This window comes from Pseudomonas sp. CYM-20-01 (genome assembly GCF_023169845.1).
GTDB classification, from domain to species: Bacteria; Pseudomonadota; Gammaproteobacteria; order Pseudomonadales; family Pseudomonadaceae; genus Aquipseudomonas; species Aquipseudomonas azotoformans.
In genome coordinates this window covers 3,785,066-3,842,736 of the sequence record NZ_AP025169.1, presented here as the reverse complement: position 1 = coordinate 3,842,736, position 57,671 = coordinate 3,785,066, and the positions used below count along the sequence as shown (strand labels likewise).

Genomic DNA, 57,671 nt, shown 5'->3' with positions numbered 1-57,671 from the left:
TCGCCTAGGCTCGGTGTGCCCGTAATTCGACAGTGATTTGGGGGGCCGCCACCACGCGCCATCCATGGCGCGGGGCGGCTAAACCGGCATCCCTGCCGGTTTACCCCCCAAATCCCTGCCGAATTCCGGCCAGCGTGTTTGACGGGGCGCCTAAGATCAAAATCAAAAGCCAGAGCACAGCGGCCTGAGAGCCGGCTTGAGTGGTGTAAAGCAAAGGCGAATGCAAACGCGGACCCTGTAGGAGCCGGCTTGCCGGCGATGCAGGCGCTTCGGTCCTTCAGATACACCTATCGCTGTGCCAACCAATAATCATGCAGCGCCCGCGCAGCCGGTTCGATTTCACTGACGCGCTGCTGGTGCGCCTGTACATCCAGGTCTGCCGGCAGTTCGAAATTGTCCTGCTCGGCGCACCAGGAAATCTTCTCCAACTGCGCAGCCTGTGCGGCTGGCAGTTCCGGCCAGTTACCGATGGCGGCGCCACGGATGTAGCCAAAGCACCATTCTTCGGCGAGGGTCACGGTGTGGCCCTGGTGTTCGGTTTCGTCGAAGCGCGCCTTGAAGCCTGTGGCGTCGGTGGCCAGTTGCCCGGCCAGGGTGTTGATATGGCGTACGCACAGTTCGAGGAAGCGTTGCGCTTCGTCCATGTTGTCCCATTCCGGGTTCTGGCCGCCCCAGATTGCCGGGAACCACTCCGCCACGTCCACCTGCACCGGGCTGGACACCAGCGCGGTGAAGTAGCCGTCGAGTTCGGCCAGGTTCAGCACCGAATGGTCATCGCCGTATTTGAGCAGGGTTTCTTCGATGAACTCGAATTCGGCGGCGGTGAGGGGTTGGGCGTACATGGGCATATCCTTTAAACGTCGAGCGCCGCGAATGGGGCGGCTTAAAGCGCGAAGGATGGCGCTTGGGCCCAGCCCTTTCAAGGTCTTTAGGTAGAACAGGCGATAAGTACCCTGTGGCGAGCGGGCTTGTCCCGCGTTGGGCGGCGAAGCAGCCCTGAAACCCGCAGCCGAAGAGTACCTGACGCACCGCATTCTTCCTTCCAGGGTCGCTTCGCAACCCAACGCGGGACAAGCCCGCTCGCCACAATTGCCGTGTTCACCCTTAATGGGAGGGCGTCAGTCAGATATGGCCGGCTTTTTTCCAGCAGTTTCCATGCGTTGGCACAGCTTGCTCACGCACACCGCGCCGACCACCGCGAGGATGATCGGCACCAGGAAGTCATGGTCGACGCGGGTAAATTCCGCCACCAGCACGATTGCGGTCAGTGGCATGTTCATGCTGGCGGCGAGGAACGCCGCCGCGCCGATGATTGCAAACGCACCGAGGGGCACGCCGGGCCACACCAGGCTCCAGGTGCCGCCGAGGATGATCGCCAGTAACGCGCCATTCGCCAGGCCGGGGGTGAGCAGGCCGCCTTCGGCCCCGGCGCGCAGGCTGCTGCTGGTGATCAGCACTTTGACCACCAGCAACAGTGCGGCCAGGCCGATGGTCAGTTCATTGTCGAAACCCAATTGCGCGGGGCCTTTGCCATTGCCGAGGATTTGCGGCAGCAGCATCGCCAGGCCGCCGATAACGCTGAAGTTGATCAGCGCCAGTACCGGCAGGCGCCAGCCTCTGGCGGCGTTTGCCCTTGCTGCGCCGGTCAGCCGGGTGAAGGCATAGGCCGCCACGCCGAATACCGGCCCACACACCACGGCCCAGGCGATCAGCACCGGGCTCAGCACAAAATGCGGCACCACGTACTGCGCCTCTGCCCCCAGCCCGATCCACGCCACCGCTGCACCAATCGCCGAGGTCGCCAGCGCAATCAGCGCCGCCGGCCAACTGAATGCGCCCACCAGCACTTCCAGTACAAACACCGCGCCGCCCAACGGCACGTTGTACACAGCCGCCAGCCCGGCACCCGCGCCGCAGGCCACGATCAGTCGGTGCATGGGCGGTTCGAGTCGGGCGCGTTGGGACAGCCAGGTGGCGGCCAGTGCACCAACCTCACGGGGCGCCACTTCACGCCCCAGCGGCGAGCCGAGAGCCACGGTGATGATCTGCAAAAGCGCGTGGGCGAGGGTGGTCTTGGGCGGCATGATCGGCATCTGTTCCGACACCGCCTGCTTGATGCTCACCAGCGGGCGCCCGTAGCGATAGAGCGTCCACCAGCCCAACCCGGCGACCAGGCCGCACACTACCAACACCTGCAAACGGCGCTCCGGCGCGGCGGCGGTCACGCCCCACAAAAAGGTTTCATGGCTGACCAGGCTGTCGAGGCTGTAACCGTACGCCAGGTGCTGAATACCGTGCAGCAGCAGGGCCAGGAGCATGCCGCCCAGGCCTGCGCCAATACCGGTCAACACCACCACCAGGGCAAGAATCAGCGACGAACGCAACGTGGACGGCATAGACGGCTCCAGGCAAGGGCCCTGATTGTATAGCCGATAAGCCGGGCCTCCGGGATGAAATGTATCGGGGCTGCATGAACCTTGCGCCCACAACATTCCATTACGTTTGCCCGTCCCGTTTTTGGCCGATGTGCCGTCACACACACTTGTTATAGTTCGGGCCTTATCACTCGCCAGTCAGGGATCACTGCCATGTCCGAATACCAAGCTTTCGTCGTCGAACTCACCGGCAACGTTGCCCATGTGCAGATCAACCGCCCGGAAAAGATCAACGCGATGAACGCCGCGTTCTGGACCGAAATCATCGACATCTTCCAGTGGGTCGAAGACACCGACGCCGTGCGCGCCGTGGTGCTCAGCGGTGCCGGCAAGCATTTTTCCTCCGGTATCGACCTGATGATGCTGGCCTCGGTGGCCAATGACTTTGGCAAGGATGTCGGCCGCAACGCACGCCTGCTGCGCCGCAAGATCCTTGAGTTGCAAGCCTCGTTCAACGCCGTCGACAACTGCCGCAAGCCGGTGCTGGCGGCGATCCAGGGTTACTGCATCGGCGGCGCCATCGACCTGATCAGCGCCTGCGACATGCGCTACGCCGCTGAAGGCGCGCAATTCTCGATCAAGGAAATCGATATCGGCATGGCCGCCGACGTCGGCACCCTGCAGCGCCTGCCGCGCATCATCGGCGACGGCATGCTGCGCGAGCTGGCCTACACCGGTCGCCAGTTCGGCGCCGAGGAGGCGCGCAGCATCGGCCTGGTCAATCGCGTCTATCCCGATCAGGACAGCCTGCTGGCCGGCGTCATGGAGATTGCCCATGAAATCGCCGCCAAATCGCCGATTGCGCTCACCGGCACCAAGGCCATGATCAGCTACATGCGTGACCACACGGTCAATGACGGCTTGGAATACGTTGCCACCTGGAACTCGGCTATGTTGCAATCCAACGACCTGCGCGTGGCCATCGCGGCCCATATGAGCAAGCAGAAACCCGAATTCGTGGATTGACTGACATGACCCCAGGCTGGATTACCACAACGCTGCTGGACAACGACACCCCTGGCGGCTGGGCCGTCGCCCGCAGCCGCGACGGCTTTTTGCATGACACCAACGGCCCGTTGTTTCCCCGGGAATGGCTCAAGCGCCAGGACCTGTCGGTGTTTGCCGAACACGGTATCGGCCACCTCGATGGCGAGCCGGTGTACCTGCTGGAACTCGATGCGGCGGGCGAAGTGCCGGGCTGCAGTTGGCAGGGCCTGCGCGGCTTCATGCTGCAAGGCGATCACACCCTGTACAAAGTGCTGGGCTATGCCGCGCAGATCGGCACCTGGGCACGCGAGCACCGGTTCTGCGGCAGTTGCGGCCAAGCCATGGTCCAGGTGCCACGGGAACGCGCGATGCACTGCCAGGCCTGCGACCTGCGCAGCTACCCACGGATTTCGCCGAGCATGATCGTGCTGGTGACCCGTGGCGACGAGATCCTGCTGGCGCGTTCGCCACGTTTTGTCAGCGGGGTCTACAGCACCCTGGCAGGGTTTGCCGAGCCGGGTGAGTCGGCCGAAGACTGCCTGATCCGCGAGGTCCGCGAAGAGGTGCAGGTGGAGGTCAAGAACATCCAGTACATGGGCAGCCAGTGCTGGCCGTTCCCGCACTCGATGATGCTGGGCTTCCATGCCGAGTACGCCGGTGGCGACATCGTGCCCCAGGTCGATGAGATCGAGGACGCGCAGTGGTTCAACATCCACGACCTGCCGCCGTTGCCGGCGTCACGTTCGATTGCGCGTTACCTGATCGACCTCTACCTGGCCCGCCGTCTAGGCCACGCTGAACCAGTGCTGCCAGGCTAGGCGCACGGTCAGGCCGAGGACCACGGTGATGAACACCGGGCGAATGAATTTGGCGCCACCGCTGATTGCGCTGCGGGCGCCAAAGAACGCGCCGCACATCACCGAAACGCCCATGGCCAGGCCAACGATCCAGTCCACCGAACCATTGATGATGAACACCGTCAGCGCCGCCGCGTTGCTGACGAAGTTCATGCTGCGCGCCACGCCGCTGGCTTTGACCAGGTCGATGGGGTGCAGCAGCATCGTGCTCACGGTCCAGAACGCTCCGGTGCCCGGACCGGCAACGCCATCGTAGAAGCCCAGGCCGAAGCCCTGGGTGGCCTGCCATTTCTTCTTGATCGGCGCGTCGGCATCCAGCGGCGCCTTGGGTGTGCCGCCGAACAGCAGGTACACGCCACAGGCGAACACAATCACCGGCAGCATCTTGTTCAGGGTCTCGGCCGGCAGGTAGTGAGCGACGACGGCGCCGGTCAGTGCGCCGATCAGCGTGCCGACGATGGCGTGCACCCATTGGCGCGGGTGGAACAGTTTGCGGCGATAGAAGGTAAAACTCGCGGTGGCCGAGCCGAAGGTGGAACTGAGCTTGTTGGTACCCAGTACCAAATGCGGTGGCATGCCGGCGGTGAGCAGGGCGGGGGTGGTCAGCAGACCGCCGCCACCGGCGATGGCGTCGATGAAACCGGCAATGAAGGCAACCACCGCCAGGATGGCGAGGGTGGTGAGGTCTACGCTGAGTTCGAAGGGCATGGGCAGGGCTTATTCTTGGCGGGCGCTATGCGAAAGGCCGCCATCTTACTCGCGGGGACTCAGCAAATCCAAATGTGGGAGGGGGCTTGCCCCCGATTGCGGTGTTCCAGCTAACTCATCTGTAGCTGATTCACCGCTATCGGGGGCAAGCCCCCTCCCACATTGTTACTGCGTCGACTTACGATCGATGTGTGTCGATCCACTCCAGCGCCGTACGCCAGATACAAATCCCGAGGAAATACGCCGACATCACCGACCACAACCCAAAGGTCCATGGGTTGGTATTCGGGTAATCCACCACCATCAAAAAGCTGCACAGCAACCAGATCGTGGTCACCGCGATATTGATCGGCATGAACCGCTTAACCCGGAACGGATGCAAAAACTTCATCGGCGTCACGGTCAGCAGGGCCAGGCCAATCACGGTGAGCAAGGTGACCCAGGCCTCCGGCTGGATGATATAGACGCACAGCGCCACCACGTTCCAGGCGGCGGGAAAGCCGACGAAGTAGTTGTCCTTGCTCTTCATGTTCACATTGCAGAAGCAGAACAGCGACGACACCAGGATCACCGACACTGTAAACAGGTGGGTGAAGTCCGGCAGGTCGATATAGCGGTAGATAAACAGCGCGGGAATGAACACATAGGTGAGGTAATCAATCACCAGGTCCAGCACCGAGCCGTCAAAGCTTGGCAATACCGTGCTGACATTCACCCGGCGTGCCAGTGAACCGTCGACCCCGTCCACCACCAATGCCAGGCCCAGCCACAGCAGGCAGGCCTTCGGCGAGTTTTCCAGCAGCGCCAGGGTGGCCAGGAAGGCCAATACCACGCCGGTGGCGGTAAAGCCGTGGGCGCCCCAGGCTTTGAGTCTGGCTACATGCAGGGTCGATATCACGGGCGGTTCTCCAAAAGGTGAAACGGGGCAGCCGACAACGTGACGCCGTCGAGTCTGGCCGGGGAATGCAGGTATCGACCGGGAAGGAGGCAAGAAGGTTCACCACCCCGGCGTATCACTTAGCGTAGCAAGCGTAGGACGTTTCGGCATCAGCCCTGGCGGAACACCAGTGCCTTCAGGCCACTTTGCGGGTCGATGTCGGGAAACTCCGGCGGGTTTGCCAGGCGTTCAACGAAGCGCAGGCCCGGTGCTTCGCGGGTGACGCCGTCGATCAGGAAGTCTTCGCCGAAGGCCGGGTCGTTCATGCACGCCAGCACCGTGCCCTGTGGCGTGAGCAAATCCGGCAGGCGGCGCAGCACGCGTTGGTAGTCCTTGGTCAGCAGGAAGCTGCCTTTCTGGAACGAGGGCGGGTCGATGATCACCAGGTCGTAGGGGCCGCTGTTGGTCACTTTGGCCCAGGACTTGAACAGGTCATGGCCCAGGAAACTCACCTTGCTCAGGTCATGACCGTTGAGACGATGGTTGTCGCGGCCACGGCTCAAGGCGCCGCGGGCCATGTCCAGGTTCACCACATGCTCGGCGCCGCCTTCGATGGCCGCCACGGAAAACCCGCAGGTGTAGGCAAACAGGTTGAGCACACGCATGCCCCTGGCCTGTTCGCGCACCCAATTACGGCCGTAGCGCATGTCGAGAAACAGCCCGCTATTCTGTTTCTTGCCCAAGTCGATCAGGTAGCGCAAGCCGCCTTCGACGATGATTTGCTCTTCGACGGGCTCGCCCGCCAGCCATTCGGTGGTGCTTTGCGGCAGGTAGCGGTGTTGCAGGGCAACGGTATAACGGCCGAACTGGCTGTGCAGCAGCTGTTTCAAGGCGTCCAGTTGCGCAGCGTCGGGCTCCTTGAACAACGACACCAGCAGCACGCCTTGCAGCCAGTCCACCGTCAGTTGCTCCAGGCCCGGCCAGCAGCGACCACGGCCATGGAACAGGCGGCGGGTTTCGCTCGGTGGCGTTTGCAGGGCGGCGAGCAAATGAGCGTGCAGGGTGGCGAGTGCGTCTGGGTTCATCGTTAAACGTCAGTCATTGAGCGGGCGGCATTTTAAACACAGTTGCAGGGTCGTGGGTGGCTTGAGCACAACGTGCTGCGAAAAAGCCATGGCGCAGTGATTCATGCTCAAAATGCTGAAAACAGCGCCTGATAACAGGCAAAACATCCTCCGGCGCCGACATAAACTGGAAAAAAAGCCCGGAGGTGCCCATGAACGGTTTCACGAAAGCGCTGATTGACCAGCAAGAGCTGGATGAATGGCGCGACGCCCTGGCCTCACTGGTGGCCAACGCCGGCGCCGCACGGGCACGGCAAATTCTCGACCTGCTGGCCCAGGATGCCAGCGCCCCGCACATCGACTGGAAACCGCGCCACGACACGCCCTACATCAATAGCATCAGCGTCGAGCAGCAGCCGGCGTTCCCTGGCGACCTCGCCACCGAAGAACGCCTGGCTTCACTGGTGCGCTGGAACGCCCTGGCCATGGTGGTGCGCGCCAACCAGGCCTATGGCGAACTCGGCGGGCACATCGCCAGTTACGCCAGCGCGGCAGACTTGTTCGAGGTGGGTTTCAACCATTTCTTCCGTGCCCGCAGCGACGGCTTTGGCGGTGACCTAGTGTTCTACCAGCCGCATTCCGCGCCCGGCATTTATGCACGGGCGTTCCTTGAAGGCCGCTTGAGCGAAGCCGACCTGGCCCACTATCGCCAGGAGATCGGCGGGCCCAAGGGTGGCGCACGTGGCCTGTCCAGCTATCCCCACCCCTGGCTGATGCCGGACTTCTGGCAGTTCCCCACCGGTTCCATGGGGATCGGCCCCATCAGTTCGATTTTCCAGGCGCGCTTCATGCGTTACTTGCAACATCGCGGCTTGCAGGACACCACCGACCGCCATGTCTGGGGCGTGTTTGGCGACGGCGAGATGGACGAGCCGGAAAGCATGTCCGCCCTGACCCTGGCCGCCCGCGAAGGCCTGGACAACCTCACGTGGGTGGTCAATTGTAACCTGCAACGCCTCGACGGCCCGGTGCGCGGCAACGGGCGCATCATCGATGAACTGGAGGCCTTGTTTGCCGGCGCCGGCTGGAACGTGATCAAACTGGTCTGGGGCTCGGACTGGGATGCGTTGCTGGCCAAGGATGCCGATGGTTCGTTGGTCAACATTTTGTCCAATACGGTTGACGGCCAATTCCAGACCTTCGCCGCCAAGGACGGCGCCTACAACCGCGAGCACTTCTTCGGCCAGAGTGACTCCCTGGCCCGGCTGGTCGAGGGCCTGAGCGATGAACAGATCGACCGTCTCAAGCGTGGCGGCCATGACATGGTCAAGATTCACGCGGCCTACCACGCGGCGCGGCGGGTCAAGGGCAAGCCCACGGTGATCCTGGCCCAGACCAAAAAGGGCTTCGGCATGGGTGAGGCCGGGCAGGGCAAGATGACCACGCACCAGCAGAAGAAGCTGGATCGCGATGCGTTGATCGCCTTCCGCAACCGCTTCCAATTGCCGCTGAGCGATGAACAGACCGAATCCCTGAGCTTTTTCAAACCGGCAGACGACAGCGTTGAGCTGCGCTACCTGCACCAGCGGCGCACCGCATTGGGCGGTTACGTGCCCAGTCGACGCCAGGTCGCCGGGCCCGTTACCGTGCCGGCCGTAGCGGGCTACGCCGGTTTCGCCACGGCCGCCGACGGCAAGGAAATGTCCACCACCATGGCCTTTGTGCGCATGCTCACCAACCTGCTCAAGGACAAAGCCCTGGGCCCACGCATTGTGCCCATTGTCGCGGACGAAGCGCGCACCTTCGGCATGGCTAACCTGTTCAAGCAGATCGGCATTTATTCCAGCGTGGGCCAGCGCTACGAGCCGGAAGACATCGGCTCGATCCTCAGCTACCGCGAAGCCACCGATGGGCAGATTCTGGAGGAGGGCATCAGCGAAGCCAGCGCCATCAGCTCCTGGGTTGCGGCGGCCACCAGTTATTCAGTCCACGGCCTGCGCATGTTGCCGTTCTACATCTATTACTCGATGTTTGGCTTCCAGCGCGTCGGCGACCTGATCTGGGCCGCTGCCGACCAGCGTGCCCGTGGCTTCCTGCTCGGCGCCACGGCCGGGCGCACCACCCTCGGTGGCGAAGGCTTGCAGCACCAGGACGGCAGCAGCCACCTCACCGCTGCCACCGTGCCCAACTGCCGTGCCTACGACCCGGCGTTTGCCGGTGAATTCGCGGTGATCCTCGACCACGGCATGCGCCAGATGCTGGAGCACGATGTGGACGAGTTCTACTACGTGACCCTGATGAACGAAAACTACCCGCAGCCGAGCCTGCCGGAAGGCGTGGAGGCGGCGATCATCAAGGGCATGTATTGCTTGCAAGGTACGGCCGACGCCAAGGTACGCCTGTTGGGTTCCGGCACGCTGGTGCGCGAGGCGCAAGCGGCGGCGCAGTTGCTGGCGGAGGATTGGCAGGTGGCGAGCGAGGTGTTCAGCGTGACCAGTTTCAGCGAACTGGCGCGGGAAGCGCGGGAGGTGGAACGCTGGAATCGCTTGCATCCGCAGCAGACGGCACGTGTCAGCCACTTGGCTGAATGCTTGCCCAAGGGGGCGCCGGTGGTGGCCGTGTCCGACTACGTGCGGGCCGTGCCGCAGATGATCAGTTCGTATCTGGATTCCAGCTACACCGTGCTTGGTACTGATGGGTTCGGGCGCAGTGATACGCGGGCGGCGTTGCGCGATTTCTTTGAGGTGGATCGGTATCACATCGTGCTGGCGGCACTGACGGCGTTGGATGCGCGGATGTGTCAGCTGGCGATTGAGAAGTACGGCTTACAGACGGAGCGTGCGGCGTCCTGGAACTCCTGACAGGCGCAAATCAAAATGTGCGGGCTGGTTTTTAGAGGGTCGCTATCAGGGCCGGCCCAAACGCTTCCTTGAGGAAACCTGGGGCGATATAGCGCTCGTAGTGCGCTTCGGACAGCAGGAAAAACTCGCGGTCGATGGCATCCCGCAGGTCGGCCAGCGGGCGCTCACGAAACTCCGGCAGCAACACCAACCCATACGCCTCCAGCCTGGAAATCACCCGCGCGCCACGGGCAATCAGCTGGTACGCCCAGCAATATGGCGATTGGTGCGGCATAAAGCGGATCTTGCGATTTTCCAGTTGCTGGCGCAGCAGGTGCGCGTCGAACACTTCCAGCTTGCTGGCCATCACCTGCACCAGCAGTTGCTCCAGGCGCAACCACACCGCCTGTTTTTCTTCGGCGTTGTAGCCGTTCCACTGGATCACTTCGTGGTGATAGCGCTTGCAGCCCCGGCAGACCAGGTCTCCGTAGACGGTGGAGCACAGGCCGACGCAAGGGGTCTTGATGGTTTGATTGGGCATAAGAGGCAATTTGCAAAGATTTATCGCGCACCGCAACCCATGTGGGAGGGGGCTTGCCCCCGATTGCGGTGCATCAGTCACTGAAGCTTGAGCTGAACGAATGTCATCGGGGGCAAGCCCCCTCCCACATGTGGAGTCAATCCCAGCTCAGCGCGCCGCCAGTCTGGTACTCGATCACACGGGTCTCGAAGAAGTTTTTCTCTTTCTTCAAGTCCATGATTTCGCTCATCCACGGGAACGGGTTGGTCGTGCCTGGGTACTCTTCCTTCAAGCCAATCTGCGACAGACGACGGTTAGCGATGAACTTGAGGTAGTCCTCCATCATCGCCGCGTTCATGCCCAGCACACCGCGCGGCATGGTATCGCGCGCGTATTCGATCTCCAGCTGCGTCCCCTGCAGGATCATCTGGGTCGCTTCTTCCTTCATCTCGGCATCCCACAGGTGTGGGTTTTCGATTTTGATCTGGTTGATCACGTCGATACCGAAGTTCAGGTGCATCGACTCGTCACGCAGGATGTACTGGAACTGCTCGGCCACACCGGTCATTTTGTTGCGACGGCCCATGGACAGGATCTGGGTGAAGCCGCAGTAGAAGAAGATGCCTTCCAGTACGCAGTAATAGGCGACCAGGTTGCGCAGCAGTTCTTTGTCGGTTTCGACGGTGCCGGTTTCGAACTTCGGATCGGAGATCGAGCGGGTGTACTTCAAACCCCAGGCGGCTTTTTTAGCGACCGATGGGATCTCGTGGTACATGTTGAAGATCTCGCCTTCATCCATGGCCAACGATTCGATGCAGTACTGGTAGGCGTGGGTGTGGATCGCTTCTTCGAAGGCCTGGCGCAGGATGTACTGGCGGCACTCCGGGTTGGTGATCAGGCGGTACACGGCCAGCACCAGGTTGTTGGCAACCAGGGAGTCGGCGGTGGAGAAGAAGCCCAGGTTGCGCATGACGATGCGACGCTCGTCGTCGGTCAGGCCTTCGGGGTTTTTCCACAGGGCGATGTCGGCGGTCATGTTGACCTCTTGCGGCATCCAGTGGTTGGCGCAGCCGTCGAGGTACTTCTGCCAGGCCCAATCGTACTTGAAGGGTACGAGTTGGTTGAGGTCGGCGCGGCAGTTGATCATGCGTTTTTCGTCAACGGCGACACGGGCGGAGGCGCCTTCGAGTTCGGCGAGGCCTTCGGCGACGTCGAGTTTGTCGAGGGCGGCCTTGGCGCGGACGATGGCGGCGGAGTCGTTGGCGGTCACGTTACGGGCTTCCAGCGCAGCAGCGGCGCCGGCACCGTCGAGGCGGTCCATGTTGGCTTCGCTGGCGTGGCCGGCGTTGGCGCCCTTGATCACCGCTGCACCGGTGTCTTCGTTGTCGACTTCATCCCAACTCAGCATGGAAATGCTCCTTCCTGGTATTCGAAAAATAAGTGTTTTTGCAGGCTTCAAGGCATTGAAATACTGCGCATAGTGTGGTCGATAAATACCGATACTGCACACTATGTAGTGGTCTGTTCTGTTTGTGGGCACACTATATGGTGTGTAACAAGACTGGTCAACGTGCAGGAATCACGCAGGCCTGCTTTAAAGGCTGATCTTGATCTGCGCGCACAACCCACCTTCCGGCCGGTTGCTCAACGTCAACGAACCCCCGATGGCCACCACCAGTTGCTGGGCAATCGCCAGCCCCAGGCCGGTGCCGCCGGTGCCGCGGTTGCGTGAGCTTTCCACGCGGTAGAACGGCTGCATCACCTGCACCAGTTCGTCCTCGGCAATGCCCGGGCCGTTGTCGAGCACCTTGATCGACAGTGCACCATCGGCCGTCGAACCGACCTCCAGTTGCGCGGCGCCGGCGAACTTGAGGGCGTTGTCCACCAGGTTCACCAGCACCCGGCGCAGGGCGTGGGGGCGCGTGTCGAGTACCACGGCGCTTTTGCCGCTGAGGCTCACCTGTTTGTGCATGTCCTGGTAGTCGAACACCAGGCTGTCAAGGAAGGCGTCGAGGTTGATGCGGTGGCTGGCTTCGGTGGCGCCGTGGACGCTGCGTGCGTAGGCCACGCCCTCGCGCACAAGGTGCTCCATCTCGCCAAGGTCGCTCCAGAGTTTGTCGCGTTCGGCACAATCCTCCATGAATTCGGCGCGCAGTTTCATGCGCGTGATCGGGGTTTGCAGGTCATGGGAAATCGCCGCGAGGATCTGCATGCGCTCCTTGAGGTATTCGGCGATGCGCTGTTGCATGGCGTTGAACGCAACCGCAGCGTGGGCCACTTCGATGGGGCCTGTTTCGTCCAGCGGCGTGGGATGGGCGTTGGGGTCGAGGGTCTCCACGGCGCGCGCCAGGCGGGTCAGCGGGCGGATGGCCAGGCGCACGGCAAACCAGGTGCAGCCCAGCAGCAGCGCCAGTTGCAGCACCAGCACCACCGGCAGCCAGTACGCGACGGGCAGCATGGAGGGGCGCACGTCGAGGGTGATCGGGTTGCCGTCGGTCAGGGTCAGGTGTGCCTGGAAGTGTTTCTGCATCCCGGGGATGTCGCGGAAGGTCAGCGCGTAGTGTTCACCCAATGCATCGGCAATCGAGGTGGCGGCCATGGGCACGTCGTCGCTGCGCATCGGCTCGCCGGTTTCGCCGGCGTTGAGCAGGTAGCGATAGTTTTGCCGGTCGAGACGCGGCAGCCAGCTGGCGCGCTCGTTGGCGGGCAGCCGGTCAAGGATCGCCACCGAGGTGGCCACGTCGTTTTCCAGGTTGCCCAGCATGACGGTGCGCGCGCTGATATAGCGCTCATAGAACTGCGCACTGAAGGACAAGCCATGGGCGCACACCAGGCTGATCAGGAAGATCAGCGACAACTGCGACGCCAGGGTACGCGGCCAGCCAAACCTTAAGGTCATTGATCGGCCCCGAGGATTTCCACCGGCAGGGAGAACACGTAGCCCTCGCTGCGCACGGTCTTGATGTAGGCCGGTTCGCGGGCGTCGTCCAGCAGGCGTTGGCGCAGGCGGCTCACCAGCAGGTCGATGGAACGGTCGAACAGATCGGCGTCGCGGCCCTGGGTCAGGTTGAGCAACTGGTCGCGGTTGAGCACGCGTTGGGGGTGATCGAGGAACACCCGCAGCAGGCGGTATTCGGCGCCGCTCAGGGCGACCAGGGTGTCGTCTGCGTCGAGCAGGTGGCGGGCGGTGGTGTCCAGGCGCCAGCGGCCGAAGCGGATCAGCCGCCCGGTCTCGCTGACTACCAGGTTCGGCGGCAGCATTCGTGTGCGGCGCAGCACCGCGTTGATCCGCGCCAGCAGCTCACGAGCGGCGAACGGCTTGACCAGGTAATCGTCCGCGCCCATTTCCAGGCCGATGATGCGGTCGGTTTCATCGTTGCGTGCGGTCAGCATCAATACCGGCGTGGCTTTGTGCTTGCCCACCCGCAGCTCGCGGCACAGCTGCAAACCGTCGTCGCCGGGCATCATGATGTCCAGCACGATCAGGTCCACCGGGGTGGTATCGAGGAAGCTGCGCATCTGGCGGCCGTCGGCGACCACGGTGGTGCGCATGCCGTTCTTTTTCAGGTAGTTGCCCACCAGTTCGCGGATTTCCCGGTCGTCATCGACGATCAGGATGTGATCGACATGATCCATGCTGCCTCCCTCGTTAAATGCTCGTTGGGGCGCAGTCTAGCCATTGGCGACGGACTTGCCTTGTGCCCTTTGTATTGCAGTGTATCTGGCGATAAGGAGATACATGACGAGGCAAAAATACCGGCGTGAACGCCTACAGGGTGCGCGAAGCCCCCGGCAACAGGGCTTCAAACACTTGCTGCACCTGGGGATCATCGCTGTGGGCCACGTTGAAACGCATGGCGTCACGGTGCGTCGCGTCATAGCCAAACAGTGTGCTTGGCGCCAGCACCATGCCCTGTTTCAAACCTTCCTGGGCCAGTCGTTCGCCGTTCACGCCGGGCGGAAGGAGCGCCCAGATAAACATCCCGCCTTCGTAGCCCATCGGCAGTTCGCAGCCGCAACGCCGCAGCCATTGTTCGACCCGTCCACCGGCCTCCATCAAGCGCTGCACCATGCGTTTGCGGTGCCTGGCGTAACTGCCTTCGCTGAGCATGCGGTACAGGAGCTGCTCGAACAGCTCCGAGGTCACGCCGCCACTCATCAGCTTCATATTGGTCAGGTTGGCCGCCAGTTGCGGTGCCGCCACCACGAAGCTGACGCGGGCGTTGGCGCTCAGGCTCTTGGAGAAGCCCGACAGGTAAGTGACCTGGTCCAGGCCGGCGAGGGCTGCCAGGCGGGGCGGTGGGTTGGGGTGCAGGTCGCCGTAGAGGTCGTCCTCGACGATATGGCAAGCGTATTGCTGGGTCAGTTGCAGCAGGCGAAACGCCTGGCCGGGGCTGAAGGTATGACCGGTCGGGTTTTGCAGCACGCTGGTGGTCAGGTACAGGCTGGGGCGATGTTCGGCCAGCAGTTGTTCGAGGGCTGTGAAGTCAAAACCGTCGGGACGACGTTGGATCGTCACCACCTTGACCCCGTGCAGCGCCAGGTTGGCGTGGAAGTTGAAATAGCACGGCGTGTCCAGCAGCACGGTGTCGCCGGGGCGCGCCAGCAGGCGCATCAACATGTCCAGGCCTTGCACCGTATTGGGGGTAGTGATGATCTGTTCTACCGAGACCGACAAACCTTCGCCGTGCAGTTTCTGTTGCAGCGCCTGGCGCAACGGCAGCAGCCCGGCCGGCGTACCCATCCCGGCGATACGTAACGAAGGCGCACGCACCACGCTGCGCATGGCTTGGCGGATCGCTTCGCTGTCCAGCCAGGCCTCGGGCAAGTGACCACCGCCGGGGCGCAGGTCGCCGTAGACCGTGGCAAGGGGGCGGCGCAAGACGCTCAGCAGGTCCTGGGGCAGCAACTCGACCCAGGCGGCCAGGGCCGGGCGGACGCGGTCCGCGGCGACGAAATAGCCGCGGCCTTGGCTGGAGGTGAGCAGGTTGCGCCCGCGCAGGCGGTCGAGGGCTTCGTTGAGGGTGAACTTGCTCACGCCCAGGGTCTGGGTCAGTTCACGCACCGAGGGCAACTTGCTGCCGGGTGCCCATTCGCCGTTTTCGATGGCCTGGCTGAACGCCTCGACGATCTGTTGCACTTTGGGGGTGCCCTCTACAAAGGCGATGGCCGATACGAACATAAAGCTTCCTTATCTTTGCCGGTGATTTTACCGGTGAAGTTCGGGCGGATTAGGCCTCACTTTACCTGCCTTGCGCAACGCCGACTGCCTAGACTGCGCGCTCTATTCCTCAGGTCTATGGCCATGACAAGCGTGTTGACCCTTTCGTCGTTTCTGTACTTCCTGCTGTTTTGCGCCACCATCACCTTCAGCCCCGGGCCCATGACCCTCCTGCTGTTGAGCCTGGGCCTGCGCGACGGCCTGCGCCGCTCGATCCCGGCGCAGATCGGCGCCAGTGTGTCGTACCTGATTTCGATCCTGATCTTTGCCGTGGGCTTCTCGGAGTTGATCAAGGGCAACCTGGCGATCACCCAGGGCATCCAGCTGGTCGGCGTCGCCTACATCCTTTATTTGGCCTACAAGCAATGGACCAGCAGCAACCTCGTGCTGGACCGTGCCGGTGCGGTGGAGGGCGCGCGCAGCCTGTTCGGCAAGGGTTTGCTGACCGGGTTTTCCAACCCCAAGGCCATCATTATGTTCAGCGCGGTGTTCCCGCAGTTCGCCGGTGTGGGGGGGCACAGTTCGGCGGTGGACATTGGCATTCTCGGGCTGACGTTCCTGTTGCTGCAATTCGCCAGCGGCTGCCTGTATTGCTACTTCGGGCAGCGCATCAAGCATGTATTGGAAAACCCCAGGCGGCGTGTGCTGTTGCAACGCATCACGGCTGTTTTGCTGTTGTGCGTGGCGTTGATGCTGGCGCGGGGCTTTGCCCACTGAGCTTATGAGTGGTAGTGGCGAATTGCCGGTGCGCTGATAGACTCTTGGCATTCACTCAGGATTTCCCCCCCCCCATGTCAGCTGCAGAAGGAAACGGACTTCCGCTCGCTTCACGGCTGTACAAATCCCGCACCCTCGGGCTGACGCTCGGTTTTGTCTGCGTGGTGTTCGGGATGTATCCCCTGGACCCCGCCTGGTGGGTGTGGGCCTGGATGGTGATCAACGCGTTCATCTGGCCGCACCTGGCGTTTCAATTGACCTTGCGCACCACCAACGCACTGCGCAGTGAACGGCGCAACCTGCTGTTCGATTCCTTTTGCGGTGGCTTCTGGGTCGGCGCCATGCACTTCAACCCGCTGCCCAGCGTGACCACGCTGTCGATGATGACCATGAACAACGTGGCCATCGGCGGTCCGCGCTTCATGCTGGCGGGGTGGCTGGCGCAGGCGCTGGGTATCGGCGCGGCGCTGCTGATCTTCGCGCCGGCATTCATTGCCGTGACCAGCCAGGCGCAGCTCTACGCCTGCCTGCCGATCCTGATGCTGTACCCGTTGGCCCTGGGCTGGATCTGCTACCGCCAGGCGGTGACCCTGGCCCGCCACAAGCGTGAACTGTTGGTCCTGAGTCGCACCGACAGCTTGTCCGGCCTGCTCAACCACGGCGCCTGGAAGGACCACCTTGAGATCGAGTTCCAGCGCTGTCGCCGGGATTCGGTAGGTGCCGCCATCGCGCTGATCGACATCGACCATTTCAAGACCATCAATGACACCTACGGCCATGTCACCGGCGATATCGTCCTGCGCCAGCTGAGCAAAGTGCTGCGCCAGAACCTGCGCGCCACCGACCTTGCCGGGCGTTACGGTGGCGACGAGTTCTGCGTGATCCTGCCGGGCATGCCGCTCAACCGCGCCACCGAAGTGATGGACGCCTTGCGCGATCGCTTCAACGCCTTGGCCTACGCCCAGGACCCGACCCTGCGCGCCAGCCTGAGCATCGGCCTGGCGCCGTATCAACCGACCCATGCGGATTCGACCAGTTGGCTCAATGACGCCGACCAGGCCTTGTACGACGCCAAAAGCAGCGGGCGCAACCGTGTCAGTGCCGTGCAGGAGGGTTGGTTGCGATCGGTCTAGTGGGGTAGGGTGTGGCGGCACCTTCCAACAAAAAACAAGGATCGGTTCATGCTCTTCACCTTCCGCCGTACCCTCCTGGCCGCCACCCTGGCCATGTCCTTCGCCGTGCCGGCCTACAGCGCCGAGCCCCATAAACAGATCCAGGCCCAATCCGAACACTACAAGGCCGACGCCCTGAAACTGCTGGAGCGCCTGGTCAATATCGACTCGGGTTCAGGTTATGAACCGGGCCTGACCCAAGTGCGCGACATCGCCGTGGATGAGTTGAAACAGCTGGGCTTCTCCATCGAGCTGGTGCCGGACAAGGCCGCCAACAACAGCCACGTGGTCGCCACCCTCAAGGGCACCGGCAAAGCCAGAATCCTGCTGATGGCCCACATGGACACCGTGTTCAAGGAAGGCTCGGCCGCCGAGCGCCCGTTCCACATCAAGGACGGCCGCGCCTATGGCCCCGGCGTGATGGATGACAAGGGCGGCATCGTCGCCGGCATCTACGCGCTCAAAGTCCTCAAGGACCAGGGCTTCAAGGACTACGCGCAAATCACCTTCCTGCTCGACGCCAGCGAAGAAACCGGCTCGGACGCCGCCTCCGAGCTGATCCGCCAAACCGCCAAGGCCCACGACGTCACCCTGAACCTCGAACCCGGGCGCCCAGCCGACGGCCTGGTGGTGTGGCGCAAAGGCAGCGCCACCGCTGTGGTCGAAGTCAAAGGCAAAGCCGCCCACGCCGGCGTCGCCCCGGAACTCGGGCGCAACGCCGCCATGGAAGCGGCGCACCAGATCCTGCAACTGGGCAAGTTGGGGGATGCTGAGAAGAAAACCACCATCAACTTCACCGTGATCAAGTCGGGCGACCGTACCAACGTCATTCCCGACCAGGCCACCGCCAAGGCCGACGTGCGCGCGGCATTGCCGGAAGAGTTTGATCGCATCGAGAAAGACCTGGCACGGGTATCGGCCAACAAGTTGATCCCGGAAACGGAAGTGAAGACCAGCTTGCAGCGTGGGCTGCCACCGATGCCGCAGACGCCGGAGTCGGACAAGTTGGTGGCGATTGCCCAGGGGATTTATGGGGAATTGGGCAGGACGTTGACGATCGAAGGCAGTGGCGGCGCGGCGGATGCCAGCTTGTCAGCCGGGGTAGGGACGCCGACGTTGGACGGGTTTGGGATTGTCGGCGGGAATATTCACACACCGGAGGAGTATGCGGAGGTGGAGAGTGTGGTGCCGCGGTTGTATCTGTTGAGTCGGATGATTATGGAACTGAGCGAGCGCTGACTGACGCTCTTTTGTGGCGAGCAGGCTTGCCCTGCGTTGGGCTGCACAGCAGCCCCAAAACAGACAATGCCGGTTTATCAGAAAACACTCATCGCCTGGATTGGGGCCGCTTCGCGGCCCAACGCGAGCAAGCTCGCTCGCCACATAAGCGGGTATCGCGTCCTTTGGCACCGGTTAGATTTTTTCATTTTTAATTTTGGAGGTTCTATTTTTAAGTGTTGACACGACATGCCTCAACCAAGTTAGGCCGTCAGGCCATTCGCTGCGATAATAATAGTAGCAACCTATATCGCTGAATAAATAAGCTTCCAGCTCTTGCTCTGTCTTTCCGCTGCGCATTAACTTATCTAGTTCTGTTTGTACTTTTAATATCGTGTCTTCAGATGAGTCGGAGACGAAAAACTCTATAACATCGTCCGCTTTTTCGTGGTCGTCAACCCAGTCTTGATTGAAGTAACCAGCAAAAAACTGTTGTGGTTCGGGATAGTATTGGTTCATGGGTTTGAAAATCCAGTATGAATTCGGTAGCCAGTATGCATGTTAGGGGCTTTACGGATTATCAGGTAAATTTCCTTTCCCGAAACGGCTGATGTGCTGTTCTTTTTGAAACTTGTACCTACGGGATGTTTGGTTTTTTGAATGATGATGATTTGATTGTTTTTCCCTTTTAAAAAGTTATCGATTTTAGCTTTGTTTTCATCCAGTACGGTCGATATTTCCCGCTCTGCTGTTGCTCTGTCATGGAAGGCTGAGGCAGCCGGGATGTGTGGCTCTTGTTGTGGTGAGCAGGCTTGCCCTGCGTTGGGCTGCGCAGCAGCCCCAAAACAGACAATGCCGATTTACCTGATAAACACCCATCGCCTGAATGGGGGGCCGCTTCGCGGCCCAACGCAGGGCAAGCCTGCTCGCCACAGAGGGGTTGTGTTGCCTTGGAGGGCGGTGTTTGGTTTACCAGGTTGACTGGTCTTCGAGGCTGGCTTTTTGAAGGTCTTCTTTCCAGACCTTGTTGGCGAGTCGATAGATGTCGACGAAGAAGCCTCGGGGGTCGGCTATTTCTGTTTCGGTCCAAGCCATGGTTATGTACTTGTCGTAATCGTTCTCAAATTCTTTCGAAAAGTCAAAGTCGGGGTTGTCTAGTGCGTCTTTGAGAGAAGAAATCAATATAAAACGATGCCTGTAGGAAAGGTGCATAAGGTCTTTCAGGACGAAAGAAATTATGATTTTTTCCCTGTCTTGATGATTGTTAGGGTCATGCTTCCATAGCTCTTTTCCAACCGTTTCCTCAAGGTCGTATATCGATAAGGCTCCTAATAAATGAGAGACATTAGGAGTGTATGGTGTGTCCATGAATGGGGATTTCAGCATGATCTGCTCACTTCGGGAAAGCGGTGAATGGTCGAGTCGGATTGTGTCGATCAAATCTGATTTCTGCTCTGTCCATGTTTTCAATGTATCTGGGGTTGTTCAAGTCCCCGGTATTAGGTTTATAGCCTCGCCCGGCCCCAGGCAGTTCGACCACGACCACTGGGTTGCCTGCATTATCCAAACCTGTGGGAGATGGCGAATCGCCCTGCATCCTGCCCAAGGCCTTGTTTATAGCGTGGAGTTGCATTTTCCAAGAGTTAAATTGGGAGCTGGAGCTGATATACCCGCTCTCCCCAGTCGTTGGATTTGTTCCATCAATAGATCGTTGTTTTAACGCGCTATCTGGTATCTCTGGGCCATGCTTTTCAACCGTATGCATATCGTATTCCTGCTCCCAGCTCAGCACCCTTCGTTTTGCATTTGCCTCTGTCAGTGCATCTATTCTCGACTGTCCATTAGTTCGCGGTAGTTGAGGTAGAGCAGGTGCGCCTTCATCGACGTTAGGCCTCCGAAGGGTAGGAGGAACGTTAGGTTTACACTCGTCGCCAGGGCAGCTACTTAAGCCCAGCGGATCTACCCATCCGGTAGGGTTAGGCACGTACTGGTACGCATTGATCCCACCCGCCAGCTTCACCGGATCCGGCGTCAGGTAACGGCCAACATCCGGATTGTAGTAGCGATGGCGGTTGTAGTGTAGCCCGCTTTCCTGATCGAAATACTGACCCTGGAAGCGCAGCGGGTTGTCGATTTTTCCGATGTCGATGCGGCTGATTTCGCCGTAGGCACGGTAATGCGTAGACCAGACGATTTCGCCATCCGGGGCAGTGAGTTCCTGTGGGGTGCCGAGGTGGTCGAGTTGGTAGTGGTAGGCCTTGGTTTCCTTTGGACCGAAACCTTCCAATAAAGCCAGCGGGCGAAAGCTGTCCGGTTCGTAGAGGTAGCTGCGGTGCCGATCCGCGTGGTGTTCGGCGATGAGTTTGTCGCCTTGCCAGAAGAATTCGGTCGTAATCCCATCTACGGTTTTACTGATACGCCGCCCAAACGGGTCGTAGCGGTAGCTGGCAGTCTGGCCGTTGGGCGTCTTAACGCCGATCAGACGATGCTGGCAGTCGTAGCGGTATTCGGTGACGAGTGCGTGGCCCTTACCGCGGCGTTCGCGAATCAGGTTGCCGAAGGCGTCATAGTCGTAATGGTGGTCGCCCTGGATCATCAGGCGGTTGCCGGCGACGATGTCGGGGCCGGGGCGGTTTTGCATGAGCAGGTTGCCGGCCGGGTCGTGGCCGAAGCGTTCCTGTTCGTCTTGGGAGTGGTCGGCGCGGGTGAGGCGGTTGAGTGGGTCGTAGTGGTAGCGGTGTTCGCCTTTGCGGGTGTCGAGCAGGCGGGTTAGGTTACCGGATTTGTCGTAGTCGTAATGACGGCGGTAGAGCGGGCCTTCGGCATCAACGATGCTCTGGTTGAACAGGCGTCCCTGGTGGTCGTGTTGGTAGTGGCTGAGCAATTGGCCTTGTTGGCGTTGCTGTTCGCGGCCGGCCTTGAACAGGTGTGAGGTAAGTACAACGCCGTTCAGTTCGACGGTGGTGAGGTGGCCGCCTTTGTCGTGATTGAGGGTGAGGCGGTTGTTGTCCGGCAGGCGCAGGTTTTGCAATCGGCCGTAGGCGTCGTAGGCGTAGCGCAGCGTGCCCCAGCCTTGGTGTTCGGCGGTGAGGCGGTTTTGGCTGTCGTACTCGTAGGCCAGGGACCAGTGGCCGTCTTCGACACTTAGGAGATTGCCCTGGCGGTCGTAGGCGTAATCGACGGTATTGCCATCGGGCAGGGTTTTTCTGATGAGGCGTCCGGCATGGTCGCGCTCGTAGCGGGTAACCAGCTGACTGCCGTCATCGCCGTGTTCGGTCTTTTCCGAAAGGTTGCCATTAAGGTCGTAAACGTAAGCGGTGCGCTGGCCGTCAAACCCGGTTTCCTGCTGGATCAGGCCGTTGTTGTGGTACTGGAGCCGGTAGGTCTCGCCAACTTCGTTTTCGATTTCGGTCAGCAGTAACCGCGCGTTGTCGTAGCGGTAGTTGACCTGGCTGCCATCGGCATTGATACGGCGGCTGATCAGGTGCAGGCCGTCGGCGTATTCGTAGCGGGTGATGTTCCCGAGTTCATCGCGCTCGGCGGTGATTTTTCCGTAAGCGTTGTAGGTATATTTACGCGTGTCGCCGCTCGGAAAGACGACCTGGACTGACCGCCCAACGTCGTCCCACTGATACTGGGTCAGCGCGCCATGCTCATCCTCACGCGCAATCTGTCGCCCAAGGTCGTCATAGCGATAACGCTTGATCCCGCCATTGGGCAATTGCTCCTCAAGCAACTGCCCACGCTCGTTCCACACCAGCCGCTGACAGCTTTGATCCGGGTACCAAACCCCAACCAATTGTCCGTATTTGTTGTAGCTGTAGTCAGTAGCGTTGCCATCAGGATCGGTCTTGCGAATGACATCGCCCTGATCATTGCGCTCATACTTCCAAACCGCCTGACCCCGCCTTACAACCCGTACGAACCCGTTGTCATGCTCGTAGGTCGTCGGCTCATCGTCCCCCGGAAACACCGCCACCAAGCGCCCGGCTTCGTCGTACTGATACGCGGTGATCGCCCCGAGCGGATCCTGCTCAACGGTCAGCCGGCCTTGGTCATCGTAGGATTTAAAGTGCTCGGCGCCATCCGGATCGACACGATGCACCAGCCGCGCCCGCTGGTCATGTACGTAGACTTCCTGGCTACCATCGGCGTTAAACACCGTGACCTGGCCGTTGTCATCCCAGGCATAGCGCGTGTCCATCTGCGAGAAACTCGCCCAATGCCGCACACACCGCGCCGTCTTGCCAGACCGTTCCCATTCCCAGAAAAAGCTCGCCCCACCGGCCAAGCCGCGCTCAAGAATGATGTGCTGTTCGTCGTACCGATAAACCTCGCTTTCGCCGATGGCATTGGTCGCGCAAATCAGTCGTCCAGCTTCGTCGTAGGTGTAGGAAACAACGGTCTGTTCCGTCACCCACTCAAACGGCTCGAGACCTTTAGCCCGATGAACCTGATAGTCCACCGCCACGATGCGGCCCGACGCATAGCGCAACCAAAGCGAACGCCCGACACCGTTATCCACCCGCTCAACACGCCCCAGAAAATCCCGAGTGATACGCAGCCGGTTGTCATACGCATCGCTGATCGCCGTCAGCACACCGTCGCGGAAGTGGTAGAAACGTGACGCCTGCGCCAGCACCAGTTCATCGGGCGCAGCACCCAAATAGATCGCCGCTTCGGCCAGGCTATTGGTGATCGCAGGTCGAGAGGCAGTAGGCAAGGGCAGGGTGGTCGACCGATTCTCATGATCGGTCCAAACCACCGAATCACCCTCAACCACCAGCCGATGCGCCAGCGAGTGACTCCAGCCAAACCCCAGCCCGCAATCCATTTTCACCGCACTGGTGCGGTACAACCGGGTCCACTCAAACGGCAAGATCCCGTCCAGCGTCCCATCGGTAAGGGTCAGCAATTCCTCGCCGGTGACCATCGACACCGGGCAGCCGTTGGTAACGGTTTTGTCCGAAGATGCCGCCGCATCCCCATTCGGGTTGCGAGCAGAAACCGGCACGTCATCCACGGTCTCCTGCCGCACCAGCACGGTTCGCTGGGACTTGCTGCGCACCGCAGGCACCGCGTTGGCAACCACCTGATCCCCAGCCTTCAACGGCACATCCGGAACCACCCTGATCGGCGTCGCACGACTCCCCAGCAGCAACGGCCTGGCCGCCTCGACATGCGCGTCCAACCGAGGCCCGACCAACTGTTCTGCGAGCATCTCCAGCCACTGGCGAGCCCGGCCAGACTTGATGTGACTCGTCACCTGAGCACCCAGGCGCAGGGTCACCCCCATGGCGCCCGCGACCCTCACCAACAGCAGACCTATCAACACGTCGCCGGTGATTTCCCCCATCACCTCGCTCATCGCTTGCGGCGGCAACATCCGTATCCAACTGCAGATCGCCGACAGGTAGATAAACATCAACGGCTCATCGCTGAGCACGAGCAGGCCCTGGGCGATGGCGTCTTTGCCCAGTTTCAGCAGTTCATCCAGTTCGGCCTGGGAGACGTACTGCAGCAACTTCTGGCTGTTGCTCTGGAGGTCCGCCAGCAGCTCGGACAGTTGTGTGAAATTGTCCCAAAGGCTGTAAAGCGCCTTACCCATTCCATTAAGAAACGCCTTCTCCAGCAGCCTGCGTTGATCAAGCGGGCTGGCGTCTGTGTAGTCTTTCCACTGGGCTTCGAAGGTGTTTTTCCACTCCTCGCGCAGGCGTGCGTCCAATGCATCAATCACCGATTGATAGGATGCATACAGTGCCTTGACGTGGTCCTTGGAAACGTTGGGATAGAAGCTGACCCGGTATGGCTGGTCGCGCTCACACTCGTCGATTTCGAGAATGCCGCTCGGGCCGATGGTTTTGTGGATCGGCTCGCCCAGTGGCCCGCCGTTGGGGTCGACACGCTGCAACATCACCGGCGTGTTGCCGATGGGTACGAACTGCGTGCTTTGGAACAGGTGCACCAGGGTCAACTTGCCGTTGGCCTGGCAAGTCGCAACGGTGGTGCTTGGGTATAGAGAACGATTGATCGGCGCGACCAGCGCCACTTCATCCCCGACCTTGAAGACTTGCTCGACATCCAGCGCCGACAAGCTCCAAAAGCTTGAAGCCCATGCGTCAAAGGTGTTCAGGCATTCCCGGAAATCGCGAAAGACGCTTTCGACATCGACCGTCTTCACATCCATTGGGGTCAGGGCCAGCCTGCCAATGGCCGGGTTCAAGAAACAGCTCCAACAACCAGAAAGTCCATTTGCAATCCCTCGCACTGTGTAGTCAGGCGAGGGACTTTGCGGACCTTTTCAGGGGAGGGGAGTAGAGCTTATCCGGCGGTTACGTGGGACGTTTCGACAACGCTCGTCTTCTCTCGCCCCAACACCAGGCTGCACAGTGCCGGCAAGAACAACAGCGTCAACAGCGTGCCCACCAACACCCCACCGATCAGCACGTAGGCCAGGGACGACCAGAACACCGACAACGTCAGCGGAATAAACGCCAGCGCCGCCGCCAGCGCGGTCAGGATCACCGGCCGTGCACGCCGCACGGTGGCCTCGACGATCGCCTCGCGAATGGCCATGCCGTGGTCCTGGTTCTGACGGATCTGGTCGGTGAAGATCAGCGTGTTGCGCATCAGGATCCCGCCAATCCCGATCAAGCCCAGGATTGCATTGAACCCGAATGGCTGGTTGAACAGCAGCAAGGTCGGCACCGCTCCGATCAAACCCAGTGGGGCGGTGGCGAAGACCATGAACATCACACCGAACGAGCGCACCTGGAACATGATCACCGTGAGCGTCAGCAGGATCATGATCGGGAACAGCGCGGCCAGGGCGACGTTGGCCTTGGCGCTTTCTTCCACCGGGCCGCCGATGTCGATCTGGTAGCCGGCCGGCAGCTTGGCGATCAGCGGTTGCAGGTCTTTGTACACGGCCATTTCCACGTCCGGCGGTTGCACGCCGTCGATGATGTCGGCGCGTACTTCGACGGTGGTCGCGCGGTTGCGGCGCTTTAGGATCGGTTCTTCCATCTCCGCCTGGAAATGCCCGACCTGGGCCAGCGGCACGGAGGTGCCGGCGCTGTTGGTGAGGGTCATGTTGTTGAGGTTGCCGAGGTCTTCGCGTTGGCTGCCCTGGGCGCGGGCGACCACGGACACAGTGCGGTTGCCTTCGCGCACCTCGGTGATGGGGTTGCCACTGAGCAACGCGTTGAGCTGGGATTTGACCTCGTTGGGGGTGAAGCCCAGCAGACGCAGGCGGTCTTGGTCCAGCACCAGACGATACCCGCTGGTGCGCTCGCCCCAATCGAGGAAGGCATCCTTGGTCAGCTTGTTGGCGGCGACGACCTTGCGCACGTCTTCGGAGATGCCACGCAGCACATCCACATTCGGGCCGGAGACACGGAACACTACCGGGAACGGCACGGGCGGGCCGAACAGCAGTTGCGTGACGCGCACCCGTGCCGCCGGGAACTCACCGGCCGCAATCCGCTCGCGCATGCGCAGTTTCAATGCATCGCGGGCATGGGAATCCGGGGTCTGCACGATCAGTTTGGCAAACGCCGGGTCCGGCAGTTCAGGGTTCAGCGACAGGAAAAAGCGTGGCGCACCGCCGCCCACATAGGTGTCCACCATCGTGGTTTGCGGCTCTTGCAGCAGAGCTTTCTCCAACTGTGCGGCCACCGCTTCGGTGCTCTTGAACGCACTGCCCGGCGGCATGTACACCTCAAGAATCAGCTCGGAACGGTCGGAGTTGGGAAAGAACTGCTTCTTCACCACGCCCATGCCCAGCACGCACAGCACAAACGCGGCCACCACCAGCCCGGTCACCAGCCAGCGCCCACGCACGCAGGCTTCCACCAGCGTGCGCAGTTTCTGGTAGTAGCGCCCGGCGTAGATCGCGTCATGGCCGCCGGGCACCGGCTTGATCTGCGGCAGCAGCTTAACGCCCAGGTACGGTGTGAATACCACCGCCACCAGCCAGGACGAAATCAGTGCAAAGCCGACGATCCAGAAGATATTGCCGGCATATTCCCCTGCACCGGAGCGCGCAAAACCCACCGGCAGAAAGCCGATGATCGTCACCAGCGTGCCGGTGAGCATCGGCGCCGCCGTGGAGCTCCAGGCAAAGGTGGCGGCGTGGATGCGGTCGAAACCTTCTTCCAGTTTCACCACCATCATCTCGATGGCGATGATCGCGTCATCCACCAGCAGCCCCAGGGAAATGATCAACGCGCCCAGGGTAATGCGGTCGAATTCACGCCCGGTGAGCAGCATGATCACAAACACCACCGACAAGGTCAGCGGCACTGCCGCGGCCACCACCAGCCCCACGCGAAAGCCCAGCGCCAGCAGGCTGATGATCATCACCACCGCCAGGGCGACGAAGAATTTCAGCATGAACTCGTTGACCGCCAGGCTGATGTTTTTCGCCTGGTCGGAGACCTTGGCGAAGTTTACCCCCAGTGGCAGGTCGGCCTGGATTTTGCCTTCCTGGGCCTTGAGGCTCTTGTCCAGCTCCAGGCCGTTCCAGTGTTTCTCCATGATCACGCCGAGCATCAGCGCCGGGTCGCCCTGGTGGCGGATGCGGTAGCTGGGCGGGTCTTCATAACCTCGGCTGACGGTGGCCACGTCGGCGATGCGCAGCACGCGGCCGTTGACTTCCAGCGGCACGTTTTCGATCAGTGACAGGCTGTCGAACGCGCCGTCGATACGGATGTAGGCACGGGCGCCGGCGGTCTCGACGAAGCCCGACGGCGCCACAGCGTTTTGCGCGGCCAACGCCGAAAAAATCTGCTCCGGCTTGATGCCCAGCGTCGCCAGGCGCTCATAGGAAAACTCGACGAACACCCGTTGCGCCTGTTCGCCGAGGATATTGACCTTCTTCACCCCCGGCAGGTTGAGGAAACCCTGGCGCAATTCTTCGGCCATCTGCACCTGTTGCCGATGGGGCAGGTGCTCGGCCTCCAGGGCGTACAACGCGAAGTACACATCGGAATATTCATCGTTGAAAAACGGCCCGATCACGCCCTTGGGCAGTTTGGCGGCTTCATCGCTGAGTTTTTTGCGGGTCTGGTAGAACAGGTCCTGGATTTCACTGGGCCGCGTGGATTCCTTGTAGGTCATGCGCATCGACACGAAACCCGGCTGGGCGATGGTCTCGACGCGGTCGTAGTAGTCCAGTTCCTGCAGGCGCTTTTCCAGGCGGTCGGCCACTTGCTCCTGCATTTCCTGGGCGGTGGCGCCGGGCCAGGCGGCAGTAATGGTCATCACCTTGACGGTGAAAGACGGGTCTTCGGCGCGCCCGAGCTTGCCAAACGAAAACACCCCGGCGGCGAGGATCGCAATGATCAGGAACAACGTGACCGCACGGTGCTTGACCGCCAGTTCAGAGAGGTTGATACCGCGCATGCTCAGTTGTCCTGTTTGCGGTTGAGGGCCAATGCCTGGGCGGGCAGCAGGCGTACGGCGTCACCCTCGTGCAGCAGGTGTGCACCCAGGGCGACGACGATTTGGCCGGGCGCTACGCCGCTGTCGAGCAGCGCGTCTTCCTGGCCGAGGCTGGCGACTTTCACCGGGGCGAAGCTGATCGTGTCATCTGCACCGATCACCCACACGCCAGTGCCTTGCCCGGCGTCCTGCAAGGCGCCGATGGGCACGCGGGTTTGCGCGGCCTGGCCGTTGCCTTGCAGGCGCACGGTGATGGTCGAGCCGAGGGCGAAACGCTCGATGGTGCCATGCAACACGTAGCGAGCGCGGTAGGTACGGGTAGTCGGGTCGGCGCTGGCGGACAGTTCGCGCAGAGTGGCGGTCACCGCCTGGTCGGGGGCGCCGAAGGGGAAGGCCAGGGCTTTCTGCGAAGCTTGGTCGCGCTGGTTTTCCGGCAGGTTGACGATGGCTTCACGGGCTCCGTCGTGGGCCAGGCGCGCAACGATCTGTCCTTCGGCGACCACCTGGCCGCGGTCCACCCGCACGTCGGTGATGATGCCGTCGCCATCGGCCTTGAGCACCGAGTAAGTGCGGCGGTTTTCGATCTGGCTGGCGTCGGATTGCGCCGCGGCCAGCTCGGCTTCGGCCACCCGCAGGTTGGTCGCCGACTGGTCGAAGATCTGCCGCGACACGGCGCCGGTGCTGGCCAGGCGCTGGTAGCGGTTTTCGTCGTCACGGCGTTGGCGCAGTTGGGCCTGGGCGGCGGTGACGCGGTTTTTCGCCGAGCGCAGGGCCAGTTCGAAGTCGCCGATGTCCAGTACCAGCAGGGTGTCGCCTCGGGACACGTGCTGGCCGGGGTCGACCTTGCGTTCGATGACCTTGCCGCCGACGCGGAAGCCCAGGTCGCTTTCGGTACGTGCCGCGACCACGCCGGTATAGGCGCTTTGCTGGGTGCCGGCCGCTTCGACTTTGGCGGCCAGGACCGGGCGAGGTTGAGGCACTTCGGCGGCGGTGTCGGCCTTGCTGTTGCAGCCATTGAGGACGATCAACAGGGCCAGGGGCGTGAGAAGACGCAGGGGGAGAGGGTGCATGGCGGGCTCCGGGGTAACCATTGGGCAAAAAATTATGGACATAATTTTTTACGCATATTATGGTCGAAATATAAATTAATCCAGCCCCCCGGATGTTCCCCATGACAAACGCCCCGGCCCCATCGCGAAGCTTGCTGTTTTTACTGGTGGCCCTGACGGCACTGGGTGAGGTCTCGACCCAATTGATCATTCCCGGCCTGGGTGCCATCGAGCAGGCGCTGGTCGCGCCGGCAGGTTCGGCACTGATGGCGTTGTCGGCATTTGTCGCCGCTTTCGGCCTTGGGCAACTGTTGTTCGGCCCGCTGTCGGACCGTATTGGTCGGCGCCCGGTGCTGATTGGCGGCCTGGCGCTTTACGTGCTGGCGACGTTGTCGATGCTGCTGGTCCACGACATTCACCAGTTCATTGCCGCCCGCGTGCTGCAAGGCCTGGGCGCCTGCGCCGCGCTGGTACTGGCGCGCACGGTGGTGCGGGATGTGTGGAAGGCCGAAGCCGGGCCGGCCCTGGCGTTGACCATGATCGGCATGCTCTACGCCATCGTGGTGGCGCCGATGGTCGGTGGCCTGCTGATCAAACTGTTCGGCTGGCACGCACCAATCCTGCTGGCGCTGGCGATTGGCAGCGTGGTGCTGTTGCTGGCGTTGCTGTTTTTTCGCGAGAGCAACCACTCGCTCGATCCCAAGGCCGGTCACTGGCGCACCCTCGGCGGGCAATACCTGGACCTGCTCAAGGGCCGCCAGTACCGGGCGTTCGCCGTGGCGCTGGCGTGCACCTATGGCGCCATGTTTGCGGTGATCGCCGGTTCGTCGGCGGTGTTCATCAACCTGCTGGGCTTCAGCAGCCTGGAATACGGCCTCAATTTTGGCCTGATTGTGTCGATGCTGATCGTGGGGTCCACCTATACCCGCCGCAACATCATGCGCCTGGGGCCGCAGCGGATTGTAGCGATGGGCGTGACGATGGTGGCGGTTGGCGGGGTGTCGGCCGTGGTGATTTATGAACTGTTCGGCCTGTCGGTGCTCGGCCTGGATATTCCGATTGCCCTGGTCACCCTGGGTGGTGGCCTGGTGTTGCCGGGCGCGGTCACCGGCGGGGTAATGCCCAATGCGCATCGCGCGGGCCTGGCAGCGGGGCTGATGGGGTTTGCGCAGATGTTCGGTGCGACTTGCAGCGGCATCCTGCTCAGCCAGCTGCGTGACGGCAGTGCCGCGCCGATGATCATCATCCAGGCTGGCTTTGCGCTGACGGCCTACGTGGCGTTTCACCTGCTGCGCCAACGTCAGGTCAAGGGATTGTCCTATACGTAGGACGAACAGGGCTGCTTTTGCCGGCTAGTGCTCAACGGCGGGCAGCCTTATGGTGTATGCACTTTGGAGGTACACCATGAAAAAGCTTATCGGCATCTACACCAGCCCCCGCGCCCATTGGGTCGGCGACGGCTTTCCGGTGCGCACGCTGTTTTCCTACGACGCCATGGGCAAGCACATCAGCCCATTCCTGTTGCTGGACCACGCCGGTCCGGCCGATTTCACCCCGACTGAGCAACGTCGCGGCGTCGGCCAGCATCCTCATCGCGGCTTTGAAACCGTGACCATCGTCTACGACGGCGAAGTCGAACACCGCGACTCCACCGGTGCCGGTGGCACCATCGGCCCCGGCGACGTGCAATGGATGACCGCCGCCAAAGGCATCCTCCACGAAGAGTTCCACTCCGCAGCCTTCGCCCGCCGAGGCGGTGCGCTGGAGATGGTGCAGCTGTGGGTCAACCTGCCGGCCAAGGACAAAATGGCCGAAGCCGGCTACCAGACCCTTGTCGATGGCGACATCCCGGTATTGCCCCTGGCCAACGACGCCGGGCGGCTGCGCCTGATTGCCGGTGAGTTTGCCGGCACCCGAGGCCCGGCCCGCACCTTTACGCCGATTGATGTGTGGGACCTGCGCCTCAACCCTGGCAAGCCCGTCACCCTGGACCTGCACGAGGGGCGCAACACCGCGCTGGTGATCCTGCGCGGCACAGTGCTGGTCAATGGCGAGGAAGTCGCGCGCCAGGGGCAATTGGCGTTGTTCGAGCGGGAGGGCAGCCAGCTCACGCTGGAGTCCAATGACGACGCCAAGGTGCTGCTGCTCAGCGGTGAGCCGATTGACGAGCCGATCGTCGGGCATGGGCCGTTTGTGATGAACACCGAGCAGGAGATTCATCAGGCATTCGCCGACTTTCAGTCGGGTCGTTTCGGGCAGATGTAAGCACACCCGCTATACCCTGGCGCGGCATTTCATGCGATCTTCACGGCATTCGCCCTGGAGTCGCCTGGATGCCCTCATTTATCGCTGATCACCCGATGCTGTGCGCCCTGGCGCTGATCTTGATCGACATCGCCGTGTGGCGTCTTATTTCAGCCAACCTCGCCAACTGGAAGCTGGCGGCGCGGTTGGTGATCTTTGCGGTGTTCAGCGCCGTGCTGTTCAACGACGGCATGAACCCCATGCAACTGGCGCCCTATGCGGACAACACCGCCTTGCACCTGGCCGCCACGGCATTGCAGATCGGTTGGTGGCTGTTCGCGGCGCGCACGCTGACGGTGTTGCTCGGCACGCTCATGATGCAGCGGGTCGGGCATACCGGCCGCCTGTTGCAGGACCTGATGGGGGCGGTGATCTTCCTGATCGCGATCATTGCCGCCATGGCCTACGTGCTCGACCTGCCTGTCAAGGGCGTGCTCGCCACCTCTGGCGCTGTAGCAATCATTGTCGGCCTGGCGCTGCAAAGTACCTTGAGCGATGTGTTCTCCGGGATCGTCCTCAACACCACCAAGCCTTATCAAATCGATGACTGGATCTCCATCGACGGCACCGAAGGCCGGGTGACGGACATCGACTGGCGCGCCACGCGCCTGCAAACCTCCCAGGGCAGCCTGGCGGTGATTCCCAACTCCCTGGCGGCCAAGGCCAAGATCATCAACTTTTCGCGTCCGGCGGACATGTTCGGCCTGGCGGTCAGCCTGCAGGTCAGCCCGCATGCGCGGCCGCAAACGGTGATCGAAGCGCTGGAGCGGGCGATGCAAGGGTGTCGACCGCTGCTGGGCAAGCCGGCGCCAAGTGTGGCGTTCAAGACGTCGGCCAGCGGTGGCGTCGAGTATGAAATCAGCGGATTCGTGCCGGCCATGGCCCTCAAGCGCGAAGTGCGCAACCAGCTTTACGACCTGGCCTTCCGGCATTTGCAGGCGGCGGGCGTCGGCTTGCTGTCGGCCACTGAAAACAGCGCGCCACCGGCGATGTCCGCGGCGCGCGCGTTACTGGAGCGGTCGTCGATTTTTTCCACCCTGCGCCAGGAAGAGAAAGACACCTTCAGCCAGAACATGACCCTGCACACCTATCGCGCCGGCGAGATGATCCTGCCGGCCGGAGAGGTCAGCGATCATTTGTTCATCGTTGAGTCGGGTGTGGTCTCGGTGATGTTGACCAAGGGCGGGCACAAATTCGAAGCCGGGCGCATGGGGCCGGGGGAGGTGATCGGCGAGGCCGGGATCCTGTCGGATGAGGCCACGCTGGCGGATTTCTCGGCCAAGACGTTCTGCACCCTGTACCGCATCGAGAAGGAATACTTGAAGCCGTGCCTGGATGCGCGCCACGACATCGGCGAAGCGATGAAGGCCTTGCTGGATTTCCGTGTGCACGCCGCGCAGGCCTTGACCCAGGAGGCACCGGTGGTGCCGGTGAAGAAGGGTTTCCTGCAGTGGCTGCGTCAGCGCGGTCTGTGAACTCCAGATCGTGCAGGCACAATCCGCCAGGCGTGTTACCAGCCGCGCAGGCGCTCCCACACCTGTAGTTCGCCGGTCTCAGACACCGCGGTGTAACAGCCGAACTGCGCCCCTGTCGCACACGCATGGTTGGGCAGAATGCGTAGACGTTTGCCCAGTGGGAATTGCGCGACCACATCCACGTCGCGCCTCTGGAACTGCGCCACGCCATGTTCCTGATTGGCGCTGCCCAGCAGCAATCCATCGATGGGCTCGCCGTGTTCATCGCAGACCTGGCCGTAACCAAAATCACGCTTCTGCGCCTGAGTACCGCGATCCCGGCTCATGGCCATCCAGCCCGCGTCGGTGATGATCCAGCCCTTTTCCGGCTGATGGCCGATCACCGTCGTCAGCACGCTCAAGGCCAGTTCATCGGTGCGGCATACGCCGATGTTGTGCATCACCAGATCGAAAAACGCATACACGCCAGCGCGCAACTCGGTGACGCCCTCCAGGCTCACTGCCGACAGCGCGGTGGGGGTGGAGCCGACACTCACCTGTGCGCACGGCATCCCGGCAGCGCGAATATGCTCGGCCGCTTCCACGCACCGTGCGCGTTCCAGTTCGGCGATGGCCCGCAGGGCTTCGGGCGTGTCCAGCCCGTAGCTTTCGCCGGCATGGGTCAGCACGCCGACCAGGCTGTCGCCGAGCAGCCGGGCAATCTCCAGCAAGCGCGGGTCCTGCGGCTTGACACCGGAGCGGTGGCCGTCGCAATCGATCTCGATCATCACCGCAAAGGTTTCGCCATGCTCGCGGCCGAAGTCGATGATGGCCTGGGCACCGGCAAGGCTGTCGGTGATCAGCGTCAACGCGCAACCCCGGCGACGCAAGGCCAGGGCCTGAGGCAATTTGTGCGGGGCCATGGCCACGGCGTAGAGGATGTCGTGGATGCCCAGGTCGAAGAAATACTCGGCTTCCTTCAGCGTTGAAACGGTGATGCCGCGGGCGCCTGCTGCGATTTGCGCGGCGACCACTTCAGCGCACTTATGGGTTTTGACATGGGGGCGCAGGTGCACGCCGAGGGCATTGGCACGCTGCTGCATGCGCTGGATATTGCGCTGCATTTTCAGCGTGTCGATCAATGCGGCGGGGGTATCCATGGTGCGGGCTCCACAATGAGGGGCAGGGGGTAAATTGACGCCCTGTCCAGGACTGGATATGTTGTCTTGCATGAAAAACACCTCTCCCAACGATACTCACTTGATCAGCCAGCTCGAACAGATCGCCGAGGGCTTGAGCAAGACCTTCAGCCCCTTCTGCGAAGTGGTGCTGCACGACTTGCGCGACCCCCGGCACTCGATCCTGGCCATCCACAACAACCTTTCAGGGCGTGCGCCCGGCGACCCGACCACCGAACTGGGCCTGGCACGCATTGCCGACCCTGACTACCCGCAAGTCATCGCCAACTACCAGAACCAGTTCAGCGACGGCCGCCAGGTCAAGAGCACCTCCATTGGCATCAAGGGCGCCGGCGGTGAGTACGTCGCGGCCTTGTGCATGAACGTCGACCTCTCGTTGTTCCGTGGCTTGCAAGGCATGCTCGAACAATTCGGCTCGGTCAGCGGCGACAAGCTCATCGAGTCCCTGGACCCTTCCGGCGCCGACGTGATCCGTGCGCGTATCGACCAGTTCGCCGCACGCCTGGCCACTACCCCGCGTGCACTGAAGACAGCCGACCGGCGTGTGCTGATGCAGGAACTCAAGGACTCGGGCTGCCTGGACATCCGCCGGGCCATGGAAACGGTGGCGTCCCATCTGGGCGTGTCGCGTGCGGCGGTCTACACCTACGCCAAGTAGCGCGCCACGGCCTCGATCTCGATCAGGTAACCGTGGTGCAACTCCGGCACCGGCACCACCGCGCGGGCAGGGCGGTGCTCGCCCAGCGCGGCGGCATAGAGGCCATCGAAGGCCGGCCAATGCTCGACGCCGGCTACGTACACGGTGACCTTCACCAGGTCTTGCGCGGTTCCGCCGGCGGCGTTGAGGATGGCCAATAAATTATCCAGGGCAATTTGCGCCTGTTCGGCAAACGGCGCCATCAGGTTATGCCGCCCATCCGGGCTCACCGGCAATTGGCCGGAGATGTACAGCGTGTCGCCGTGGCGGATGGCTTGTGAGTAATGGCCGGCAGGCTGGGCCGCATGGGCGGTCTGGATGATCTTCATGAGGCCTCGCACAACAGGGCGGCGTACTTCTCGATATCGACGTTGCCACCGGTGACGATAATGCCCACGCGCTGGCCCTTGAAGCGGTCGCCCTGTTTGAGCAACGCGGCCAACCCCAGGCAGCCGGTGGGCTCGACCACCATTTTCATGCGTTGCATAAAGAACTTCATGGCGCCGACCAACTCGGCATCCGACACGGTGAGGATGTCGTTGACCTGGTCGCGGATGATCGGGAAGGTGCAGTTGCCCAGGTGCTGGGTCTGGGCACCGTCGGCAATGGTCGCCGGCGTGTCGATGTGCACGATGCTGCCGCTGCGGAACGAGCGCTGGCCGTCATTGCCGGCTTCGGGTTCCACACCATACAACTGGCAATCCGGCGCCAGGGCACGGGTCGACAACGCCGTGCCCGAGAGCATGCCGCCGCCACCCAGGCCAACGAACAATCCATCCAGCGGGCCGGTGAATTCCAGCAGTTCGTTGGCGGCGGTGCCTTGCCCGGCAAGGATATGCGGGTGGTCGTAGGGCGGGATCAGCGTCAGGCCCTGCTCGGTGGCCAGGTCGCGGCCAATCTGTTCGCGGTCCTCGGTGAAGCGGTCATACAGCACCACACTGGCGCCGTAGCCACGGGTCGCCGCGACCTTGGCCGCCGGCGCATCGCTGGGCATCACGATGGTTGCCGGCATACCCAATAACTGCGCCGCCAGGGCAATGCCCTGGGCGTGGTTGCCAGACGAGAACGCCACCACCCCGGCCTTGCGCTGCTGTGCATCGAACTGCGACAGCGCATTGAACGCACCCCGGAACTTGAAGGAACCGGTGCGTTGCAGGTTCTCGCACTTGATGAACACCTGGGCGCCGGTCAGTGCGTCGAGGGTGCGTGAGGTGAGCACTGGGGTGTGATGGGCGACACCCTCCAGGCGCTGGGCGGCGGAAATGACGTCGAGGTAAGTCGGCAATGGCATAGGGCGGACCTCATTGGCTGGTATGGATAAAATATCTATATCAAGACAAATAGTAAAGGTTGGTTTGTGCATGTTAGCGTTTTGCACTTCTCTGACCGCTGGAGGATTCAACATTGATCCGCTTCACCGACTACATCGCCGACCTCTCCCAATCTCCGCTTGCACCGTGGGCTGACCTCGCGCCCTGGGCGCTGGCCGCTCAGGCGCCTGCTGTTGTGCGTCAGTTGCTGGCTGAACTGCCGGGCGACGATTACATAATTGAGGATGAAATCGCGGTCCACCGCACTGCCACCGTAGAAGCGGGCGCCTTGCTCAAGCCGCCCCTGATCATCGGCGCCCATTGCTTCATCGCCAGCGGCTCACTGCTGCGCGGAGGCTGCTGGCTGGATGCACATTGCATCATCGGCCCGGGCGCCGAGTTGAAGATCTCCTTCATGTTCAGCGGCAGCAAGCTGGCGCACTTCAATTTCGTCGGTGATTCGGTGCTGGGGCACGGCATCAACCTGGAGGCGGGGAGCATCGTCGCCAACTACCGTAACGAGCGTGATGACAAGGAGGTGCGAGTGCGGGTCGACGGTACCTTGCAGCGCACCGGTTGCGACAAGTTTGGCGCGCTGCTCGGCGACCAGTGCCGTATCGGCGCCAATGCGGTGTTGGCGCCGGGGGCGGTGCTCAAGCCTGCCAGCGTGGTGGGACGCGGGCAGGTGTTTGATGCTGAAGCCTCCCTATAAACACCGCGTTGAAAAGATCATGGTCAGTCGGCACGATATTAAATAGAATGAATCTCATTTGAGACTCACTCGCGCCGCGCAGGTCGCTTGCCATGAATGATGCTGTTGTTCCGACCCACGCCTCCGAACTGACCTTGTCGAGCCTGTACCGCGACCATCGCAGCTGGCTGGAAAGCTGGCTGCGCCGGCGCCTGGGCAACGCCTGGGATGCTGCCGACCTGAGCCAGGATACGTTCCTGCGCGTACTCGCCAGCGCGCAGCCGATTGCGCAGATGCAGGAGCCGCGTGCTTATCTGGTGACCGTCGGCAAACGCCTGCTGGTGAATTTCCATCAGCGGCGCAGTCTTGAGCAGGCCTACCTGAATGCCCTGGCGAGCCTGCCGCAAGCCTGCGTGCCATCGCCCGAGCAGCGCTGGCTGGTCCTGGAGACCCTGCAAGCCCTGGACGAGTTGCTCGATGGCTTGCCGGTGCTGGTCCGCCGCGCCTTTCTGTGGAGCCAGCTGGAAGGCCTGGGCTATCGCGACATCGCCGAACGGCTTGAGGTGTCTGAACGCACGGTCAAACGCTACATGGCCCAGGCCTACGAACACTGTTTGCTGGTGGACCTGTGAGCCGTGACGTCGCTCGCGCCGCTGCCCAGTGGTTGGCGCTGCTCGAATCCGGCGCGGCCACCGAGCGTGACCACGCCGCGTTGCAGCACTGGCGAGACAGCCACCCCCAGCACGAGCAGACCTGGCAAAAAGCCCAGACCCTGCGCCAGCGTTTCAGCGACTTGCCCCAGGCCCTGGCGATGGCCAGTCTCGACCGTCCGCAACCGGGGCGGCGCGCGGTGCTCAAGCGTGCATTGGGTATCGCAGCCTTGGTGCCGACGGCCTGGCTGGTCAGCCGCCAATTGCCCCTCGAGGCGTGGCGCGCCGACCTGCACACCGCCACCGGCGAGCGCAAGCGCATGTCCTTGGCCGATGGCGGCAGCTTGCAGCTCAACACGGCGACAGCGGTGGACATGGACCTTGCACAGCGGCGCATCACACTCGTAGACGGTGAGCTGGCGCTGAATGTACCCGGGGCGGCGGCGATGACGGTGCAGACCCGCTATGGCCAATTGCGGGTCAGCCAGGCCGAGGTGTGTGTCCGGCAGCTGGCCACCGGCTGTTTGGTATCGGTGCTCAAGGGCTCGGTCCAGGTACGCGATCTGAACGGGCAAATGGCGACGTTGCCGGGTGGTCAGCAAGCCTCGCTGCAAGCCGGCGGGCTCGGCGCCTGGGTCCCGTTCGATGCGTTGCAACTGGGTTGGCGCGACGGCGTGCTGACCGCACAGAACCAGGCGCTGGGCGACTTTTTGCGCGAGCTGGAACGTTATCGTCCCGGTGTGTTGCGCTGGGATCCGAGCCTGGAAACGTTGCGAGTGACCGGCAGTTTTCGCCTGGACGACACCGACCGCATCCTTAACCTGCTGGCTCAGACCCTGGGGCTGGAACTGCACGCACGCACACGCTATTGGGTCACCCTGACACCGCGCAAATCGCTCACCTGATGCGGGTGTGGTAATTCATATATATCCATATAGAATAAATAAAGAGTTATATATTCCTTTTAATGTTTTGGTCGATGGCGCATTTTGAGGGCCTGCGCATTCGTGCGGATTGACCCAACAGCCAAAAGGAAAGCCGACATGACCATTAAAGCGATCAACGTGCGCAACCAGTTCAAGGGCGTGATCAAGGAGATTTTGCTGGGGGAAGTGGTGTCGGAAATCGACGTGCAGACCGCGTCCGGCATTGTGACTTCGGTGATCACCACCCGCTCGGTGCGTGACCTCGAATTGAAAGTGGGCAGTGAAGTGATTGCCTTTGTGAAGTCCACCGAAGTGTCCATCGCCAAGTTGTAAATGACCGCCCCCGCACTCAGGCGGGGGCGGTCATGACTCAAGCGATCTTCGGTCCACTGCCACCCGGTGGATGCGGCTGCGGTTTCTCCGGCGGCGCATCTGTCGGCAGGCTCTTGGGTTTCGCGTTCGGGTCTTTGTAGCCCTTGTGCAAGCCGCCATCCAGGCGATTGCTCGACGAGCCACCTTTTTGTGGCGTCTGGTCGAAGTGTTCCCACTCCGATTGCTGGAAGCGGAAGATGCTGTCGTCGGTCGGTGCGTCACGGCCACCGTAATGGTGGATTTCGTAGTGGGCGTATTCGACCTTGTCGGCCCAGTTGTCCTGCAACAGACCGTCGCCGGCCAGGTCGCGGTACCAGTCGTTTTCCTTCTCGGTGGCCTTCTGCTTTTTGTTGTGGTCGACAAAGTAGCCGACGATTCCGCCCACCACTGCCAGCACCACGCCCACCAGGAACAGCGGCCCGGTCAACGCCGCCGCCGTGCCCGCGCCAAACAGCGCCGCAGCGCCGAGCACCCCGGCGGATGCGCCGAACGCACCGCCGGCCACTTGCAGGCCACCGGCCGCCTGGGCCAGGGGGTCTTTATCCTTCACGCCGCTCTTGATTGCCAATGCGCCCAGTACGATGTCGGCAAAACCGCCGGCAATGTCCGTGGCCGGGCCCAGCACCTTGATCACGGAACCTGCGATCTTCGCCGATTTGGACGCGCCCAGCTTGGCCGCACCGGCTGCTGCCAGGCCGTCATCCAGGTGGGTGGCCAGGCCTTCGGTGGCTTCGGTGACGGCCTTGTCGCCCTCGCCGAACAGCTTGGAGATGCCGTCGTATTGGCTGTCCGGCACCGCATCGAGGGCAGTGGCGATCTGGGCTTTGACATCCGAGGGCAGTTCGCTGACGCGAAACTCGAAGTTCGGCTCCTGCATGCCGGTCTTGCCCCAGATCTCCGGCAGGGTCTTGTCCAGCCCGAGGAAGTCCACCAGGCCACCTTTGCCCAGGCTTTCGCCGATCTTGTCGCCCAGGCGTACAAAGTGGCTGGAGCCGCCGGCAAAACTCAGGAAGTCCTTGGCGATGGTCATGCGTTGCGCTGGGGTTTCGCCGAGCTTGCCGCCTTTGCCCACCAGTTGGTAAATCCCGGAAAACAGGCTCACACCGGCGCCCAGTGAACCGAGGATGCCTTTGCTGTTGAGGGTGTTGAACACCTCGCCGAGCATGCCGCGATCGGCCACCGGGATGTAGGGTTTGCTCAGAGCGGTTTTCAGGTCAGCTTCGCTGATCACGCCGTTTTTCTGATACACGGCGCCCAGCTCTTCCAGGGCCTTGGTGACCGCGGCGGATTTTTCCTTGCCTTGCAGGCCTTCGTTGAGGAATTTCTCCAAGGTTTCCTGGGTGCGGCGCGGCAAGTCCAGCACGTTGCCCTTGAGCACTCCTTTGAGCAGGCCGAACAGGTCCTTGGTGGCCAGCTCCTTGTTCTCGTCGGAGATCTTGCTCGGGTCCGACAGAATGGCATTCAGGTCGGTGGTCAAGCCGTCCGCCTGGATGTTCTGCGCGGCTTTGCTGGCGGCCGCCGGGTCGAACAGCGACAGCGACGTCAGGGTATCGCTGAGGTCTTTCTGCGCCTCGTAGGTCTTGCCCTGGCTTTGCAGGTCCTTGAGGTACAACACGTAGTCCGGGTTGGAGGTGAGGTCCAGCAGCTTCTGCTTGATCTCGTCCTTGTTCGGCAGCTTGTTGATGGCGTCGTCCATCTTCGACTTGTAGTCAGCCTGGATGGTAGGGTCGTTGAACAGTTCACCGATCTGTTTTTGCACGGCCTTGCCGTCGACGATGTCGTGCATATCGGCCGAGGTCAGCTGGGTCTGCTTGTCATCGAACTCGCGCCAGGTGGTGTTGAACGGGCGTTTGGACTCCTCGTAGCCGGTGATGCCGTGGCCGTTCTGGTAGGCGGCTTGCGCTTCGAGGGCGCGGACCAGCTTGGCGCGGGGATCGTCCTTGGCAATCGAGCCGTTCTTCACGCCTTCGCGGTAGGTGTCGATCAGTTGCGTGGTGGCCAGTTCGCTGACGCTGAGGGTCGGCGACTTGTCGTCCTTTTCATCGGCGTGCACGCCAGTGTCCATGTTCAGCACGTCCAGCTCACCGGACTTGGGCAGGTTGTGCTTGGTGCGGGTATCGTCCACCGAACTGGCACTGGAGGCTTCCCACTTGGCCGCCACATCATCGTAGAGCTGCGGGCTGAGTTCCTTGGAGACGATCACCTTGCCTTCGCTGGTTTCGTAGCGGATCAGGCCGTCGCCCAGTTCATCCGGGGAGCCGAAGGTGATGTCGGTGTTTTTCAGGAAGTCATTCGGCCCGGCCAGCTTGTAGCCTTCGCCTTCGCTGGTGTGGATCTTGGCCCAGGTGTCATTGGCGGTGGCGACGCTCTTGAACAGCTCGGGGCTGACGTCGGAGGACACCACCACCTTGGTGCCGTCATGCAGCTCGTAGGTGAGGATGTGGTCTTTCTGGTCGTTGTTCCAATTGAAGTTCTTGTAGTCGTTCAGGCCCGGCACCGGGGTGTTGGCATCGGCCAGTATCGCGCCGTTATTCAGCTCGCCTTCCACCACGGCTTTCTTGCCGGGGTCGGTGTAGACCGCGTGCAGGCCGGCCAGGTAGTCGAACAGCTTGGGGTTGTCGTCGCGGGCCACCACCATTTTCTGGCCGTTGCTTTCAAAGCGGATCAGGCCCGGGCCGACTTCATCCTCAGGGCCCACCGTGGTGCCGGCGTAGGGTGGCCACACTTCGTTGTCGCTGGCGCGCTTGTAACCGGCGTTTTCACTGTTGGACAGGCCGGTGAAGCTGGCATAGGCGTCCTTGGCTTTCTGGAAGGCTTCGGGGTTGTCGCGCTGGCTGATGACGACCTTGGTGCCGTCCTGGGTCTCGTAGCGGATCACACCCGGGCCGGTTTCATCCGGTGCGCCAAGGGATTTGTAATCGGCGAGTTTGCCCGGCGCAGTGCCATCGGTACCGAGGCTCTGGTAGCCGGCATTCTGGCTGGCGACCACGCCGGAGAGGGACTTGAAGTCCTGGCTGACCTGCTTGAACAGCTCGGGGCTGTCCTGTTCGCTGACGATGACTTTCTTGCCGTCCTGGGTTTCATAACGGATCAGCCCAGGGCCGACTTCATCGGGCGGGCCGATGGCCTTGTAGTCGGCCAATGCCTTGGGCGGCGTGGCATCCTTGGCGGCGAGTTCGTAGCCGTCTTTTTTACTCGCATCCAGCCCCGATGGTGGCTTGTCCTGGGCCTCAACCTTTTTGTTGTTGGCGCTTTGCTTGAGCAACGCATGGAACTGCGCGCCGGACTTGGGCGGCATGCGGGGAAGGGCTTTGGGGTCGGACGAGCGATCGAGGGGCTGGGTCGTCATGCCATGAAACTCCTGCTGTTACCGGTGGGGCGTATCGGCAAAAACAGTAACAGCAGGGGTTCGGCACGCGTTGCGAAAAGTTGTGAATTGAGTCTGCGGCAGCTTTCAATTCAAAGTACGCCATAAGTTCGGGAGCGGATAAGTCTGATAGGCGCCCAGGATGCAGGATTGGTACGTTGGCCTGAGCCAGGATACTCAACGACAGGGACGCCATGCCATAAATCACTTTCGAGAGACTACCCGTGCATTCAGCGTCCTCCACCGCCTTGTCGATGTTTCAATCTCCGAATCTGCAGAACACAGACGCTCCCTCTGCGGTACAACAAAGAACACCCGAGCAAAATCGCACTCGCCGGGATACCTCAAGCGCATCCCGGCAGGATCGTGACGCCCCCTCCAACGGTATTCCGGATACCGACGTTCCAGAGTTATTTCAACAGAAAGTGGCCACGGCTCGGCATGAGTTCACCCGCGACGACTACTTGCGCGGCTATAACGCGCCCTCGTCAGTAGCATTGCCTGGTTATCACTCATCAATGCGCGACGTGGCGCTCATGAGGCTTGCGGTGGATAACAGGTTAAGCCCGGAACAAATAGGTGCATTACAGCGCCTGGTTGAGCAGCGTGTGATCAACCGTTCTCAACAATCGGTGAGCCAGTTCACAAAGATAATCTCTACCCATGGCGTAAAGGTGACTCCCGCACCGCAAAGCTACTATCTGTCTATGGTGAACCAGGCATCCGGCGGGGAATGCGCAGGGTTTTCACATTTACTCTCCATAGCGGCGGCGCAGGGTAAACACCAGACTTTTCTGAGTAATGTCTATTACGCCATCGCAAATCCGTATGCGCCGGAATCAGAGGAGTTTTTCCGGAAAGTCTTCGAGGTTCAGGCCCGTGTAAAAGATCGTGATATTGCACATGACCCTGCAACCGTGAAGGCCGCCAGCTATACCGAGATTGCCCCGCAGTTGTTGAACTCGCCGTCCACAAAAACGCTCTTGATCAGCAGTGAAGGGCATCGCCTGACCGCAGGCGTCATCGTTGATCCACAAGGGGGGCGAACGTATTACTTCAGTGATCCCAATACGGGTTTTACTGAGGCTGTTTCGGCTGAACTGTTTGAAGGTGTACTGAAGAAGATATATACCGATCCCGTCCTGAAACAGTTTGTGCAACCGTTGAAGGCGTTTCCGGGTGAACAGAAATACCTTATCAGCGTATTCAATCCAGATCTTATTCCCGAGATATCCGGCGCATCCAACGACATCAAGTTCATGTACAACCGTCCTCTGAATGGGCTGGACACTGTCACAGTGCTCAATACTTCACGGCTGCCGACGGTTGAGGATTCCCGCCTCAAGGCGTATTCCCCCGAACACACCGCCATCAAAGATTATGAGCGGGTGGTGCAAGGGCTGGACAACATGCAGGCCAGCAGAGGCATGCCGCAGTATCACCAGGCAAAGACCGTTCTGGAGGCCGTCAATCTATTCATCAGCAGCCACCCTGCTTCCGCGCTCGTACCGGCTATGGAGACACTCAGGAAACGTTTGACAAGTGCGATCAATGAGGCAATTGCGCCTGTTGAGTATCCCTATGTCTTCGAGCGTATGGAGCAAGATCGTGTGGCGTTGGCCGAGGGTAAAGTCGGCTTGCCGAAACATTTCCAAAGTGAAGTCATTCAGGGCAAGACTGTTGATATAAAGAGTAATGGTGATGGTGACCCCGATAGGGCAGTACGGGTAAGAGATGCTGTAGACGACGCTCTGAAGAAGCTCGCGCAGAGCGATCCTGCAGCGGCGCAGGCGATCGGGGGAAAAGTCAGGGTGATTATTGCCAACCCTGGCGATCAACCAGAAACGCGGCTGCACTTTAATAGTCCGCCGACGTTGATCATGGGTGATGATTTTTTTGCGTCACCCCCTGCAACTGACGCTACAGTCGCCGATCGAATCGGCCATCAAGCTCAGGCGGACGGAAGAAAGGTCCAAGCGTCCAGGCAGGCTGCGCTGATTGTGGGCAAGCTGGGGATGTTGGGCTATTACAAAGCTGACTCCCAAGGGTTCCTTGAGGTGGTTAACAACAAGGAGCCCTTTCGCGACGGAGGCAGTAAAGTCAGCGCACGCGCTGCCAGAAGCCCAGGTGATTTCATGGAGGAGACCTTCACCGCACGTGTATACGATGGAAAGGTCGGTAGTGAAACCGATGCTGCGCTCAATAGGCTTTTCGCTCCAGCAGCTAACGCTCCACCACCCAGCACCCCGCAGCCACCGAGCACGCCGACTCTGCCGGTCAACACGGGAGCATTACCGACCACAGCGGGAGGGACGATTGACGAGGCTGAAGTAAAACGCCTGCAAGCACTTGATGAAACCCGCGCGCCCTTGCAAATAGGGGAAGCGAGCGTCAGCCGAGTCGAACTTTATAAAATGGGCGTGCACGTCAAGGGTAAGCCAGTTGAAAACACAGTGCCCATGGATGCCAAGGGGCGTATCAGTGGCGACGTGGAAATAGACTTCGACCGTCTTGTGGCTTTTTTGAAGTCGACATCGCCTGAAGTTGGGGCGCGCGTGACATCCATCGCCAGTGAAATTGCTGTCAAGCGCAGCCCTGTCACGGCCCCCTTGGTGACCCGCAGCGACGGCAGTCCCGTCCCTGAACACTTCCAGAAGCAACTACGTGACACATCACGACAGGCTGCTGAGATACGTGACGTGCAGAGCAGCGGCAAACCGCTGCCCGCAAATTTTTTCTCCCCGGCAGAAACATCGGGAAAGCCGGGGGCGACTAAAGCCGCCGGCCTCGGCTTCCAGGCGTTCAGCACATTCCAGGGGCTGTGCAGTTCCATAGAGAGTTTTCAACGTGGCGATACGACGGCGGGGGCCATCGCAGCGGGCGCTGTAGCGTCTGACTACGTCGGGATGGGTGTAGAGGCTGGCCTCAACAAAATGGCGCAGTCGGCAGTCAAAACCGTGACGCCGACGATAATGGGCTTCAAGTCCTCGACGATAGGCAAGATGATTGGAAAGGTTGCGGGTGGGGCCAGCGCCGCTATCAGTGTTCCTTTTGATATCAAAAATGCCGTCGATTCGTTCAATAAAGCGGCTGGCAGTACCGGTAAGGAAGCGCAGGATCACTATGTCAACGGTGCATTCGCCGTCACCAATGCGGTGACTTCGATAGGTTTGAGCGCCGCATTTCTGGCCGGCGCGAGTACTGCCGGGCCGGTGGGACTTGCCGTGGCGGCAATATTGATGACCGCACAAGCGATTTACTCGGCCGTGCGTACTGTGGAGGACATCAATGAATACACGCCGCTGTCCGGTTCGAAAAAGTTCGAAGTCGGACTGAAAACATTCCTGGGGTTTGAGCCTGGGTTTGATGTCATGAAGCCTTATCTGGAAGCGAAATATGCCAAGGATTACGACACGCAGAAGAGGACGTATCATCAGGCCTTCCTGGACGGCCCGGGCAAAGACCATTTCGAACGTGTTGTATTTGGCGCTGGGGATGTAGTCGTCACGCAGGTGCCGGGAAAGGTTGAACTGACAGGCCAGCACTGGTGGGCTCCGATCACCTATTTGCTGAACCTGATCAAAGTGGATGGGAAAGTCCCATCCGTTAACATCAGGGGTGGGAATGATCGTATCAATGCGCCTGCCGACTCCTGGAACGGCATGTCAGTCAAGCCTGTGGAGGGTGCACAGGGGACAGGAAAGGCCACGCTCTGGGACCTGGGCGATGGCGATGACGAGGTGGCGGGAGTATTCAGCAAACCCAACTACTTCTTGTTGGGGGGAGGGAAAAAACTGATCAGTGGGGGAGCGGCTGATGATTCGGTTATCTTCAGCGCTGATGCACGTCAGACCCTGCAGCAGGCAGAGCAGATCTGGGATACTCAGAACAATAAAGGGTTCAGTAAAAAAGCCACTGAGCTCTGGGGCGGTGAGGGCCGTAACACACTGGTATTTTCCGGCAGCTTGAGCACCACTTACACCGAAGGCAAAGACACTAAAACCGCCAGCTATTCAGGGCATGTCATTGACTTCAAGACCGGGTTGATTTCAGTCAGTACGCCAGACTCGAAAACAGAAGGTACTTCTCCCATTGCCTATTTTCATGAGTTTTCAAATGCCGCCACAGTTGAAAATGGCGAAAGTTATATCGTGGGTGATGACCAGAGCAATCTGTTTACCTTGAACGGCAAGCATGATGTGGTTTTGACCGGCAAGGGCTCCAATGTTGTCGTGATCAATGGCGGCGCTAACATTGTCGGAGAGGGCGGCCCCAATACCTACATCGTCAACAAAAGCGATAAGGAGGTCACCATCAAGGACCCGAACGACAGTGTGATCAAGTTGGACTACAGCGCGGCACAGGTGTCGGGATGGAGGGTTTCAGCCTCGGGGGACTTGACTGTAAACCTTAAGGGGGATGAGCCTGGAAGCGAACGTCAACTGGTAGTCCAGAATGCTTTCTCCAGCGATTCAACGAGTGACAAGGCACGGCCCGCATTTATCACCAATGACGGTGTGATGATGGCAATCAACGCGCCACGCCAGCCTGGTTCAGGCACACGTGTTGTGCAGGTCAGCAGTGTCAAAGTCGAAGGTCCCATGCCCCAAGCCTGAGTCCCCGCGCAGTAGCAACAGCATGGGGTGACTGGCACCGGATACAGTGCCAGTCAATCTCAGCGTTTTTGCAGGCTGCGCTCCATACGCTGCAAGCCTTCCTCCAGCATCGCCCGTGGGCAGCCGAAGTTCAGGCGCACGAATTGCTGGCTGTCATCACCGAACTCGATGCCGGCGCTCAAGCCGACCTTGGCCTGTTCCAGGAAGAACTGCTGCGGGTCGTCCAGGCCCAGGGCACTGCAATCCAGCCAGGCCAGGTAGGTGCCTTGCGGTGCGTGCATGACCACACCGGGCAGGCGGGTCTGCACGGCGTTGAGCAGGTAGTCGCGGTTGGCTTGCAGGTACTGCACCAAGGCGTCGAGCCAGTCGGCGCATTCGCTGTAGGCGGCGCGGGTGGCTTCCAGGCCCAGGGGGCTGACGCTGTCGACCATGCCACAACGGGCGTGGTTGAAGCGCTCACGAATCTCGGCGTTCTGCACCACGGCAAAGCAGGTCTTCAGGCCGGCGACGTTATAGGCCTTGCTCGCCGACATCAGGGTGATGGTGCGCTGGGCGATCTCGGGGCTGAGGCTGGCGGTGGGGATGTGGCGGCGACCGTCGAAGCACAGCTCGGCGTGGATTTCGTCGGAGATGATCAACGCGCCGTGTTCCAGGCAGGCATTGGCCACGGCCAGCAGTTCTTCACGGGGGAAGACTTTGCCCATGGGGTTGTGCGGGTTGCTCAACAACAGCGCGCCGGCGCCGGTGAGCGCCTGGCGCATCGCTGGCAGTGGCGTGAGGTATTCGCCGTTGACCAGCTCGAACGGCACTTCGATGCGCGGCAGGTTCCAATGCCCTGGTGCCAGGCGGATCGGCCGGTAGTTGGGGGTTTGCAGCACCACCGGTTGCCCCGGTTGGACAAACGCATGCAGCGCCATATTGAAACCCGGCTCCACGCCCGGCAAAAACAGCAGCTCATCCGGCTGCACGCGCCAGGCGTACTTGGCCCACAGGTCGGCGATGATTGCCTCGCGCACATCCGGACCGGCGACGCTGTAGCCCAGCACCTGCTGATCGAGGCGTGCGTGCAGGGCCTTGAGCACGGCGGGCGGCGCGGCGATGTCCATGTCGGCGATCCACATCGGCAGAACGTCTTGCGGGTAGCGGTTCCACTTGGTGCTGCCGGTGCCGAGGCGGGAGTGAATCGTGTCGAAATCAAAGCTCATGGGGGGCTCGTATCAGGGCGTCAGGCGCAGGGATGGCGCTGATTCTAGCGCCATAATTTTTATAGGCCAGAGCTGATTGCGAGCGACAGTTGCCGATGCGCCTGTCCCAACGCGCGATTGACCGCTTCTTCACCGCGCACCATGGCCGGCAGGTACACGAAATCCACTGACTCAATGCCCACGGTCGCCAGGATGGCGGTCAGGTACGGCGTGAGGAAGTCCGGCTCATGCCCCTTGCGGGCGTTACCGGAACTGACCAGCACAAAGGTGCGCCGGTCTTCCAGCAAGCCGACCTTGGCGAATTGCTCATTCACCGTGAAGCTGCGCTGGATGCGTACCACATGGTCGATCCAGGCCTTGAGTGCCGCCGGCACGGTGAAATTGTGCACCGGGGTGCACAGGATCAGCAGGTCGCAGGCTTCCAGTTCAACGATCAATTGTTCCGAGAGTGCCGTGGCACTGCCGCTCAGGCCGCCGGGTGTGGTGAGTGCGTTGGCATATTCACGGGTCAACGGCGGCAGCGCCTGGCCGCCGTAGTCACGTTCGGTCACCGCGGCGTCCGGCACTAGGTCGCGCAGCAGGGCACGGGCCAGTTTGAAGGTCTGCGCGGCTTTGCCGTGGGGGCTGAAACCAAGGAGCAGGGCACGGGTCATTGGCTGAGGTCCTGGGAAAAGTGCATGCCTTTGGGCAGCAGGCCCTGGCGGAAATAGAAGCGCTGGGCCAGGGCCATGTGCATGCCGGTGTCCAGTACCAGCCAGCGATAGCCACGGGCGCGGGTTTCTTCACGCACGCGGTCGAGCAGTTGTTCACCGAGGCGGCGCCGCTGCAACGTGGCGTCTACTACCAGGTCATCGACATAGATAAAGCGGCCATACAGGGTGTTCTCGGTCAGCCGGTAGCCGGCCAGGCCGATCACCTGGCCGTTCTCCCGTGCGGCAAGCAGGCGGTAGCCGTTTTGCCGTTGGCGCTGGACTTGCTCGGCGAATGCCGTGGCGTCGCTGAGGTGCGGGCGCAGCTGCTGCATCACCGCAAAGCTGGCGATGAGATCAGTCGCGGTTTCCACGTGGGCGAATTCGACGTGTTCATTCATGGCTGTGGTTCTCCAAGTGGGCCTTGATCGCCGCCGGTACTTTGCGAAAGCTGATGGCGACACGGTTAAGGGCGTTCATCAAGCTGATGGCCAGGGTAAGGTCGGCGACTTCCTTGTCGCTGAACACTGCCGCGACCTGTGCGTAGTCCGCATCCGGCACCTGGGTTTGCGCGACCGGCGTGACCACCTCGGCCCAGGCCAGCGCGGCCTGTTCACGCGGGGTGTACAGCGGCAGCCCCTCGCGCCAGGCGGCCAGCAACATGATTTTTTCCAGGCTCACGCCCAGCTTGAGCAGGTCGCGGGAGTGGCTGTCCAGGCAATAGGCGCAGCCGTTGAGTTGCGAGACCCGCAGGTAAACCAGGTCGATCAGTTCTTTTTCCAGGCCGCAGCCGTGGATATAGCTGTGCACCGAGCCCAGGGCTTTATAACCGGCGGGGGCGGCCAGGGCGTAGTCGAGACGGTGTTTCATGGGCGATCCTTATTGCGGTGAAGAGATGCGCCATTTTCGTGGCTGGCCGGGTGGCCTGACAGGGGCATGATTGGACAAGTGGGTTGGGACATGATCAGACTTCGGCCTGTCTTCCCGCCGAGCCACTTGCGATGTCGTCACTGCCCAAATACCAGGAAATCTACCGGCGTTTTCGCCAGGCCATCGACCAGGGCCAGTTGCGCCCCGGCGAACGCGTGCCCTCGGTGCGGGCGCTGGCCCAGGAACTCAAGGTGGCGCGGGGCACCGTGGAGGCTGCGTATCAACTGTTGGTCAGCGAAGGGTTCTTCGAAGCGCGTGGGCAAGCGGGGACGGTGATTGCCGAGGCGTTGCCGCAGGTGTCGGTGAAACCCATGCCGGTTGCGCTGCCGGCGACTTCAGGCCCTCGGCCGTTGCAAATGGGCCTGCCCGCCCTGGATGCGTTCCCCCGCAAATTGTGGGCACGCCTGGTCACCCAGCAAGTGCGCCGCACCGATGCGGACAGCCTGGCGATGGGCGATGTGCGCGGCACCCAGGCACTGCGCGTGGCGATTGCCAACTACCTGGCGTTGTATCGCGGTGTGGAATGCACGCCGCAGCAGGTGTTTGTGTGTGCCGGGTATGCGGGCGGCCTCACCCTGATCTGCGAAGCGCTATCGATGGCGGGGCAGCGCTGCTGGTTTGAAGACCCCGGGTACTTGCATGCGCGGCAGTTGTTGAGGCATCGCGGTGTGGAACTGGTGCCGGTGCCGGTGGATCGCGATGGGCTGGATGTGGCGCAGGGCATTGCACGGGGGCGTGGGGCGCGACTGGCGATTGTCACCCCGGCGCACCAGAGCCCCTTGGGTGTGGCGCTGAGCCCGGCGCGGCGGCAGGCCTTGCTGGAATGGGCGCGGGAGCAGGGCAGTTGGGTGGTGGAGGATGACTATGACAGTGAATTCCGCTATCGCGGCCAGCCGTTGGCGGCGCTCAAGAGTCAGGATGCGGATGACCGGGTGATCTATGCCGCAAGCTTCAGCAAGATGCTGTTTCCGGGGTTGCGGTTGGGGTATCTGGTGGTGCCCGTGTCACTGGTGTCGACCTTTGGGCGTGCGGCCGAGGCGTTGCAGCAGCGTGGGGCGCAGTTGTTGCAATTGACGGCGGCGGATTTTCTGGAGCAGGGGCATTTCACCCGGCATTTGAAGAAGATGCGCCAGTTGTATACGCAGCGCAGGGGGTATCTGGTGGAGGCGCTGCGCGTGCATTGCGCGGGGTATCTGCGGGTGGATGAGCAGGCGGGGGGGATCAATTTGCTGGCGCGGTTGGTGGTGGATGTGCCGGACCTTGTCGTGGCTGAGGCTGCCGGTGGGGCGGGGTTGGCGGTTCAGGCGTTGTCTTCCTGGACGCTTGAGGCTGGGCGGGGGCAGGGGGTGTTGATGGGCTTTACCAATGTGGCTTCGGCGTCTGACGCGGTTGTGGTTGCCATGGTTTTGCGTGATGTGATTGGGGGGTGTGTATCCGTTATTTAGTTCACGGCTACTATTTGGTTCCGCCCTTACGGCCAGCTCTTTCAAGGTCTTTAGGTAGAACAGGCGATAAGTACCCTGTGGTGAGCGGGCTTGTCCCGCGTTGGGCTGCGAAGCAGCCCTGAAACTCGCGTCTGAAGAGTGCCTGACTCACCGCATTGCTTCTTCCAGGGTCGCTTCGCAACCCAACGCGGGGCAAACCCCTCTCGCCACAGGAGCAGTGTTCGTCTTTGCGCTGGCCGGTCAGTGCTTGACCGGGGTCGGCAGGGTCACGAGGTTGACGTAGCCATCCCAGAATTGCTTCTGGTCCACGCCGAACACCACCTTGGCCTTTTGCGTGCCCACCGGGGCACCTTTGGCGTAGCCCAGTGCGCGGCCGTAGTCGGCGCCGAAGGTGGCGTCCACATCCACCCACAGGTCGCGGGATTCGGTGACGATTGCGGGGTTGACCAGGTACAGCGCCGGCAGGCTGTCCCAGGTGAAGCTGTGGTAGCTCGGGTCCTTGTCGAACAGCGGGCCGAACTCATGCTTGTACAGGTCGGCAATCGCGCCTTTGCGAGCGATCACGCGCTGGTACACCGCCTTGTCGAAGGTGACTTTCTCGCACACATCGTTGGGGAAAATCACGTGCTCGATGGGCGAGCGCAACACGATCTTTGCCGCCTCCGGGTCGAACCACCAGTTGAACTCCGCTGCCGGCGTGGTGTTGCCCGGAATCTCCAGGGCACCGCCCATGTACACGATGCGCTTGATCAGCGGCACGATGTCCGGTGCCGAGCGAATCGCCAGGGCGACGTTGGTCAGCGGGCCGACGGCGAGGATCGTCACCTGGTGCGGGTTGGCGCGCACGCTGTCGACGATGAACTGCGCGGCGGTTTCCTTGCGCAGTTGGGTGTGGGTGGCCAGGCCATCCGGTGGTGCGACCAACTGCGAAGGAGACGTCGGGCGAGGGTGCTTGAACGCCCCCGGCCAGCCGGTACCGAACAGCGTCTTTTCCGCCTCGTAGGTGGCGTAGTCATGCAGCAACGGGTAGGCGGCGCCGGAGTAGACGCCCACCTCTTTCTCCACGCCCATGCGTTCCACGGCCTTGAGGGCGTCGACCTGTTCCTGGTCGACCCAGGCGTTGCCGCTGACCAGGGTCATGCCCAGCAGCTCGATGCGTTTCTGCGCATGCAGCTGGGCGAGCATGATGAAGGCCTGGCCGTCATCGTTGAGCACATTGAAGTCGGTGTCGAAGATGACTTTTTCCGCCGCCTGGGCGGTGCCGGCACACAGGCCGACCGCGACAAGCAACGCACAGCGTTTCAAGAAGTCTTGCATGGTGATTCATCCGAAAAAATTGTGGTTATCAGCGGTTGACCAGTTTCGCCGGCAAGGCAATGACCAGGAAGCTGCTGAGAATCAGGCAACCGGCGAAAAACCACAAGGCACCGGCGCTGCTGCCTGTGACGTCGATCGCAACGCCCATCAGCGAGTTGCTCACCAGGCCGGCAATATTCGCCACCGAACAGGCCAGGGCAAAGCCGGTGGCCGCCGCGGTGCCTTTGAGGAAGGTCGCCGGCAGGCTGAAAAATACCGGCACCGCGCCGATGATCGCCGCCGAGGCAATCGCGAACAGCGCCACGGTGGCCGCCACGTTGTGGGTGAAGAAGGTGCTGGTGGCCATCGCCGCCGCGCCGATGAAAAACGGCACGATGATGTGCCAGCGGCGCTCGCGGTGTTTGTCGGAGCTGGCGCCGATCAACAGCATGCCGAGCAGGGCGGCGACGCTCGGCAAGGCTGTGAGCACGCCGATATGAAAGGTGTCGGTGACCCCGGCGTTGCGGATGAAGGTCGGCATCCAGAAACCCATGGCGTAGGCGCTGAGCAGGATCGAGAAGTCGATACCTCCGAGCATCCACACCTTGAGGTTGAAGAACCCGTCGCGGAAGCTGTGCTTGCTGGCGGCGCCATCGGCGTCGTCCTTGCGCAGCTCGGTTTCCAGCAGGGTCTTTTCCTCGTCCGACAGCCATTTGGCTTGCTGGTAGGTGTTGGGCAGCGCCCAGAAAGTCAGCACGCCAAGTAACACGCTGGGCACCGCTTCGATCAGGAACAGCCACTGCCAGCCGCGCAGGCCGCCCATATGGTCGAAGTGGCCCATGATCCAGCCGGACAGCGGGCCGCCGATCACGCTGGACAGCGGCAGGCCGATCATGAACAACGCAATGATGCGCCCGCGCCGGTGGGTGGGGAACCAGGTGGTCAGGTAGTACAGCACGCCCGGCAGAAAGCCCGCTTCGGCCGCGCCGAGCAGAAAGCGCAGGATGTAGAACTGGGTGGTGGAGGTGACCAGCATGGTGCAGGCCGAGAGCAGGCCCCAGGTGATCATGATGCGCGCGATCCAGATCTTCGCGCCGACCCGTTCCAGCACCAGGTTGCTCGGTACTTCAAAGAGGATGTAGCCGACAAAGAACAGGCCGGCACCGAGGCCGAACGCGGTTTCGCTGAACTGCAACTGGTCGAGCATTTGCAGCTTGGCGAAACCGATATTGATCCGGTCCAGGTAGGCGGCCAGATAACAGAAGCACAGGAACGGTATCAGCTTCCAGGTGATCTTGTGGTAAAGCGTGTTGACGGGATCGGCGACCGTGGTCGCCGGCGCTGCATTCGCAATGGGCATCGGGTGTCTCCTGGCGGTGACTTATGGTTTTTTTATACAGCCGGCAGTTGGTGTAGGGTCGCGGACCGCGCTCTTATGGCGCTTTTATGGCTAAAACCTTATTGCTCCCTGAATTTGCGCATCGCCTCCTGCTTGCTCACCACGTCGCCATACTTGCTGTCGATATCGAACAGGTTGGCTTCATGGGGGGCCGGGTGTCGGTCGCCGACGCATTCGCGCACGACGATGGTGCGAAATCCGTGTTGCACGGCATCCACCGCCGTGGCGCGGATGCAGCCGCTGGTGGAACAGCCAGCCAGTACCACGGTGTCGATGCCTTGTGCATGCAGCATCGGCGCCAGGCTGCTGCCAAAAAACGCACTGGCGTACTGCTTGGTGATCACCACTTCATCGGCCTGGGGCAGCACCTCGGCGCAGAACGCGGCCAGTGGGTTGCCTTCGACCATGTCTTTCATCACCGGGGCCTTCTTGACCCAGATTCCGCCATCGACGAAATGGCCGGGATGGTAGCGGATATTGGTGTGCACCACCGCAATCCCGTGCTGGCGCGCGCTGGCCAGCAGCTCCACGCTTTCAGCCACGGCCGTGACCACACCCGGCGCGAACAGCGGCGCGCCTTCGGAGGTGTAGCCCTGCATGAAGTCGATCATCAACAGCGCGGCCTTTTTGCCAAAGCCGATGCGGTTGCCCCATACGCCCTGGTAGTTGGCGTCGGCGGATTGTTCGCTCATCTTCTCAACTCCTCATTCATGTTTGCTGTGGCGAGCGGGCTTGTTGTGGTGAGCGGGCTTGCCCCGCGTTGGAGTGCGTAGCGCTCCCGCTTTTTTTGGGGCCGCTGCGCAGCCCAACGCGGGGCAAGCCCGCTCACCACAGAAGCCCGCTCGCCACCACCACAGAAGTGCTTTGCACTCCAATTAGTAGGCACCGGAGAGCAGGGCGCCCGCGCCAGGCACGATGGGCTCCAGGTCCAGGGCCTTGAGCATGGCGTAGGTGGTAGCGATAGCGGCGGTGAGCACTGGCTTGCCGGTTTGTGCCTCGACCTTGGCCACCACCGGCAGCGACTGCATCTGCACGCAGGCGGACAGCACGATCACGTCGACGCCTTCCAGGTTCATGCCGGCGACGATGGCCGGCAGGTTGGCCGGGTCGTGGCGCGCCACTTCGAGGTTGTCGGGGATCTCCAGGGCGCGCCAGTCCACCACGTCAAAACCTTCTTCGCGGATGTAGTTCACCACCAGTTCGGTCAGCGGCTTCATGTACGGCGCGACGATGGCGATGCGCTTGGCGCCCATGACTTTCAGGCCTTCGATCAAGGCGCCGGCGCTGGTGATGACCGGGGCGTTGGCATCGTTGTCGGCGGTGGCCTTGCGCAGGCGTTGTTCGGAGTTGCGGTGATATCCGAGCCCCATGGCCATGATCGCCACCAGGCACGCATAACCCAGCACGTCTACCTTGGCGTCGGACAGTTCGACGGCGCAACGGTCGGACTCACCGTCCATGGCCGCCAGTTCTTCCTTGCGCACCTGCTTCATGCGCATGCGGCTGGAGTGAAAGGTAAAACGCTCGGGACGGATCGCCTGGCGCGCGGTGAGCATCGCCGGGATCTCGGTTTCCATGGTGGTGTTGGAGCTCGGCACGATCTGGCCGATGCGGTAAGGCTTCTGCATGGTGGTCTCCGTTTTTATTGTGTGAGGAAGTCGCCGAGGGCGTGGAAGAAACCGTCGAAGTCATCCCACGGAATCATGTGCCCGGCGTTGGGTACGCAGGCGACCTGGATGTGCGGCTGCAGGTCCTGGATTTCGGCAACGTCCTCATCGAGGATCACCCCGCCGCGACCCGCCACCATCAACAGGGCCGGGGCCTTGAGGTGAGGCAGATCCTGGTGGAAGTCCACGCTGTGGAAGTCATTGAAGGCGCGCACGATGGCGGGCTCATAACAGGTGTGCAGCCATTCGGCGCGCAGTTGCAGTTGTTCGTCGGTCCAGGTGGCGCAGAAGGCACGCATTGCATCGGCGTCCATGCCGACCAGAGATTGGCGGATCGAATCGACGTACCACGGCAGTTTGCTCGGGTACTCACGCCGACCCGGGCCAGACACCGGCGGGTCGATCAGCACCACGCGCTTCACGCCCTGCGGATGTTTGACCGCGCTGCGTACGGCAAAACGGGCGCCCATGGAATGGCCCATCAGGTGGTAGCTGTCCAGGTTCAGCGCATCGGCAAAGGCACCGATGTCGTCGGCGCAGGTATCCGCGCTGTAGTCCAGTTCGGGGCCGGTGGAGGACAGCCCGCGACCGCGCACGTCCAGCACGTAGGTGTCGAAGTGTTCGCCCAGGCGCTCCGCGACGAAACCCCAGGTGATCGCAGGACTGGTGATGCCCGGGATCAGGATCAGCGCCGGGCCTTTGCCGCCGTAGCGCAAGTAATGCTGGCGAATGCCGTTGGCCTGCACGTTGCCGCCGTAGAGGAAGGTGCTCACGCGGCCACCCCCGATTTCAGTGCCTGGGCGTACAGGTCATAGCCGTAGACCCAGGCCGGATCTTCCTGGGTGCGCAGCCAGGTGTTGGCGTTGGACACTGCTTGCACCCGCGAGGCGCGTTCCTTGCGGTTGGCTTCGTACAGCTCGAAGGCGGTGCGGTAGTCGCTGATGCCGGTTTCCTGCAGGCAGCGGGTGAGCATGGCGGCGTCTTCGATGGCCATGCCGGCGCCCTGGGCCATGTGCGGCTTCATTGGGTGGCAGGCGTCGCCGAGCAGTACCAGGCGACCCCGGCTCCACAGCGGTAGCGGGTTGCGGTTGCGCAGCGGCCATTTGGTCACGCTGTCGGTGGATTCGATCAAGGCTTGCACGGTGGGGTGATAGCCCTTGAAGGCGTCGAACATCTCTTCGCGGCTGCTGTCGACGAATGCGCCCTGGAAGTCCCATTCGGGGTGGGGGACGCCGGTCACGTAGTAGTACTCGTCGCGCTTGCCAGTGGTGTAGTAGACCATCATGTGGCGGTCCTCGGTCCACCACTTGATGCAGTCTTCGAACTTGTGGTTGTACTTGGCGAGCTGGTCGCCACGGATCAGTGCGCGGTGCGCGACCCAGCCGCTGTACAGCGGTTTTTCCACGCCCAGCAGTTCTTCGCGGATCTTGGAATTGATGCCGTCGGCACCGATCACGATGTCGGCGTAGGTCACTTGGCCGTCGGCGAAGGTCAGGCGCACCTGGGTGTCGGTTTCTTCGAGGCTTTCCAGGCGTTTGTTGAAGTGCAGGGTGCCGGGCTTGAGGGTGGACATCTGCAGCGCATGCAGGTCGCCACGGTGCACGGTGATGTAGGACGCGCCGTAGCCGGTGAGCGGAATGCGCGAGAGGTAGTCGCCGGTTTCACCGCAGCGGCTGAACCAGTGCTCGGGGTGCGAACCCATCTGGTCCAGCTGCTTTTCGATGCCCATGCGGCGGAAGATTTTCATGATGTTGGGGCCCATGTGGATCCCCGCGCCCAACCGGGAAAACTCCGGCGCCTGCTCATACACATCGACGTCGAAGCCGGCTTGCTGCAACAGGGTGGCAGCGGCGGCACCGCCGAGGCCGGCACCGACGATGGCGATTTTTTGAGTGCTTCCCATGGGGCGTGTTCCTCTCTCTTGGTGATTCTTTGTGATGTTCGGCGGCGACTGTCCGCAAGGCTTTTAAAGTGTATACGCTCATTTTTTGAAATGGGAAGCCTGTCTTGGCAAATTTATTTTTTGGCCATATTTATCCTGTGTAACGCTATGTAGCTAGCAAATGCTGGGTGTGTGTCGATAGGTAACGTTATGGTGCGCCGCTTGCAGTCTGTTCGCAATTCGATTCTTATCGTTATTAAATGGCGTATACGCTATAAAAATGCACTAGAGTGAAGCTCAGTGCCTGAACTTGGTGCAGGCCCACAGGAGACAGGAAAATGCCGGTAAGCGATTGCGAATTGACCCAGATGTTCGAGCACGTGTTGAAGCTGTCCAAGGTCGACCCGACCCAGAGCGTCGCCGTGCTCAAGAGCCATTACTCCGACCCGCGCACCGTGCGTGC

Annotated in this window: 46 protein-coding genes (1 of these 46 cut by a window edge); 17 read left to right on the top strand and 29 right to left on the bottom strand. The window is 61.5% G+C overall.

The features are described from left to right. Nucleotides 1-287: 287 nt before the first annotated feature. Entirely contained in the window at nt 288-842 is a 555-nt protein-coding gene (locus M2497_RS17070) for a UPF0149 family protein (RefSeq protein WP_248481821.1), read from the bottom strand. A gap of 276 nt (nt 843-1,118) precedes the next feature. Further along, the gene (locus M2497_RS17065; RefSeq protein WP_248481820.1) at nt 1,119-2,396 is read right to left on the bottom strand and encodes a chloride channel protein; all 1,278 of its coding nucleotides are present in this window, start codon (nt 2,394-2,396) and stop codon (nt 1,119-1,121) included. 192 nt (nt 2,397-2,588) lie between these two features. On the opposite strand from M2497_RS17065, the gene M2497_RS17060 reads away from it, so the two are divergent. Both M2497_RS17060 and nudC read left to right on the top strand, forming a co-directional pair. Then, complete coding sequence (locus tag M2497_RS17060) at nt 2,589-3,401, top strand: crotonase/enoyl-CoA hydratase family protein (RefSeq protein WP_248481819.1); 813 nt, start codon at nt 2,589-2,591, stop codon at nt 3,399-3,401. Between the two features lie 5 nt (nt 3,402-3,406). Beyond that, on the top strand, nt 3,407-4,240 hold the full coding sequence (gene nudC / locus M2497_RS17055; RefSeq protein ID WP_248481818.1) for an NAD(+) diphosphatase: 834 nt from the start codon (nt 3,407-3,409) through the stop codon (nt 4,238-4,240). On the opposite strand, the gene M2497_RS17050 is transcribed toward nudC, so the two are convergent. From M2497_RS17050 to M2497_RS17040, 3 genes are all read right to left on the bottom strand, one after another. Next, entirely contained in the window at nt 4,208-4,987 is a 780-nt protein-coding gene (locus M2497_RS17050) for a TSUP family transporter (RefSeq protein ID WP_101269572.1), read from the bottom strand. The two genes, nudC and M2497_RS17050, sit on opposite strands and share 33 nt — an antisense overlap. A 178-nt stretch (nt 4,988-5,165) precedes the next feature. Beyond that, nucleotides 5,166-5,885 carry a phosphatidylcholine synthase gene (gene pcsA, locus M2497_RS17045; RefSeq protein WP_248481817.1) on the bottom strand — a complete coding sequence of 240 codons (720 nt, stop codon included), beginning with the start codon at nt 5,883-5,885 and terminating at the stop codon, nt 5,166-5,168. A gap of 149 nt (nt 5,886-6,034) precedes the next feature. Further along, complete coding sequence (locus M2497_RS17040) at nt 6,035-6,949, bottom strand: class I SAM-dependent methyltransferase (RefSeq protein WP_248481816.1); 915 nt, start codon at nt 6,947-6,949, stop codon at nt 6,035-6,037. A 191-nt stretch (nt 6,950-7,140) separates the two neighbouring features. Between M2497_RS17040 and mdeB the strand changes: the two genes are divergently transcribed. Next, nucleotides 7,141-9,789, top strand: coding sequence for an alpha-ketoglutarate dehydrogenase (gene mdeB, locus M2497_RS17035; RefSeq protein WP_248481815.1), 2,649 nt, complete (start codon nt 7,141-7,143; stop codon nt 9,787-9,789). 31 nt (nt 9,790-9,820) lie between these two features. Here the strand turns inward: mdeB and M2497_RS17030 are convergent, their stop codons facing one another. The 5 genes from M2497_RS17030 to M2497_RS17010 form a co-directional block, all read right to left on the bottom strand. Beyond that, the gene (locus M2497_RS17030; RefSeq protein WP_248481813.1) at nt 9,821-10,309 is read right to left on the bottom strand and encodes a DUF1289 domain-containing protein; all 489 of its coding nucleotides are present in this window, start codon (nt 10,307-10,309) and stop codon (nt 9,821-9,823) included. Between the two features lie 136 nt (nt 10,310-10,445). Continuing rightward, nucleotides 10,446-11,696, bottom strand: coding sequence for a ribonucleotide-diphosphate reductase subunit beta (locus M2497_RS17025; RefSeq protein WP_093530333.1), 1,251 nt, complete (start codon nt 11,694-11,696; stop codon nt 10,446-10,448). 186 nt (nt 11,697-11,882) lie between these two features. Beyond that, the gene (locus tag M2497_RS17020; protein ID WP_248481811.1) at nt 11,883-13,187 is read right to left on the bottom strand and encodes an ATP-binding protein; all 1,305 of its coding nucleotides are present in this window, start codon (nt 13,185-13,187) and stop codon (nt 11,883-11,885) included. Then, entirely contained in the window at nt 13,184-13,924 is a 741-nt protein-coding gene (locus M2497_RS17015) for a response regulator (protein WP_248481809.1), read from the bottom strand. Before M2497_RS17015 ends, M2497_RS17020 begins: the two co-directional genes overlap by 4 nt. 133 nt (nt 13,925-14,057) lie before the next feature. Beyond that, nucleotides 14,058-15,470 (bottom strand): PLP-dependent aminotransferase family protein, encoded by a 1,413-nt coding sequence (locus M2497_RS17010; protein ID WP_248481807.1) that lies wholly within the window; start codon nt 15,468-15,470, stop codon nt 14,058-14,060. Between the two features lie 123 nt (nt 15,471-15,593). Between M2497_RS17010 and M2497_RS17005 the strand changes: the two genes are divergently transcribed. The 3 genes from M2497_RS17005 to M2497_RS16995 all read left to right on the top strand — a co-directional run bounded on the left by M2497_RS17005 (nt 15,594) and on the right by M2497_RS16995 (nt 18,637). Beyond that, on the top strand, nt 15,594-16,226 hold the full coding sequence (locus M2497_RS17005; protein ID WP_248481805.1) for a LysE family translocator: 633 nt from the start codon (nt 15,594-15,596) through the stop codon (nt 16,224-16,226). A 74-nt stretch (nt 16,227-16,300) separates the two neighbouring features. Further along, a complete protein-coding gene (locus M2497_RS17000) occupies nt 16,301-17,359 on the top strand; it encodes a diguanylate cyclase (RefSeq protein ID WP_248481802.1) in 1,059 nt (352 codons plus the stop codon). A gap of 48 nt (nt 17,360-17,407) precedes the next feature. Continuing rightward, a complete protein-coding gene (locus M2497_RS16995) occupies nt 17,408-18,637 on the top strand; it encodes a M20/M25/M40 family metallo-hydrolase (protein ID WP_248481800.1) in 1,230 nt (409 codons plus the stop codon). A 174-nt stretch (nt 18,638-18,811) separates the two neighbouring features. Here the strand turns inward: M2497_RS16995 and M2497_RS16990 are convergent, their stop codons facing one another. The 5 genes from M2497_RS16990 to M2497_RS16965 form a co-directional block, all read right to left on the bottom strand. After that, nucleotides 18,812-19,135 carry a contact-dependent growth inhibition system immunity protein gene (locus tag M2497_RS16990; RefSeq protein WP_248481798.1) on the bottom strand — a complete coding sequence of 108 codons (324 nt, stop codon included), beginning with the start codon at nt 19,133-19,135 and terminating at the stop codon, nt 18,812-18,814. A 450-nt stretch (nt 19,136-19,585) separates the two neighbouring features. Further along, nucleotides 19,586-20,002 carry a hypothetical protein gene (locus tag M2497_RS16980; RefSeq protein ID WP_248481797.1) on the bottom strand — a complete coding sequence of 139 codons (417 nt, stop codon included), beginning with the start codon at nt 20,000-20,002 and terminating at the stop codon, nt 19,586-19,588. Nucleotides 20,003-20,009: 7 nt separating this feature from the next. Further along, nucleotides 20,010-24,803: an RHS repeat-associated core domain-containing protein gene (locus tag M2497_RS16975; protein ID WP_248488221.1), complete on the bottom strand. Its 4,794-nt coding sequence runs from the start codon at nt 24,801-24,803 to the stop codon at nt 20,010-20,012. A gap of 134 nt (nt 24,804-24,937) precedes the next feature. Beyond that, a complete protein-coding gene (locus M2497_RS16970; RefSeq protein ID WP_248481795.1) occupies nt 24,938-28,021 on the bottom strand; it encodes an efflux RND transporter permease subunit in 3,084 nt (1,027 codons plus the stop codon). A 2-nt stretch (nt 28,022-28,023) separates the two neighbouring features. Beyond that, nucleotides 28,024-29,130: an efflux RND transporter periplasmic adaptor subunit gene (locus M2497_RS16965; protein WP_248481793.1), complete on the bottom strand. Its 1,107-nt coding sequence runs from the start codon at nt 29,128-29,130 to the stop codon at nt 28,024-28,026. A 101-nt stretch (nt 29,131-29,231) separates the two neighbouring features. Between M2497_RS16965 and M2497_RS16960 the strand changes: the two genes are divergently transcribed. The 3 genes from M2497_RS16960 to M2497_RS16950 all read left to right on the top strand — a co-directional run bounded on the left by M2497_RS16960 (nt 29,232) and on the right by M2497_RS16950 (nt 32,888). Next, on the top strand, nt 29,232-30,437 hold the full coding sequence (locus tag M2497_RS16960; RefSeq protein WP_248481792.1) for a multidrug effflux MFS transporter: 1,206 nt from the start codon (nt 29,232-29,234) through the stop codon (nt 30,435-30,437). Nucleotides 30,438-30,513: 76 nt separating this feature from the next. Further along, the gene (locus M2497_RS16955) at nt 30,514-31,374 is read left to right on the top strand and encodes a pirin family protein (RefSeq protein WP_248481790.1); all 861 of its coding nucleotides are present in this window, start codon (nt 30,514-30,516) and stop codon (nt 31,372-31,374) included. 68 nt (nt 31,375-31,442) lie between these two features. Beyond that, nucleotides 31,443-32,888, top strand: coding sequence for a mechanosensitive ion channel family protein (locus M2497_RS16950; RefSeq protein WP_248481788.1), 1,446 nt, complete (start codon nt 31,443-31,445; stop codon nt 32,886-32,888). 35 nt (nt 32,889-32,923) lie between these two features. Here M2497_RS16950 and M2497_RS16945 read toward each other — a convergent pair whose 3' ends face one another. Beyond that, nucleotides 32,924-34,027, bottom strand: coding sequence for a DSD1 family PLP-dependent enzyme (locus tag M2497_RS16945; protein WP_248481786.1), 1,104 nt, complete (start codon nt 34,025-34,027; stop codon nt 32,924-32,926). A 70-nt stretch (nt 34,028-34,097) separates the two neighbouring features. Between M2497_RS16945 and M2497_RS16940 the strand changes: the two genes are divergently transcribed. Continuing rightward, complete coding sequence (locus tag M2497_RS16940) at nt 34,098-34,724, top strand: PAS domain-containing protein (RefSeq protein ID WP_058426907.1); 627 nt, start codon at nt 34,098-34,100, stop codon at nt 34,722-34,724. Here M2497_RS16940 and M2497_RS16935 read toward each other — a convergent pair. Continuing rightward, nucleotides 34,712-35,092 (bottom strand): RidA family protein, encoded by a 381-nt coding sequence (locus M2497_RS16935; RefSeq protein WP_248481784.1) that lies wholly within the window; start codon nt 35,090-35,092, stop codon nt 34,712-34,714. The two genes, M2497_RS16940 and M2497_RS16935, sit on opposite strands and share 13 nt — an antisense overlap. Then, entirely contained in the window at nt 35,089-36,054 is a 966-nt protein-coding gene (locus M2497_RS16930; RefSeq protein ID WP_248481782.1) for a threo-3-hydroxy-L-aspartate ammonia-lyase, read from the bottom strand. The genes M2497_RS16935 and M2497_RS16930 overlap by 4 nt, the downstream gene beginning before the upstream one ends. A 113-nt stretch (nt 36,055-36,167) precedes the next feature. Here M2497_RS16930 and M2497_RS16925 point away from each other — a divergent pair, with 113 nt between their 5' ends. The 4 genes from M2497_RS16925 to M2497_RS16910 all read left to right on the top strand — a co-directional run bounded on the left by M2497_RS16925 (nt 36,168) and on the right by M2497_RS16910 (nt 38,673). After that, nucleotides 36,168-36,785 carry an LpxA family transferase gene (locus M2497_RS16925; RefSeq protein ID WP_248481780.1) on the top strand — a complete coding sequence of 206 codons (618 nt, stop codon included), beginning with the start codon at nt 36,168-36,170 and terminating at the stop codon, nt 36,783-36,785. A gap of 92 nt (nt 36,786-36,877) precedes the next feature. Continuing rightward, nucleotides 36,878-37,396, top strand: coding sequence for a sigma-70 family RNA polymerase sigma factor (locus tag M2497_RS16920; RefSeq protein WP_248481778.1), 519 nt, complete (start codon nt 36,878-36,880; stop codon nt 37,394-37,396). Then, the gene (locus M2497_RS16915; protein WP_248481776.1) at nt 37,393-38,319 is read left to right on the top strand and encodes a FecR domain-containing protein; all 927 of its coding nucleotides are present in this window, start codon (nt 37,393-37,395) and stop codon (nt 38,317-38,319) included. The genes M2497_RS16920 and M2497_RS16915 overlap by 4 nt, the downstream gene beginning before the upstream one ends. Before the next feature lie 138 nt (nt 38,320-38,457). Then, a complete protein-coding gene (locus M2497_RS16910; RefSeq protein WP_003173733.1) occupies nt 38,458-38,673 on the top strand; it encodes a TOBE domain-containing protein in 216 nt (71 codons plus the stop codon). 37 nt (nt 38,674-38,710) lie between these two features. On the opposite strand, the gene M2497_RS16905 is transcribed toward M2497_RS16910, so the two are convergent. Next, on the bottom strand, nt 38,711-42,061 hold the full coding sequence (locus tag M2497_RS16905) for a hypothetical protein (RefSeq protein WP_248481774.1): 3,351 nt from the start codon (nt 42,059-42,061) through the stop codon (nt 38,711-38,713). 536 nt (nt 42,062-42,597) lie between these two features. Between M2497_RS16905 and M2497_RS16900 the strand changes: the two genes are divergently transcribed. Beyond that, nucleotides 42,598-46,695, top strand: a complete 4,098-nt coding sequence (locus M2497_RS16900) for a hypothetical protein (RefSeq protein WP_248481772.1) — start codon at nt 42,598-42,600, stop codon at nt 46,693-46,695. Nucleotides 46,696-46,754: 59 nt separating this feature from the next. On the opposite strand, the gene M2497_RS16895 is transcribed toward M2497_RS16900, so the two are convergent. The 4 genes from M2497_RS16895 to M2497_RS16880 are packed head-to-tail and all read right to left on the bottom strand — an operon-like array spanning nt 46,755 to nt 49,459. Further along, complete coding sequence (locus M2497_RS16895; protein ID WP_248481770.1) at nt 46,755-47,900, bottom strand: PatB family C-S lyase; 1,146 nt, start codon at nt 47,898-47,900, stop codon at nt 46,755-46,757. Nucleotides 47,901-47,959: 59 nt separating this feature from the next. Further along, a complete protein-coding gene (locus tag M2497_RS16890) occupies nt 47,960-48,553 on the bottom strand; it encodes an NAD(P)H-dependent oxidoreductase (RefSeq protein WP_248481768.1) in 594 nt (197 codons plus the stop codon). Beyond that, nucleotides 48,550-48,990, bottom strand: a complete 441-nt coding sequence (locus tag M2497_RS16885) for a GNAT family N-acetyltransferase (protein WP_248481766.1) — start codon at nt 48,988-48,990, stop codon at nt 48,550-48,552. The genes M2497_RS16890 and M2497_RS16885 overlap by 4 nt, the downstream gene beginning before the upstream one ends. Then, nucleotides 48,983-49,459 carry a carboxymuconolactone decarboxylase family protein gene (locus tag M2497_RS16880; RefSeq protein ID WP_248481764.1) on the bottom strand — a complete coding sequence of 159 codons (477 nt, stop codon included), beginning with the start codon at nt 49,457-49,459 and terminating at the stop codon, nt 48,983-48,985. The genes M2497_RS16885 and M2497_RS16880 overlap by 8 nt, the downstream gene beginning before the upstream one ends. Before the next feature lie 131 nt (nt 49,460-49,590). Here M2497_RS16880 and M2497_RS16875 point away from each other — a divergent pair, with 131 nt between their 5' ends. Continuing rightward, nucleotides 49,591-50,964 (top strand): PLP-dependent aminotransferase family protein, encoded by a 1,374-nt coding sequence (locus M2497_RS16875; protein WP_248481763.1) that lies wholly within the window; start codon nt 49,591-49,593, stop codon nt 50,962-50,964. Between the two features lie 240 nt (nt 50,965-51,204). Here the strand turns inward: M2497_RS16875 and M2497_RS16870 are convergent, their stop codons facing one another. The 6 genes from M2497_RS16870 to M2497_RS16845 all read right to left on the bottom strand — a co-directional run bounded on the left by M2497_RS16870 (nt 51,205) and on the right by M2497_RS16845 (nt 57,229). Next, nucleotides 51,205-52,281 carry a nucleoside hydrolase gene (locus M2497_RS16870; RefSeq protein WP_248481762.1) on the bottom strand — a complete coding sequence of 359 codons (1,077 nt, stop codon included), beginning with the start codon at nt 52,279-52,281 and terminating at the stop codon, nt 51,205-51,207. Between the two features lie 28 nt (nt 52,282-52,309). Next, complete coding sequence (locus M2497_RS16865; protein WP_179040940.1) at nt 52,310-53,620, bottom strand: MFS transporter; 1,311 nt, start codon at nt 53,618-53,620, stop codon at nt 52,310-52,312. Nucleotides 53,621-53,718: 98 nt separating this feature from the next. Continuing rightward, nucleotides 53,719-54,351, bottom strand: a complete 633-nt coding sequence (locus M2497_RS16860; RefSeq protein ID WP_248481761.1) for an N-carbamoylsarcosine amidohydrolase — start codon at nt 54,349-54,351, stop codon at nt 53,719-53,721. A 183-nt stretch (nt 54,352-54,534) separates the two neighbouring features. Then, nucleotides 54,535-55,287, bottom strand: coding sequence for an Asp/Glu racemase (locus M2497_RS16855; protein WP_016977977.1), 753 nt, complete (start codon nt 55,285-55,287; stop codon nt 54,535-54,537). A 14-nt stretch (nt 55,288-55,301) separates the two neighbouring features. Further along, nucleotides 55,302-56,099, bottom strand: a complete 798-nt coding sequence (locus M2497_RS16850) for an alpha/beta hydrolase (RefSeq protein WP_248481760.1) — start codon at nt 56,097-56,099, stop codon at nt 55,302-55,304. Next, entirely contained in the window at nt 56,096-57,229 is a 1,134-nt protein-coding gene (locus M2497_RS16845) for an FAD-dependent monooxygenase (protein WP_248481759.1), read from the bottom strand. The genes M2497_RS16850 and M2497_RS16845 overlap by 4 nt, the downstream gene beginning before the upstream one ends. A 317-nt stretch (nt 57,230-57,546) precedes the next feature. On the opposite strand from M2497_RS16845, the gene M2497_RS16840 reads away from it, so the two are divergent. Continuing rightward, nucleotides 57,547-57,671 carry the beginning of a 2,5-dihydroxypyridine 5,6-dioxygenase gene (locus M2497_RS16840; RefSeq protein WP_248481758.1) on the top strand. It continues 928 nt past the right edge of the window, so the window shows 125 of its 1,053 coding nt (coding positions 1-125); its start codon is at nt 57,547-57,549; the stop codon falls past the right edge of the window.

Excerpts from the sequence above, each read along its gene's own strand:
- M2497_RS17000 (WP_248481802.1), top strand. The coding sequence starts at position 16,301 with ATGTCAGCTGCAGAAGGAAACGGACTTCCGCTCGCTTCACGGCTGTAC.
- M2497_RS16980 (WP_248481797.1), bottom strand. The coding sequence starts at position 20,002 with ATGCTGAAATCCCCATTCATGGACACACCATACACTCCTAATGTCTCT.
- M2497_RS16955 (WP_248481790.1), top strand. The coding sequence starts at position 30,514 with ATGAAAAAGCTTATCGGCATCTACACCAGCCCCCGCGCCCATTGGGTC.
- M2497_RS17030 (WP_248481813.1), bottom strand. The coding sequence starts at position 10,309 with ATGCCCAATCAAACCATCAAGACCCCTTGCGTCGGCCTGTGCTCCACC.
- M2497_RS16965 (WP_248481793.1), bottom strand. The coding sequence starts at position 29,130 with ATGCACCCTCTCCCCCTGCGTCTTCTCACGCCCCTGGCCCTGTTGATC.
- M2497_RS16890 (WP_248481768.1), bottom strand. The coding sequence starts at position 48,553 with ATGACCCGTGCCCTGCTCCTTGGTTTCAGCCCCCACGGCAAAGCCGCG.
- M2497_RS16990 (WP_248481798.1), bottom strand. The coding sequence starts at position 19,135 with ATGAACCAATACTATCCCGAACCACAACAGTTTTTTGCTGGTTACTTC.
- M2497_RS17015 (WP_248481809.1), bottom strand. The coding sequence starts at position 13,924 with ATGGATCATGTCGATCACATCCTGATCGTCGATGACGACCGGGAAATC.
- M2497_RS16895 (WP_248481770.1), bottom strand. The coding sequence starts at position 47,900 with ATGAGCTTTGATTTCGACACGATTCACTCCCGCCTCGGCACCGGCAGC.
- M2497_RS17065 (WP_248481820.1), bottom strand. The coding sequence starts at position 2,396 with ATGCCGTCCACGTTGCGTTCGTCGCTGATTCTTGCCCTGGTGGTGGTG.
- M2497_RS17060 (WP_248481819.1), top strand. The coding sequence starts at position 2,589 with ATGTCCGAATACCAAGCTTTCGTCGTCGAACTCACCGGCAACGTTGCC.
- M2497_RS16995 (WP_248481800.1), top strand. The coding sequence starts at position 17,408 with ATGCTCTTCACCTTCCGCCGTACCCTCCTGGCCGCCACCCTGGCCATG.
- M2497_RS16910 (WP_003173733.1), top strand. The coding sequence starts at position 38,458 with ATGACCATTAAAGCGATCAACGTGCGCAACCAGTTCAAGGGCGTGATC.
- M2497_RS16960 (WP_248481792.1), top strand. The coding sequence starts at position 29,232 with ATGACAAACGCCCCGGCCCCATCGCGAAGCTTGCTGTTTTTACTGGTG.
- M2497_RS16920 (WP_248481778.1), top strand. The coding sequence starts at position 36,878 with ATGAATGATGCTGTTGTTCCGACCCACGCCTCCGAACTGACCTTGTCG.
- mdeB (WP_248481815.1), top strand. The coding sequence starts at position 7,141 with ATGAACGGTTTCACGAAAGCGCTGATTGACCAGCAAGAGCTGGATGAA.
- M2497_RS17025 (WP_093530333.1), bottom strand. The coding sequence starts at position 11,696 with ATGCTGAGTTGGGATGAAGTCGACAACGAAGACACCGGTGCAGCGGTG.
- M2497_RS16905 (WP_248481774.1), bottom strand. The coding sequence starts at position 42,061 with ATGACGACCCAGCCCCTCGATCGCTCGTCCGACCCCAAAGCCCTTCCC.
- M2497_RS17010 (WP_248481807.1), bottom strand. The coding sequence starts at position 15,470 with ATGTTCGTATCGGCCATCGCCTTTGTAGAGGGCACCCCCAAAGTGCAA.
- M2497_RS16940 (WP_058426907.1), top strand. The coding sequence starts at position 34,098 with ATGAAAAACACCTCTCCCAACGATACTCACTTGATCAGCCAGCTCGAA.
- M2497_RS16880 (WP_248481764.1), bottom strand. The coding sequence starts at position 49,459 with ATGAAACACCGTCTCGACTACGCCCTGGCCGCCCCCGCCGGTTATAAA.
- M2497_RS16870 (WP_248481762.1), bottom strand. The coding sequence starts at position 52,281 with ATGCAAGACTTCTTGAAACGCTGTGCGTTGCTTGTCGCGGTCGGCCTG.
- M2497_RS17020 (WP_248481811.1), bottom strand. The coding sequence starts at position 13,187 with ATGACCTTAAGGTTTGGCTGGCCGCGTACCCTGGCGTCGCAGTTGTCG.
- M2497_RS17040 (WP_248481816.1), bottom strand. The coding sequence starts at position 6,949 with ATGAACCCAGACGCACTCGCCACCCTGCACGCTCATTTGCTCGCCGCC.
- M2497_RS16970 (WP_248481795.1), bottom strand. The coding sequence starts at position 28,021 with ATGCGCGGTATCAACCTCTCTGAACTGGCGGTCAAGCACCGTGCGGTC.
- M2497_RS16950 (WP_248481788.1), top strand. The coding sequence starts at position 31,443 with ATGCCCTCATTTATCGCTGATCACCCGATGCTGTGCGCCCTGGCGCTG.
- M2497_RS16975 (WP_248488221.1), bottom strand. The coding sequence starts at position 24,803 with ATGGATGTGAAGACGGTCGATGTCGAAAGCGTCTTTCGCGATTTCCGG.
- nudC (WP_248481818.1), top strand. The coding sequence starts at position 3,407 with ATGACCCCAGGCTGGATTACCACAACGCTGCTGGACAACGACACCCCT.
- M2497_RS16860 (WP_248481761.1), bottom strand. The coding sequence starts at position 54,351 with ATGAGCGAACAATCCGCCGACGCCAACTACCAGGGCGTATGGGGCAAC.
- M2497_RS16855 (WP_016977977.1), bottom strand. The coding sequence starts at position 55,287 with ATGCAGAAGCCTTACCGCATCGGCCAGATCGTGCCGAGCTCCAACACC.
- M2497_RS16930 (WP_248481782.1), bottom strand. The coding sequence starts at position 36,054 with ATGCCATTGCCGACTTACCTCGACGTCATTTCCGCCGCCCAGCGCCTG.
- M2497_RS16865 (WP_179040940.1), bottom strand. The coding sequence starts at position 53,620 with ATGCCCATTGCGAATGCAGCGCCGGCGACCACGGTCGCCGATCCCGTC.
- M2497_RS17070 (WP_248481821.1), bottom strand. The coding sequence starts at position 842 with ATGTACGCCCAACCCCTCACCGCCGCCGAATTCGAGTTCATCGAAGAA.
- M2497_RS16945 (WP_248481786.1), bottom strand. The coding sequence starts at position 34,027 with ATGGATACCCCCGCCGCATTGATCGACACGCTGAAAATGCAGCGCAAT.
- M2497_RS16845 (WP_248481759.1), bottom strand. The coding sequence starts at position 57,229 with ATGGGAAGCACTCAAAAAATCGCCATCGTCGGTGCCGGCCTCGGCGGT.
- M2497_RS16900 (WP_248481772.1), top strand. The coding sequence starts at position 42,598 with ATGCGCGACGTGGCGCTCATGAGGCTTGCGGTGGATAACAGGTTAAGC.
- M2497_RS16935 (WP_248481784.1), bottom strand. The coding sequence starts at position 35,092 with ATGAAGATCATCCAGACCGCCCATGCGGCCCAGCCTGCCGGCCATTAC.
- M2497_RS17005 (WP_248481805.1), top strand. The coding sequence starts at position 15,594 with ATGACAAGCGTGTTGACCCTTTCGTCGTTTCTGTACTTCCTGCTGTTT.
- M2497_RS16875 (WP_248481763.1), top strand. The coding sequence starts at position 49,591 with ATGTCGTCACTGCCCAAATACCAGGAAATCTACCGGCGTTTTCGCCAG.
- M2497_RS17050 (WP_101269572.1), bottom strand. The coding sequence starts at position 4,987 with ATGCCCTTCGAACTCAGCGTAGACCTCACCACCCTCGCCATCCTGGCG.
- M2497_RS16885 (WP_248481766.1), bottom strand. The coding sequence starts at position 48,990 with ATGAATGAACACGTCGAATTCGCCCACGTGGAAACCGCGACTGATCTC.